This is a genomic window from Sphaerospermopsis sp. LEGE 00249 (genome assembly GCF_014299995.1).
Lineage (GTDB): Bacteria > Cyanobacteriota > Cyanobacteriia > Cyanobacteriales > Nostocaceae > Sphaerospermopsis > Sphaerospermopsis kisseleviana.
On sequence record NZ_JACJUZ010000005.1, the window covers coordinates 1 to 57,671 of the forward strand.

Below are 57,671 nucleotides of genomic sequence, written 5' to 3' on the forward strand. Positions count from 1 at the left end.
GCTTCCCCTGCTTTCTTCACTGTCCCCAGTCCCCAGTCCCCTGTCCCCTGTCACCTATCTACCACCGCGACCGGTTAAAACAGAAGGAGACAAGCTAGACCAAGATTGTTTTACTAGGTCAGCATCAGCCTTAACACTACCCAAGTAGTTACCCGCAGGTAAAGATGGGAAGCGGTTGTAAGGTACAACATCTTCACCGAAGTAACGAGCGTATTCTGGGCTATTCACCATTGTTTCTACAGCCGCCCTTAAACCGCTATCAGCCAATAGTTTGTTATATTGGCGGATTTCGCTTTGGGTTGCGGGTGCGCGTCCCAAAATGTGACGGAATAAAAATTCAATCACTTTGGTGTTGGGATAGGGTGTGTAGAAACGCTTACGGTAAATTTCTGAACTTGCCAACTCTAGGACAAATTCACGCACGGTAATTTCACCATTACGCAGTTTGCTATCTAAATCACTGCGGCGTAAATAGTCAGGAATTTGCCCGCTAAATACGTCCATCACCTGAACATAAATAGCGTTAATTACCTGATTGGTTTCAGTTGAATTTGTACCAGTGGTAGCGCGGAAAATACGGGTTGGTTTGCGGCGACTTGTACCTACACCCACTTCTACCGACTGACCACGACCATCGTTGAAAGAACGACCTAACTCAATGAACAAGGGTTTGGTCTTGTCCATTTGTCTAGCTTGAGCCGCCAAATCTGCGATCGCATTCGCTAACATTGGCGTATTCTCAGTCTTGATCCGAGGCTTCACAGTCTCAAAGCTAGGTACAACCAAATCATCATTTTGCTTGGTTAGCTGGTTGTAAAGCTTCTCAGTATTGGGGAAGTTAGCCGCAGGTAAGGTTGGGAAGCGACGGTAAGGAACAGTATCTTCACCAAAAGCTTGAACATACTCAGCACTATTCACCATTGCACCGATAAAGGCTTTGATACCTTGAGTAGCCAAGATTTGGTTATATTTGCGGATTTCAGCTTGATCCATTGGCGCACGGCCTAAGAAATGCTTAGTACCCATCTCAATCACTTTAGTGTTGGGATAGGGTGTATAAAATTCCTTAACGTACAGGTTAGAACAACCTAAACCTTCAATAAATTCCTTAACGGTGATTTCTCCGTTACCCAGCTTACTTTCTAAATCAGTAAACTCGTTACCAGCAACATAAGGAGGAATATCACGCTCGAAAATTTGACGGTAAGCAGCACCAATCAAAGTTTTTACCGCTACTTTATCACCAGTACCAGCGATCAGTTTAAAGACCTTGGTTTGCTCACGCTGCTTGGTAACACCTTGGTTAATACGGAAATCAATATCTGGTTGGGTTCGCATTTCCTTAACTTCACCCAACTCCACAAAGCGAGGAGTTTCTTCCTTCTCAACTTTGTTGATATCTTCGCGGATAGTTCCCACACGCAGTTGACGCAAGGAAACACCAGCAGGTGTTAAATAACGCTCATAAGGAACAGTATCTTCACCGAAAGCTTCACTGTACTCTACAGTGTCAAGGATGGCATCAACAACAGCATAGAAGCCTTTTTTGGAAGCAATATCAAAATACTTGTTGTTTTCTTGACGACCGTAGGTAGGACGACCTAACAAGCGACGGTGAATGTATTCAATCGCTTTACAAACATACAAGGATGTCCAGTACATCTTGCGGAATAAATCGGACTTCGCCAACATCCGCACAAACTCGCGGACGGTGATTTCGCCGTTTTCCAGTTTGATTTCTGCAACTTTCAGCCGTTGACCTTCGTAAACATCACGACCGAATACTTGTAAGTAACAAGCCTTAATTACTGCTTGGGTAGAACTTTCAGAGAATTTAACACTTGTACCCTTACCAGCATTTCTGCTCATAGTACCGGGTAACTGGTCTAATTTGAACACTTTCGCGCCCAAAGCACCAGGAGCAACACCACGCGCACCGGGGTTACTGAGTTGGTTATTGATACCAGGTCCTTGGTGAATCAAGATCCGACGGGTATCTTTACCGAAAGGTGCAGGACTGCTGCTGGGGTTGCGGGTTTCTTTCGGGAAAATCGCCCCAAATTGAATTTCTAGCGGATCATTACCAGAACCGTAGGGATGTTGATCAGGTAATGGTTGTTCGTAAGCTGCAAATGTGGTAATGAATTGAGGTACTTTGCGGAAAGGCGCACTGTATTTAAACAGGTCTTGCTGTTGTCCCCAGTTGCGACACTCTTGAGCTTCTTGACCCAGACCCCGAATGTAGGGAACGGTTTCTTCCCCAAAGTAATCTGCGTATTCTTTGGAGTCTACCAAAGCATCCACTAAAGCGGGTAAACCACCGTTAGAAATAATTGCAAAGTATTTTTGCACTTCTTCCCGGCTGCTTGGTCCACGTCCCAAAATGTGACGGAAAGCCAGTTCTATTACCCGGCTGTTAATAAAGGGTTGATAAAACTGTTTTTGGTAAAGGGGAGATTTAGCTAAACGGCGGATAAACTCCTTCATGGAGATATCGCCATTTTTAACTTTGGATTCTAAGTCAGAGATGGATAAGCTGTAAGCACGGGTAATATCGCGCTCAAATACTTGGCGGTAAGCAGCTTTGACTACTTCAGTTTTTTCGCTAGAAGACAAACCAGGCTTCATAGCGTACTTGGGACGGCGTTCTGCGGCGTTGAAGTAAATTTGAGGTAGTTGTAAACCTTGTTGATCCCCAGAAGGACGTTGACGGACTTTTGTGGATGGTGTAGGTGCTTTGAACTCAGTCAGCAACACATCCATGTACTGAGTCACGATTTCTGTTGCTTCAGGATCTTTGCGGAAGAATGACAAAGAAGCAGTTTTAATTTCTTGTAAAGCCACGATGGTAGCTTCACCAGAACAGGCATTTTCAATGATTTCCCGCAAACCTCTGGTATTTACAGAGATGATGTTGGGGTCGCCGGCAACAATGGCATAAGTAGCATAGCGCAAGAACCAGGACAAGTCCCGTAAGCTCTTGGACATATTGCCAGGACCATAACGAGCAACGTTAATCGGTCTAAAACCAGGAGGTGTGGGACCACCTGCGGAAGTGTTGAAAATGGAACGGAGGTTTTCAAAGAAGCCACCACGACTTTCAACGTAGGTGACTGTTCCTAGTTTCATGCCTTCTTGCACACTAGCACCAGCGCCCACCATTGCCATTTCCGGTTCTTGGGGCTTTTCTAAGAAAGCCATTGGTGAACCACCAACGAAGATCCGGTTAGCCGCACGAGAAACAATGATCTCAGAATTTTCGGTGAGGATCTGGGCGATTTCTAAACGTTTTGCACCAGAAGCAAAATAGCTTCCTAGTTCGCTTAGTTCACCTTTTCCCAAAAAGCGGTCTTGTTGTTCTGCTTGGGAAATGGTCGCTACAGGTAAGGTTTGATATAGTTGCGGACGCGCAACTGAGCTTCCTCCACTTGCCTTAACACTCATCGGATTTCTAAAACTCCTATAAATAAGCTTATGTGTTAAGTCTGGGTTGCTTTTTGGCTTGACATATTGGTGTATTTATGTATAGTACGCCAGTCAAACTGCCAGTAAATTAACCCAGTTCAGTTTTTAGATTAGAACGTTTTGCGGTAACGCTGCTAATTTATTAAGAAGTATGTCAATTCTGTAATCTAAATCTGCCTATTGGCATAAGTATCTACTCTAGACAGGCTGGGGAATGTTGAAGTTTTGTATCTATCTGTTACATTCGCTTGCATCATATTTTGTAGCTGATTTCTTTTTATTTTATAATTTTTTAATATTTTGGTGATTGGTAAGTAAATAAAAATTCTTTTTTACGTGTTTGGATAATTTTACATGGAAATATTCAGGTTAATGTATGAGTATTGTTTGTATGATATGTCTAAATATGATTATTAAATAATAGAAAGTATCAAATGATGATGATTTTGTCTGAATCAGGATGTCCAGGATTAAAGGATTTTCAGGATGTTTTTAATCATTTATGGTTTTCATGAATGATAGGGAATATATTTTTTATATCAATCAAAATTTATCATCATTAAATATTTACAGACAATCTATAAATAACAATCCTGTACATCCTAAAATCCTGGTTATCCTGATTCAGACAAAAGAATATATCTTTATTATTCACAGAAAATCTATAAATAACAATTACCAGTAAATTGTTTGGATTCATAGATTTTACATCATTTAACAAAATATTTTTCACGATCATGTTATTATAATCAATAGAGAGTTAAAAGAGTAAAAATATCATGATTTTAGATGTAAAAAATGCTCTTTCCACAATTGCACCTAAATTAACTTATGATGTCCTCATTGAAAATCAAGCAGATGGCACAGTTAAAGCGACATTATTAAGTTTACCGGAATGTCAAGGTTTAGGTGCTACTAAAGAAGAAGCATTAAATAATTTGATTCAACTTTTTCAAGCACAAAAACCAGAGATAGTTACTTTAGAAATTAAACCTTCTGCAACCACATATCCGTTCAAGGAAATTTCAGAAAAACATCATAATGAGGGTAATGCTTGGGATTTACTAGAGTCACTAACAGGAACTATTGAAGCTCCAAGTAATTGGTCACTTCAACATGATTATTATTTGTATGGAACGCCGAAAAATCATGATGAGATAAGAGAATGAATCAAGAAAGATTGTTTTTAGATACCGTATTTATTCAAGCTTTGCTGAACAAAAATATTTCATGATTTTCAGGATGGTTTTTTGTCTGAATCAGGATGTCCAGGATTTCATGATTTTCAGGATGATATTTTTTGTCTGAATCAGGATGTCCAGGATTAAAGGATTTTCAGGATGTTTTTGATCATTTATGGTTTTCTTTGAATGATAGGAAATATATTTTTTATCTGCATCAAAATTTATCATCATTAAATATTCACAGACAATCTACAAATAACAATCCTGTACATCCTTAAATCCTAGTTATCCTGATTCAGACAAGAGAATATATCTTTATTATTCACAGACAATCTACAAATAACAATCCTGTACATCCTTAAATCCTGGTTATCCTGATTCAGACAAGAGAATATATCTTTATTATTCACAGACAATCTACAAATAACAATCCTGTACATCCTTAAATCCTAGTTATCCTGATTCAGACAAGAGAATATATCTTTATTATTCACAGACAATCTACAAATAACAATCCTGTACATCCTCAAATCCTGATTATCCTGATTCAGACAAGCTATTTCAGGATGTCCACCGATTAAAGGATTAACAGGATGATAAAATATAAAATTGACGATCGCTAATAAAGTCCTATAAATCTTAACATCATCTAGACGATAATTTTAACTATTTTCAAGTATTGTGTTATAATCAATTCAAAATTAGAAGAGTAAAAATATCATGATTTTAGCTGTTAAAAATGCTCTTTCCACAATTGCACCCAAGTTAACTTATGATGTGTTGATTGAAAATCAAGCAGATGGTACGGTTAAAGCTACATTGTTAAGTTTACCAGAATGTCAAGGTTTTGGTGCAAATAAAGAAGAAGCATTAAATAATCTGATTCAACTTTTTCAAGCACGAAAACCAGAAATAGTGACTTTAGAAATTGAAGCACCGAAAACAGAACATCCTTGGATGAAATTTGCAGGAATGTTTGAAGATGATCCACATTTTGAGGAAGTGCAGCAATATATAACAGAATATCGTCGGGAATTAGATACAAAAATGGAGGAACATAACCAAACTATAGAAGATCAGGAGAATATCTAATGATTTTATGGATATTGGATACAGATCATGTTTCTCTATTTCAACGCAGAAATCCATTTATTGTACAGCGTGTTAATAGTGTCAAATTTGAAGAAATTGCCATAACTATAATTACTGCTGAGGAACAATTGCGTGGTAGATTTAATGTAATTAGAAATGCCTCATCATCGGATAAGTTAGTATTAGCTTATGCAAATTTTCATGCTAATCTAGAGTTTTTAAAAACTGTCAATTTACTTCAATTTACCGAAGCCGCGGGTAATATCTACACTGAATTAATTAAGCAAAAAATCCGCGTTGGTACTCAAGATTTACGCATTGCTGCAATTACATTATCAGTGAATGGGATTTTGGTAACTCGTAATTTTAAAGATTTTGAAAAAGTGCCGAATTTGCGTTTAGAAGATTGGAGTATTGGTTAATAATTTCATAATTAAGATTTCCAGGATTAAAGGATTTTCAGCATGGTTTTTTGTCAGAATACACTTTCTTTAACTTGCAATTTATTTATAATACTTTCTTCTAAAAGATGATAGAGAAAATGCGGAGTTTTTAAATTAGCTGAATGTAATAGATTTTGATAGACTTGACAAGCTGATTCATCATTTAAAATCCGATTGTGAATAATTCTTGTCCATTCTGGTGCAGTTATCATTAATTGAGGCACAACATTAATAAATGCTGTAATTTGTTTTTCCATATCAAAAGATTCCAGAAAATGAATTAAGCTAAACATCACTTCTGGTTGTTGACATTGATCATCTAAAATCAGATGATAGGCACATAAATTATTTTCATCAGGATTTTCAGCTATTGCAGTTAAAGCATTTTCAAAATTTGTAATTTGTGCTTCTGTTTGCATCAATCGGTTATCTTTTAAGATTGCCAGTAAATTGTTTTGATTCATGGTTTTTTACCTCATTTAACAAAAATAGATTGCCAAATTACTTTATTGAGTTTGATTAATGCTTGCAAACTTTCCCTGATTCTTCTATTATACAAACCTTGAGAAAAATAAATAGAACGTACATCCCAAATTTCTTGTGCTAAGGCTACTCTGGGGGATAAGTTTAAATTAGGACGTTTACCATAAGAAATTGTTTGCCGATGACGACCTCCTTTTCCTGGTGATAAATGTTCCATCATAATGGCATATCCTTGATCTGTTGTATAATTAAGTGGAACTTTGGCTTTCATAAAAGCATCCGCAGGTATATGATGAGGTGTGAGGTTATCTCCTCTACGTCCCTTTTTTAGTAAGTCTCCATAAGTACCTACAGTTCCTTCTCCTGGGATGAGTTGAGGTTGATGATTAATAATTTTTTTACTCCTGTTTAGCTATTTCTATTGTTTAGTATTTTGATTATAAAGGAAGAAAAGGAATAATTAGGGTTTGCTGAATCAGGATTTTCAGGATTTAAGAATTTTCAGGATGATATTTGTCTGAATCAGGATGTCCAGGATTAAAGGATTTTCAGGATGGTTTTTTTTGTCTGAATCAGGATGTCCAGGATTAAAGGATTAACAGGATATTTTTGATCATTTATGGTTTTCTTTGAATGATATGGGAATATATTTTTTATCTCAATCAAAATTTATTATCATTAAATATTACCAGAAAATCTATAAATAACAATCCTGTACATCCTTAAATCCTAGTTATCCTGATTCAGACAAGAGAATATATCTTTATTATTCACAGAAAATCTATAAATAACAATCCTGTACATCCTCAAATCCTGGTTATCCTGATTCAGACAAGAGAATATATCTTTATTATTCACAGACAATCTACAAATAACAATCCTGTACATCCTAAAATCCTGGTTATCCTGATTCAGACAAGAGAATATATCTTTATTATTCACAGACAATCTACAAATAACAATCCTGTACATCCTCAAATCCTGGTTATCCTGATTCAGACAAGAGAATATATCTTTATTATTCACAGACAATCTACAAATAACAATCCTGTACATCCTCAAATCCTGGTTATCCTGATTCAGACAAGCTATTTTTTGATAGTTAAAAACTTGAAAGAAATATTATTACCTTCCCAGTATTTTTTTGCTGAATTTAAAATATCCAATGCTATTTGGTACTGTGTCGGTTCAGCTTGGGCAAAGATATCAGCATGATCATATAATATGACATATCTTTGAGCCGGACACCATGTTAAATCGGTGATACATTCATCAAAAGCATCCCAGTTAGCGCCGAAGTATGAAGGAAATTCCATTGCTTCAGCAGCTTTATTTAAAAATGTTTGTTTGCTATTGATTTTTTTACCATCAAGATAAAAAACTTTATGATTCATAGATTTATGGTGAGGAAATAGGTTAGTAAAATTGTCAGAATCAGGATGTCCAGGATTTTAGGATTTACAGGATATTTTTTGATAAATTATAGTTTTATTCAATGATAGAGAATATATTTTTATTGTTCAAAAAACAAATTATTAACTATTCACAGAAAATCTATAAATTGCCATCGTGGATATCCTGATTCTGATTATTTTTGTTTTTCTATTTGACGTTCTTGAAGTTGACGGTGACGCTGTGATCCTTTCATAGCAAAATTAATTGAGGCTCTTACCCCTTTTCTTCCTATTACTGTGGGTGTTAATTTCCACTCTTGAGCCGCTTGTTGCGACGTTCTTGAAGTTGACGGTGACGCTGTGATCCTATCATAGCAAAATTAATTGAGGCTCTTACCCCTTTTCTTCCTATTACTGTGGGTGTTAATTTCCACTCTTGAGCCGCTTGTTGCGCTGCTTCATCTAGTTCACTATCACCACTAGAACTAACTAACCTTACTTGAGTAACATTACCTTGAGAATCGGTGTCAATAGCTACTTCTGCTGTTCCTTCCACACCACGTTTTCTAGCTTTATCTGGGTACTTGATCTGACACCGTATACAATCTACTGGATTTAATTTATCCCAAATATATTTGTGTCCATTATCCCAAATATATTTGTGTCCAACTACTACCACAGTTACACTACTAACAATTAAACCTAAAGCCACAGTTCGCAAAAAACGACGACGGGAAGAATTAGGTAAATTTGTAGACTGTGTAACTTGTGAAACCTGAGATTGAGGTTGCTTAACTAAAGATGAATTATTTGTAGTGCTAGATGTTGCTGTTACTTGGGTGATGACAAGTTGACTCTGAGGTTTAGAAACTGGCGTTTGTGAAACCTGAGATTGAGTTTGTTGGACTGGTGCTTTACTAATAGATGCTACAATCTGCCATATCTTGATAGTCTTGTCACTACTCCCACTAGCCAGAGTTTGACCATCGGGGCTGTATGCTACTGACCAAACCAACTTAGAATGACCAGTGAGGGTTTGCAGTAGGTTTCCCGTTTTTACATTCCACAGTTTGATAGTCTTGTCCTCACTCCCACTAGCCAGGGTTTGACCATCAGGGCTGTATGCTACTGAATAAAACCATTCAGAATGACCAGTAAGGGTTTGTCCGAGGTTTTCCGTTTTCACATCCCACAGTTTGATAGTGCCGTCCAGACTCCCACTAGCCAGAGTTTGAGCATCGGGGCTGTATGCTACTGAAAGAACCGGGTAAGAATGACCAGTGAAGGTTTGCAGTAGGTTTCCCGTTTTTACATTCCACAGTTTGATAGTGTTGTCACTACTCCCACTAGCCAGGGTTTGACCATCGGGGCTGTATGCTACTGAACTAACCGAGTTAGAATGACCAGGGAGGGTTTGTAGAAGGTTTCCTGTTTTTACATCCCACAGTTTGATAGTCTTGTCACCACTCCCACTAGCCAGAGTTTGACCATCAGGGCTGTATGCTACTGACCCAACCCAATCAGAATGACCAGTGAGGGTTTCTAGGAGGTTTCCCGTTTTTACATCCCACAGTTTGATAGTCTCGTCCCTACTCCCACTAGCCAGAGTTTGACCATCGGGGCTGTATGCTACTGACAAAACCCAGTCAGAATGACCAGTGAGGGTTTGTAGGAGGTTTCCCGTTTTTACATCCCATATCTTGATAGTCTTGTCACCACTCCCACTAGCCAGAGTTTGACCATCGGGGCTGTATGCTACTGACCTAATCCGGTTAGAATGACCAGTGAGGGTTTGTAGGAGGTTTCCTATGAATCTATTACTAATAACTTGTGGTTTTGATGTTGATTCCACAACAACAGATGGTTTTGCTTTCACAACACCAGGAAAAATATCAACACCAAGATTTGTAGAGCGATCGCACCAATAGCATTTACCAAAAGTTCTACTATAATAATGACTATCTACCCTGCCGCAAATAGTTAAATTATCATTCCCTGTTCTTAAAGCCTCTAACCACTCCCTAGCCGTAGGACGAGAATTAGGATTTTTATACCCATCATTAAAGCATCTCAGAAAACATTGCTGAATATCTGGATAGACAATCTCTAAAGGAATTGTTCTTGCTGCTGCGGTAATTAAAGTATTTGCCCCATAAACCCATAAACCCCGACGGATAAGTTCATTAGGTTCTGGAGTTTCCCCTGCACCAGTCCATTTTCCTTGAAAGGGGCTATTACCACCAAATAATAATTGATAGATAATTACCCCTAACCGAAATCTATCATGTATTTCCGTTTGCTCAATAATATCAAAATCTTTTCCCATTAATTCCGGTGGTGTATATCCTTCCGAACCAACTAAACAACGAAAAACCTTACCATTTTTAGGATTTATCACCTGAAAAGAATCAGTATCAATAATAGAAGGTAAAGCCCGATTATTAACTAAAATATTTTGTGGTTTAATATCACCCAACACATAACCAGCTTCATGTAAAGCCGCAATAATTGAGGCAATATTTAAAGCGGTGGTATGTAAAAAACGCCAATCAATCTCAAGTTTTAATTTCTTGCGACGTTGGGGATTATAAATATCAATAAGTTCTTTTCCACCCTTAATTTCTGGCATTAAAAAGCCCACAAAATTGCCCTGAGCATTTTTCAACACCGATTTAGGCCAAGCAAAGGAAACATGATGAAGATGGGAATTTGGTTCTGTGGGTGGGTGGTCTATCATTACTGCTAATTTTTGCACCCGTTCCGATGTGGGAGAATGGTATATTTTCGCTAAATAACCATTTTCATTAGTTCGCCAAACTTTTGCTTCACCACTATTAGCAATCTCTTTACCCAATAGCGTAATTGATTTTCCTGTACTGGCACAAGTAAGAACTGTCATATAATTTTAATTAGATGGGTTGAAATATATTTCTAAAATCCTAAAATCCGTAGGTTGGGTTGAGGCTTTGCGAAACCCAACAAAATCTCATGAATCTTGAAAATGTTGGGTTTTATTCTTCAACCCAACCTACAGTTTTTTACCAATTGCATCCTATTCAAAGAGACACAAAAGTAAAGTTTTATCATCATCAGTACGAGAATTTAACCTTTCAGAATTGAGAAAAACATTAATATAATTATCATCATTTCCGCCTGGTTTATCTGTTTCTCGCAAATACTCCTCTAAAGGTTTAAAAAATGGCGCGTGAGGTTTCCAATCACTAAATCTAATCGCTACTTTTTCTAATCCATCAGTAGAAGCACAAATAAACTCTTGTTTGCCTGAAATTACCTGTACCTGCATTTCCTCCAGTGCATTAGCTGAAGTGACAAAAGTTGTTTCATTGAAAAATTCCCCCTTATCAGGTTTAAACAACATTTGATATTCTCCATCTTGAGAACCCATGACAATAAAACCATCCCCAATTTGCATAGCTGCAACCCATTCAGGAGTCGCTATAAAAACTAACAATGTACAAGCTAAATCACTGACAGAATAACCTTTATGATCTGCTTGTTTTTTTAAAGCAGTAATAACTTCTTTGACAAACTTAGTAAAAACTTCCTTAGCTTCCATTTCCGAAAGTGGTTGAGTAAAACCTTGTTTATCAGGAAGTTCATTAATATCAGCAAAGCATTTAATTACAGTTTCTACCGCCAATTCAGAACCAAAGTGAGAATATTTAGCACTTCCAGCACCATCAGCAACCGCGCCCACAATCACATCCTTAAAAATGCGATAATTTCCGCAGTCTTGACAAGGTATTTTCTGCTCTTGATGACTCGTTCCCGTTACATAACGCGCTATAGCTTTCCAACCCACAATAAATAAATCCTCAAAATGTAATTTAATGGGTAAGATCCCCGACTTCTTCTTTCATCATGTCAATAAATCATTAACTTATATTAGAAGTCGGGGATCTGGTTGATACAAATTAAGTAATGTAAGATCCCCGACTTCTTTTTTAATCATGTCAATAAATTATTAACTTATGCTAGAAGTCGGGGATCTGGTTTCTACAAATTAAGTAATAATTTGCCCCCACCCCACCGGCGGTAATGCTACAGCTTCCCCTACTTTGCCACTAGAAACCCGTTTCATAGAAGTGGAAAGCCAAACAAATAAAGCGCGAAAATCTAAGCCATTTAACATCACTGGAGGCCGTCCAGGTGGTGCAATTTCTCTCAGTTTATACATATCTGCACCTTGAACAGCAACAGTAAAAAATAACATTCGGCGCTGTTCTTCTTCTTCTCTCACCCTTTGCGCTGCATTTTGCCAATAATCTGTAGGCGCACCATCGGTAATTAAAAATACCCAAGGACGATAATAATGGACACCGTTATCTTTATACGACTGTTTGCGGGTTTCTAATAAATCTAAAGCGTATTCTATGGCTGCACCCATGGGCGTTACACCATCTGCTTCTAGCTTGGGCGGTGTAAAATGGTCTATAGTGACAAAATCTTGCGTCAGTTTCACCGGTCCAAAGGTGACAATAGCAACTTCTACACTTAAAGAAGCTTGAGCATCTTTCATTACATCTTCTTTAAAAGCTGCCAAACCTCTATTTAACTCCTGGATAGGTTGCCCTGACATTGAACCAGAAGTATCCAACAACAGAATTACCGGACAACGATTTTCAGGGTTTTCCACAAATTCGGGCATTCCTACTGGCATTATTGATACTCCTGGTTAATCAACTGGTTAATCACAACTAGATGCTGAATATTATATCTTAGATCATACTCGTTAACACCTAATCTAACACGGGTATTTTTACGGAATCAATACCTTGCCTAAACTGGAAGCAAGCAGCACCCAAAAACGAGTAAATTCATATAATGTTTTTCATAAAAGAGTCAGTGATGAAACTCAAAATTGCCAGTAACCGTTAAACTAAATATAAATAACCATCAGGATCAACAAATGAAAGCGATAGAAGTCACAGGAAACATTGATGAAAAATGGGCATTATTTTTAGACCAACCCCTGAATGTAGAAATACCCGGAAAAGTCAGAGTAATAATTCTCTTTCCTGAACCTACAGATAACTTAGAAAATGATGATGATGATACTCCCATTGAAGAAATAAAAGCTAGTTTAAAAAGAGCAGTACAAGAAGCAAAAGCAGGACAACGTATTCCCCTATCTCAAATGTGGGAGGGAATAGATGTCGAATGAACTGCCAATAGTAGAAATAGACTTAACACCTGAATACAAAAGAAACTTGCGTTCTCTAGCTAAGAGATACCGGAATATTCGTTCTGATACTCAAGCAATAATGGAAGAAATTCAAATCGGCAATTTTCTAGGTGATAGAATATCTGGACTAGGTGAAAATTAAATTGTTTTTAAAGTCAGAGTTAAAAATAGCAACATTCAAAAAGGCAAAAGTGCTGGTTATCGCATCATTTATTAAGTTGAATCACCAACCAATGTTCTTTTATTAACCATTTACTCTAAATCAGATCAAGAAGATATCACCCCACAGGAAATTAAAAATATTTTAGCTGAGTCAAATCAAAACGAATAATTTACCTGTTCAATTAACCTTCCCCAAAATCCCCCCATCCGCTAAACTCAGAAATGCTGCGTTAATCTCCAATATGTCCGACTCCCAAGTAAGTGCTGCTGTTGCGAAACTCTACGACACCTACCCTTTCCCCCCCGAACCCATCCTGGACGAACCACCACCAGGATATAATTGGCGTTGGAATTGGTTAGCTGCTTACAACTTCTGCACAGGTAGAAAACCAGCAAAACAAGATATTCGCATCTTAGACGCTGGTTGTGGTTCAGGAGTCGGTACAGAATATTTAGTACATCTCAACCCCCAAGCGCAGGTAGTAGGAATTGATTTAAGTGCTGGTACATTAGAAGTAGCAAAAAAACGCTGTCAAAGTTCTGGCGCTGACCGTGTAGAATTTCATCACCTGAGTATTTACGATGTAGAACAAATACCAGGACAATTCGATTTAATTAACTGCGTTGGTGTGCTTCATCATCTGCCCGATCCCATTCGTGGTATTCAAGCATTAGCGAAAAAACTCGCCCCTGGTGGATTAATGCACATTTTTGTATATGGAGAATTGGGAAGATGGGAAATACAACTCATGCAAAAAGCGATCGCCCTTCTCCAAGGTGACAAACGTGGTGACTATCGGGATGGGGTACAAGTCGGCAGAAAAATATTTGCCTCATTACCAGAAAATAACCGTCTTGTCAAGAGAGAAAAAGAAAGATGGGCAATGGAAAACCAAAGGGATGAATGTTTTGCGGATATGTACGTACATCCCCAGGAAACAGACTATAATATTGATACATTGTTTGAATTAATAGACGCTTCAGAATTAGACTTTGTAGGATTCTCCAATCCTGGGTTTTGGGATTTAGAAACCCTATTGGGTAAAGCACCAGAGTTAATAGAAAGAGCAGGAAATTTAGGCGATGCCTCCGGCGGGCTACGCCAACGCCAACGTTACCGCCTGATAGAATTACTGAATCCAGAAGTAACCCATTATGAATTTTTCCTCACTCGTCCCCCATTAACCAAACACGACTGGACAGACGATAACAGCTTATTAGCAGCAATACCAGAACTCAACCCTTGTATAGATGGTTTTCCCAGCAAATGTATATTTAACTACGATTACCAAATCATCAAATTATCAGATGCGGAATTTGAGTTTATGCAGAAATGTAATGGTGATGCCAAAATAGCCGAAGTCATCGGACAAACCGAGCTAGATTTAAACGGAGTCAGAAAACTCATAAAACAGCAATTACTTTTATTAACACCTGAAGATAAGATTTAGGTTATCATTGGACAAATTTACGTAGATCGTTAGAATCAGTGCGTGGAGTAAATCGTCGGGGTATAGTTTCCCGTGCTTCAGTTAGACAGATAGCAGGTAGATGTAACTCAAACTCTCCAGCTTCCGCAAGTGCAAGCAATTGAGCCGCTTGTGGAGTCTGTAAATGTTCAGGTTTAAGAATATCTACAACCCAGTTGGTTTCAACAAAAACCGCTTGAGGCTTCATTTTGCAACTTTACTCCACCTTGGTCCACCAGCCCTAACTTCACCAATTCGCAGCAGATTGATGATCCGTCCACCAAACAAATTTTTCAAATCATCTGGTAAACTGTCTACATTAGTTTGCAGTTTCAATTTCTCTAACCATCGCTGAACTTGTGATTCAAACTCAAGATAACGGTTTCCCTTCCATTGCTCATCTGGTGGTGGTAACAAAGAATGTGGAAGTATTGCTTCACCAACTACGCGAATTGATGAACCATGAGAATCATCAAAAGAATCCTGGAGGACAATAACACGCTCTCCTGCTACAAGTAAACCAATGGAGCAACCAAATTCAATCATTGAGCGTTCGAGATAAATTATACCGAATTGACGTTGCTTTCTGACATCATTGGGTTTTACCTCAACGATCATCAAATATTCTCCATCTGGGCTAGTGACGATGATATCTGGATGTGATATTTCCATAGAACAATCAAAATAGAATTTACAGAATGTAACCTTTTGTATTTTTATTTGCCGTTAAGCCAATTTTCCACCTGCAAATTAGTCATTTTAAATTTCCATATCATCTAAAGGTAATAAACCTTCGTCAACATCGGGAAAATCTTCATCAATATCTTCCAGATTAGCAAAGACTTCTAGGAGGGATTTTTTCTTAACAGGAGAAATGATAGCTAAGGGAATACCATTGTCAGTAATAGTTAGGGTTTCACCTGTTTTTTTAGCTTGGTTAATTAAAGTTTGCAGAATAGGGGGAAGTTCTGAAAGAGTAATTTGTGTCATAGTTATTTTTGGGAGATGATAAGTAAGTAGGCTTAATTAATTGTTAGATAGTGGAACAGGCTTCTAGCCTGTTGAAGGGCAAGACTTGTACTGAGTTTATCGAAGTATACCCATCCCACATTTTATATTTAATTGCAGCCAGCTAGTTAAGACTTTAATTTATATTTTTTGTTATATATTATTCTTATATTTTCAGGTAAATAAAGCACATCTTGATTCAGGGCGTAATCTCCGTCACGAGAACCCCCAGGGTAGAGTTCATAGGAAAATGTAACATTTATGCCAGATTGACCAATATTTTAGCCCAAGTCTAGTTATACTTAAACGTAGTCTAAAACCTCATAAACAATCAATTACTCATCCCTACACCCAGCGAGAGAGTGTAGAAGAAGCAGGGGAGCAGGGAGCAGAGAGCAGGGGGAAATTATTTGTATGTTCCCAGTCCCCAGTCACCAGTCCCCAGTCCCCAGTCCCCAATCACCAAAAAATAAGATAATTGTTTTTTTCTAAAGTATTGTTACCAGAGCGTGATATGATTCAACTGACTGAATGTGCAGTCAACCCTATTTAGCTGTACTGGTTTCAAGTCCCGTGAGCTTGTCAGAAGAACAAATTGTACCCACTCCGACAACAGAACAAGATACTCAAGCTAGTTCTGAAGAAAAACAGCCAGCAAGCTCCTCCATGCAGGAGTTCTATCAACTCTACCAAGAGTTGTTGGTAATCACGCTTGTGTTAACAGGGGTCATTTTCATCTCTGTTTGGGTTTCCTATTCCCTCAACATTGCTCTAAATTATTTATTAGGGGCGTGTGCAGGTGTGCTTTACTTGAGGATGTTGGCCAAAGATGTAGAGCGATTAGGTACAGAGAAACAACAGCTGAGTAAAACCAGGTTAGCTTTATTAGTCATCCTGATTTTGTTAGCATCAAAGTTGAAACAACTGGAAATCATGCCCATATTCTTGGGATTTCTCACCTATAAAGCCACACTCATCATATATGTAGTTAGAGTGGCATTTATATCTGACTCCACAAAGCTCCGGCAACCTTAAAACGCTCTGTTTCTCCAGTAAGATGAGAGAAGCGATCCCACTAACAAGAAAATGCTGAATTTTCTGAACTTTTACTCCCTTCCATTGGCAGAATTGGAAGTGGGTAAACATCTGTACTGGCAAATAGGCAACTTAAAGCTACATGGACAGGTGTTTCTCACCTCCTGGTTTGTAATTGGCGTATTAACACTGGTTTCCATCTTGGCAAGCAGCAACGTTAAACGCATTCCTAGCGGCATTCAAAACTTAATGGAATTTGCCCTAGAATTTATTCGAGATTTGGCAAAAAACCAGATCGGCGAAAAAGAATATCGCCCCTGGGTGCCATTTATCGGCACATTGTTTTTGTTTATTTTCGTGTCTAACTGGTCAGGGGCATTAGTTCCATTTAAACTAATTCATTTGCCAGAAGGTGAACTGGCCGCTCCCACCAGCGACATTAACACAACAGTTGCCTTAGCACTGTTAACTTCATTAGCTTACTTCTATGCTGGATTCAGCAAGAAAGGCTTAGGGTACTTCGGCAACTATGTGCAACCAGTTTCCTTCATGTTGCCCTTCAAAATTATTGAAGATTTCACCAAGCCTCTTTCCCTAAGCTTCCGTTTATTCGGTAACATCTTAGCTGATGAATTGGTCGTAGGCGTGCTAGTGTTGCTAGTACCTCTATTTGTACCATTGCCAGTAATGGCCTTGGGATTATTCACAAGTGCTATTCAAGCCCTAATTTTTGCCACCCTCGCCGCCGCCTATATTGGTGAAGCGATGGAAGATCATCATGGCGAAGAGCATGAGGGACATCATTAAACCCCTCAGATGGCAAAAGTCAGAAATAGGGAATAGGGAATAGGGAATAGGGAAAAGAGTAAACAAACAATTAGTTATAAACTCTTGCCTCTTGCCTCTTGCCTCTTGCCTTCTACAACTGACTACTAAACAACTCTACAAGTTCAACAACTAACCACTGTATAAAGTAAGGAAAGAATATCATGGATTCATTAGTTTCTGCTGCTTCCGTATTAGCTGCTGCTCTCGCTGTTGGTTTGGCTGCAATCGGCCCTGGTATTGGTCAAGGTAACGCAGCAGGACAAGCTGTGGAAGGTATTGCTCGTCAGCCTGAAGCAGAAGGTAAAATTCGCGGTACATTGTTGCTCAGTTTGGCGTTCATGGAAGCGTTAACCATCTACGGTCTAGTAGTTGCTCTCGTACTGTTGTTTGCTAACCCCTTCGCATAATTAGTATACAGTCTGAGTGCTGAGTGACAAAAATTAGGAGTTAGGAGTTAGGAGTTAGGAGTTGAATTAATGACTCACTAACTCATAACTCATAACATCCAACAATCATAACTCAGGACTACAACCATAGATAGGAACAAGCAACAATGACACACTGGATCACCTTATTGGCAGTAGAAGAAGTTGCCAAAGAAGGGGGCTTGTTTGACTTAGATGCGACTTTGCCCTTGATGGCAATCCAGTTTCTAGTTTTAGCCCTGATATTGAATGCAACTCTCTATAAACCATTGGGTAAAGCCATTGATGGACGTAATGAATATGTCCGTAACAATCAATTGGATGCCCAAGAACGCTTGTCAAAAGCGGAAAAGTTAGCCGAGCAGTATGAACAAGAACTAGCCGGCGCAAGAAGACAAGCACAAGCGATTATTGCCCAAGCTCAAGCAGAAGCGCAAAAAACAGCGGCCCAGAAAATAGCTGCCGCGCAGCAAGAAGCCCAAGCACAAAGAGAAAAAGCAGCTGGTGAAATTGAGCAGCAAAAACAACAAGCTTTAGCTTCCTTAGAAGCTCAGGTAGATGCCCTCAGTCGCCAAATACTAGAGAAGCTGTTAGGTGCTGACTTAATAGGCCAACGCTAACTCGCAGAATTGTCACTATTCATAGGGAATAGGGAATAGGGAATAGGGAATAGGAGGAATATCAATCAAAAAGTCTTGCCTTTTGCCTTTTGCCTCTTGCCTCTTGCCTTCTGAAACTGACAATAGATTTTGAATTTGGCAGCGCAGTTGTGGATAGAAAATCATGGGGACTTTTGTACTATTGATGGCGGAAGCAGCCGCCGTCGGAGGTGAACTGGCAGAGGGAGCAGAACATAGTGGTTTTGGTCTAAATACTAATATTTTAGAGACCAACCTAATTAACCTTGCCATTATTATTACTGTACTGTTTGTTTTCGGACGTAAGGTTTTAGGTAGTAACCTCAAAGCTCGTCGAGAAAATATTGAAACAGCAATTAAGAGTGCAGAGCAAAGAGCAGCGTCAGCTGCAAAGCAATTGCAAGAAGCGCAACAAAAGCTAACGCAAGCTCAAGCTGAAGCTACCAGAATTAAAGCTGATGCAGAAGTAAGTGCAAAAGCTGCTGGTGAGGCTATTTTGGTTCAAGCTGCTGCTGACATTGAGAAAATGCAAGCTGCTGGTGCGGCTGACTTGAATGCAGAACTAGAGCGCGTAATTTCTCAATTGCGTCAAAAAGTAGTAGCTCAAGCACTGCAAAAGGCGGAAGCTGAACTCAAGACTGGCATTGCTGAGGATGCTCAAAAAACTATTATTGACCGTAGCATCGCTCAATTGGGAGGTTAGAAACCATGAAAAGTAATGCAGCTACAGCAGAAGTAGCCCAGCCTTATGCACAGGCTTTGTTATCTGTTGCTCAAGCAAATAATTTGACAGAAGAGTTTGGTGCAGATGCACGGACTCTAGTTAGTTTGATTTCTGGTTCTGGGGAATTGCAAAACTTTTTGGATAACCCCTTTATTCAACCAGAAAACAAAAAGAATTTCCTCAAACAATTGTTAGGGGAAGGTGTTAATCCCTATCTGAGAAATTTCATTTTGCTGTTGGTTGATAGAAGACGAATTTCTTTTCTAGAGCCAATTTTACAGCAGTATGTCAACCTGTTACGGGAATTGAATCAAACGGTTTTAGCAGAAGTAAGTTCTGCTGTTCCTTTAACAGATGCACAATTGCAAACAGTGAAAGAAAAGGTTCTTTCTATTACCAAAGCACGGGAAGTAGAAATTGAAACCAAAATCGACACCGATTTAATTGGTGGTGTGGTGATCAAAGTTGGTTCTCAAGTTATTGATGCCAGCTTACGTGGTCAACTACGTCGCCTTTCTTTGCGCTTAACTAATGGTTAGGTAATGGGTAATGGGTAATGGGTAATGGGTAATGGGTAATGGGTAATGGGTAATGGGTAATGAATCATATTCTTCCCAGTCACCAGTCACCAGTCACCAGTCACCAATCACCAATCATCGTTTACCAAAAACTTCTTTTGTCTTGAAAGAACACTGAACAATAGGCATAATGAGCATTTCAATTAGACCTGACGAAATCAGCAGCATTATCCAACAACAAATCGAGCAATATGACAAGGAAGTCAAAGTTGCTAATGTTGGTACTGTACTGCAAGTTGGTGATGGTATTGCCCGGATCTATGGCTTAGAAAAAGCTATGGCTGGGGAACTCCTAGAATTTGAAGATGGTACTGTTGGTATCGCCCAAAACTTAGAAGAAGATAACGTTGGTGCGGTATTGATGGGTGAAGGCCGCAATATCCAAGAAGGCAGCACCGTTACCGCTACTGGTAGAATTGCTCAAGTAGCTGTAGGTGATGCTTTAATCGGTCGTGTTGTTGACGCTTTGGGTCGCGCTATTGATGGTAAGGGCGAAATCAAAACTGGCGAAAGTCGTTTGATTGAATCCCCAGCCCCCGGTATTATTGCACGTCGTTCTGTACATGAACCCATGCAAACTGGTATCACCGCTATTGACTCGATGATTCCCGTAGGTCGGGGTCAGCGTGAGTTGATTATCGGAGACCGCCAAACCGGTAAAACTGCGATCGCTATTGACACCATCATTAACCAAAAAGGTGAAGATGTAGTTTGTGTATACGTAGCCGTTGGTCAAAAAGCTTCCACCGTTGCTAACGTTGTGCAAACTTTACAAGAAAAAGGCGCGATGGACTACACCGTAGTTGTCGCCGCTAACGCCAGTGACCCTGCAACTTTACAATTCTTAGCTCCCTACACAGGCGCTTCTATTGCTGAATACTTCATGTATAAAGGCAAAGCGACCCTGATTGTTTATGATGATTTGTCTAAGCAAGCTCAGGCTTATCGTCAGATGTCCTTGTTGTTACGTCGTCCACCCGGACGGGAAGCGTACCCCGGAGACGTATTCTACATTCACTCTCGCTTGTTGGAACGTGCTGCTAAACTCAGCGATGAATTAGGTAAAGGTAGTATGACTGCATTACCTATCATTGAAACCCAAGCTGGTGACGTATCCGCTTACATTCCTACCAACGTAATTTCTATTACTGACGGTCAGATTTTCTTATCTTCTGACTTGTTCAACTCTGGTATCCGTCCTGCGGTAAACCCCGGTATCTCCGTATCCCGTGTAGGTTCTGCGGCACAAACCAAGGCGATGAAGAAAGTTGCTGGTAAGATTAAACTGGAATTGGCTCAGTTTGACGACTTACAAGCGTTCGCGCAATTTGCTTCTGACTTAGATAAAGCTACTCAAGATCAGTTAGCTCGTGGTGTACGTTTACGGGAATTGTTGAAACAGCCCCAAAACGATCCTCTATCTGTAGCTGAACAAGTAGCGATTCTCTACGCTGGTATTAACGGTTATTTAGATGACATTGCTGTAAACCAAGTTACCAGCTTTGTTAGAGGTTTCCGTGAATACTTGAAGACTGGTAAGAACTCCTACTACTCAGCAGTACAAGGCAGCAAAGTATTGGGAGATGCTGAAGAAGCAGCCCTCAAAGAAGCTTTAGCTGATTACAAGAAGACCTTTTTAGCTACAGCGTAATCGGTGATTGGTGATTGGTGATTGGTGATTGGTGATTGGTAAAAGGCAAGAGGTGAACCACTGCGGTGGACGGGTTTCCCGGCATAAAGCAAGTGAGTGGTGAACCCGAAGGGCAAAAGGCAAAAGGCAAGAGGGAAAGGGTAATACATATTCTTCCCCGCACCCTGCACCCCTGCTTTCTGTCACCTGTCACCTTTCACCTGTCACCTAGCCAATGACTAATGACTAAGGACTAAATCATGCCTAATCTCAAAGCAATACGCGATCGCATTCAGTCGGTCAAAAACACCAAAAAAATTACCGAAGCTATGCGGCTAGTGGCTGCGGCGAGAGTACGTCGCGCTCAAGAGCAGGTAATTGCCACCCGTCCCTTTGCTGACCGTTTGGCACAAGTATTATTTGGTTTACAAACTCGCTTAAAGTTTGAAGATGTAGACCTACCACTACTGAAAAAACGGGAAGTTAAATCTGTTGGTTTGTTGGTAGTTTCAGGTGATAGAGGTCTGTGTGGCGGTTACAATGCTAACGTGATCCGTCGTGCAGAAAACCGCGCTAAGGAACTCAAAGCGGAAGGTTTAGATGTAACTTTTGTGATCGTGGGTCGCAAAGCTACTCAATACTTCCAACGTCGTGGTTACAAAATTGATGCTAACTACACTGGTTTAGAACAAATTCCTACAGCAGCAGAAGCTACTAATATTGCTGATGAGTTGCTTTCTTTGTTCTTGTCAGAAAAGGTAGACAGAATTGAGTTAATTTATACTCGCTTCGTGTCTTTGGTGAGTTCTCGTCCTGTGGTGCAAACTTTGTTACCTTTGGATACTCAAGGTTTGGAAACCGCAGATGATGAAGTTTTCCGTTTAACTACTCGTGGTGGTCAGTTCCAAGTGGAACGGGAAAAGGTAGCTAGTACAGTTCGCGCTTTACCCCGTGACATGATTTTTGAACAAGACCCTGTACAAATTTTAGATTCTTTATTGCCTTTATATCTGAGCAATCAGTTATTAAGAGCTTTACAAGAGTCCGCAGCTAGTGAACTGGCGGCGCGGATGACTGCGATGAGTAATGCTAGTGATAATGCTGGTCAACTCATTAGCACTTTGACTCTTTCTTACAATAAGGCGCGTCAAGCTGCTATTACTCAGGAACTTCTGGAAGTTGTGGGTGGTGCGGAAGCACTTAGTTAATTTGGTAGTTGGTGATGGGTGATGGGTAATTGAATTGGTAAGATTATTATTTATCACCTATTGCCGATTACTTGATGAGGTTTAAGAAGGAATGAACCAAGAAGATTTATCAGACCCAAAATGCACACTTTTTCAGGTATACCCTTCAAAATCCTGGCATCTTTTTCTTGTTTATTAGCCTCAAACCTTCAATATATCTAGCTTTTGTCTTTATTCAGCAACCGCTAACTACCTTGTCACTCGTTAAGGAATAGCGGGCAAGATGCCACAAGAAATTTTTAGACATTGGGAAATTTTGTATTTTTTATAATCCAAAATCTAAAATCCAAAATCTAAAATCGGATCATCTTCTCAAAACTAACTGAAAGGAATTTAAATATCCGGTAATAGTTTTTTCTAATGTGGAACGCTGTTTTCTAGAAACTATTGCCATGACTTGATATAATCTTCCTTCAGCAACATACATCCTATTTGTAGTTACTTTACCAGCCGAATCTATATACTGAATTTCTTTACCTGGATGACTGTTGGAACTGCGAATATTACGTTCACTAATTAAATTGCTTTGTGTTGCTTTTAAGGTATTTTCTTTGGCTTGATTCAATATTTGTTGTGGGCTAGTCATCTTAGCATAGCTGTAAGGAAATTCATTGTAAGTGACTAAATACGCAACTTCCTGTTCCGGTGGTTGGGCTACAAATATGTTTAATTTTATTTCCCCCATGTAGGTTTTCTGTACTTGACTGTTGTTTTTTGGTCTGACTGGCATTAAAACCTGAAAACTCTTATCTGGGGGAGTAAATATTTTCCATTGTGACTGCACTACTTCGGGAACATTTGGTTTTTTGTGAGTAGCTATAGGTTGGGATTTACTTACCTCGGCAGAAATAAACCCACTATAAACAAAAGTGGCAGTAATGAAAGGTATTAAAAATTCAATATTCAATTTGATATTCAATTTGATATTCATAATTTGTAGCCCTCGCAGATGCGGTTTTTACTGTTGCTGCTAGTTATAACCTAGAAGCAGATAAAGCCGCACCTATTAATCCTACTTGTTGGTTAAGAATTATATGCACCGGTATTTCTTCGAGGATGGAACTCATTCTGCCTTTTTGGGTGAAATTTAACATAAAACTCCCATTTTGCATCAAGGGCAGAATTTTCGGGGCAATGCCTCCAGCAATATATAATCCTCCGTAGGGTAAGAGTTTTAAGGCTAAGTTGCCGGCTTCTGCACCGTAAGCTTCAACGAACATTTGTATGGTTTGTTCTGATAGGCGATCGCGTTTTTCTAAAGCTGCACTACCAATAGCAGCACCAGGATCAACGGTTTTTTCTGCTTTTCCGGCTTCTTGTTCCCAGGTTCTGACAGTTTGGGCTATTTCTGGGTTTTCTGTGTCTATTTGTCTATCTCTTAAAAATTGGTAAATGGAAGTGATCCCTAAACCGGAAACTACTCTTTCTACAGATGCACGTTGAATATCATATTTAGCTAATAAATATTTCAACAGTTGAAATTCTAATTCATTGCGGGGGGCAAAATCTGCGTGGCCACCTTCGGAAGGAAAAACTTGATATTGATTTCCTTGTTTGATTAAAAAACCTTGTCCTAAACCTGTTCCTGCACCAATAACCGCCATCGGTGCATCAGGTTGATATTTACCAACTTGTAAGGTGACTAAATCTTGTGTGGTTAAACCAAAAATACCATAACCGACGGCTGCAAAGTCATTAATTAGGGAAATTGCCGGAATATTTAATTGTTTTGCTAATCTTTCCGTGTCTAAAAACCAAGCTAAATTAGTAAGTTTAGCGGTGTTTTGTACTACGGGTCCGGCGATCGCAAAACAAGCTTTTTCTGGTGTAGATGTATTGCCTGTTGATAGATTCGCTGCGGCTAAAAATTTTTGGACAATTGGCACTAAATCAGGAAAATCTCCACTGCGGTAACTTTCCTCATACAAAGTTTTTAAACCTAAAGAGTTTGAAGACTCTACCAGGCGTAAAATTGTTTTCGTGCCACCGATATCTCCCGCTAATAGTAATGTCATAAAATTTATCAGTTAGTTTGTTAGTTTGTTGGTTTGTGTGTGACTTGTACTTTAATTATTTACCTATCAGTAAACAGTATTGATATTTTTCAGGTTTACTTCCAAATAATTGCTCGAAATCAAATATTCTGACTCCTGACTCCGGTTGGTGAGCGAAGCGATGCACTGAGAGCGCTCGAAGTGTCGAACCAGTGACTCCTGACTTATACAAATCTTACTACTTCCTCTACTGTAGTTAAATGGGAAGTATCTCCTTTTAGTTCTAGCAACCATTGTGATTCTTGACGCACCACTTTTACTAAAGAACATAAAGTAGCTTTCACTTCTGCTTTAGCTATATCCCCCACAAATCCCATTGCCGCACCTAACACAGAAGCCCCATGTGCTACTAACAGAATATCATCTGGCCAAAATTCTGCTGCTAAACATCTAGCGGTTTGTGCAGAACGATGTCTCACTTGTTCATGGGTTTCGGGATATTTTGCTGCTATCTGGGGTGTGTAGCCTGTGTCTATTCTAGGAAATAATGCTTTTAATTCTGGGGTTGAGAGTCTTTCTGGTTCTTCTGTCATCCATGCGGGATTTAACCACTCACTTAAGCCTGTTTCTAGTCTAATCTCTAATTCTAATGCTTCGGCGACTGCGTTGGCGGTTTGCACTGTTCGCAAAAAAGGAGATGCGAAAATATGTTTGATTTTTTCGCCTTTGAGTCTTTTTGCTAGTTGTTGTGCTTGGATCATGCCATCATCTGATAATGGTGGATCATAGCGTTTTTCGGCTGTGAGAAACCAGTCAGGGTTTACAAAATCAAGGCGGTTGGCGTGTCTGGCGATCCAAATAATTTGACTCATGGGGCAAATTTTACAGGTATCAATGCTTGTATTTTGGGTATGTTTTAAATATTAGGGCATAATTGTTATGTTTTGTGATCTTGAAGATGATTTTGTTTTTTTGAATGAACCACGTTATGCGAAGCATTTCCCGAAGGGTAGACGCGAAGGACACGAAGAGAAGAGGGAAGTGAAGAAGCAAGTAAAGAAGGAAGAGAAAAAGGACGTGATTTTTTTAATGTCAACCAGTAATTTATCTCTTCTCAAGTAGGGGAGAATCTATTTCTAAAAGCCAATTTTAATCAATAAATTCCATATTCTCATTATAGATAATAACTAGCTCACCTATCTTTTCTAGCGGTTGATTTTCTTCTTGGTAAGATTGATTTTCTGGAAACCACGAAGCCTCAAAAGCTTTTCTTAGAGACCATTGATAAGCTAACAGAGAAAATTCTAATTTAAGAAATCGTTTATTGTTGCTAAATCCTACAGAACTGCTTATTAGTTTTGCGGTTGTTGTCTGCGGTAAAGTAATTGCTTCATAATATTTATCTTGTTCATCCCAATAACCAGTGATTGTATAAAAGCATTCTTCTAGCAGTTGTTTAACTAGATTATTAGCATCTAAGTTTTCTATTATTTCAGTTAAATCTTGCCAAACTGGGTGATTTTTCAATTGGAGTGTAGTCATAATTTTCAGATAGATTAATGTTTTGTTACCAGACCAGGAAAATGCAAGATACCACTAATATATTTGGCGTGAAATCGTCTATCACCACCTTTACCTAATACTTTACACTTTAAATCATATCCTTTCTTTAATTTTATCTCACGTTTCTCACTAAAAAATTATCCTGTCCACAACTTTTTTGAGAACGTCTTAAAATCTCCGCACTACAAATTCCGGGTTCACCATCTTTAGAATAACAAAAAAATACTTCTTGTAAAAATCTACCAGAATCAGAACAAACAGGAGCTATCCCATTAACATTCCATGTTTTGTTAGCAGTAATAAAAGTAGACTTTAAATCTTTAATCGTGGTGCGAAATGGTTTTTCTGGACTTTTATAAGCTGAAGGAATAACTAGAGAATATTTTAAATTTCTACTTAATGTCAGATATTCTATAGGTTTTTGACCTGTACAAGTTCCATGTTTTTGCCATTGATGATCAAAAAGTCGATCATTGGGGAATAAACCTCTAAACTTTTGCTTAACTAATGGTGGTAATTTTTCTGTAGAACAGTTAGCAGGATAACCTTGTTGATATTGTGGCCAAAGTCCATGTAAAACAAAACCGTATTTTTTCCCTGATCCACATTGTTGTACATCACGTTTTCCATTTCTGGCACAATGATCAGGAGACCAAGATAATGTTAAAACATAAAAATCAAATTTACCAGGAGTTCCCGGAGTTTGAGCGATCGCATTATTTGTCGTTGCTACCGTAGTTATTAATAAGGAAGATGCAACAACAAGATTCTTTATTGACGACAAATTCATAATTAATTATTCTGATGCTCAAAGTCTTTTAAATTACCATACCATATTTGTGCAATAAATAAAAGGTCAGCATATAGATCCCCGACTTTTTCAATAAGCAGGAGATCTGAATCACAAGAAAATCGCCGAAAGGCACGGAAGCCACTTGGCTATCTTACAGTGGAGGAAAGTGTTAATAATTTGTCTGCGTTTCATAATCTTTTTTTAATTTCCATTACTCTATCTTCTGACTGATAATGCAATGTATCAGGTTTTTTGGATCAAAAGATCCCCTACTGCTTCAGGACTTACGCACAACACAACGAAGGTAGGCGTAATTCATGAATTACCCCTACCCAAGAATCAGGTTTTTATTTGAATCTTGCGTCAGTCCTATTTAATACTGATTACTGATAGCTGAATGCTTAAAATTGTGCCATAAAACGCCGATCTATACAGTCTTTCCCATGCCACAATAATTGATGCGGTGGTAAGGTGAAATTTCCTCTTGTAGCTACTGCGCGTCCGTCACCAGTACCAATTAAACTTAAATACTCTTTTTGTGGTTTGTAGGGTTTTAGCGATTTATTTAAAATCAATCTTCGCAAATTTTCATACAGTGGTTTACCTTGACGCACCGCAAATACACCTGCTTTTGGTAGGTGATAATTAATCATTGTGGCAATATCACCTGCTGCAAAAATCTGTGGATGACTAATAGATTGCAAATTATCATTTACTAAAATAAACCCTTTTTCATCCGTAGCAATTCCTGAATCTTTGACCCAATTTGCTGCTGAGGCTTGTGTTACCCAAAATACTTGATTACATTTTAACTTTAACCCAGATTCCGATGTAATTTCTAATTGATTATCTCTTGTAGGTGCAACTTCACAGACATTTTCACCTAAATGTAATTTTACACCTTTATTAATTACAACATCCCGCATAATTCCCCGTACAGATGGGTGGTGATTTGGCATTAATTCCCCAGTGCGTTGCCATAAATGTACTGTTAAATTTTCTATTCCTAATTTCTGTAAACCTGCCAACATTGATAACGCTAATTCTACACCTCCAGCACCACCACCAACCACACCAATACTTAACTGTTTTTGAGGATTTTCAGAAACCATATTTTGTAATTTATACCAATGTTCTAAAAATTGTTTAACTGGTTTAGCAGCAATTGTATATTCTGCCGCACCTGATACAGACAATTTAGCGGGAGTGCTGCCAATATCAAGAGATAGAATATCAAAATTTACCACAGTTCCGTTAGCACAAAAAACCTGATTATTTTCTAAATCCAAACCAACTACTTGATCAAGATATAACTGAGCATTAGCAAATTTGCTTAAATTTGGCAAGTCAATATGACAGTGAGAATAATTGTAAAATCCGGCAATATGTCCTGGTAACATCCCAGAGTAGGGTGTATATTGATCTGAAGTAATTAAAGTCAAATTTACTCCAGCCACAGGTTGATTACCAAAAAGTTTCAAAACAATGGCATGACTATGGCCACCACCTATCAAAACTAGGTTTTTTAGGTTTTTTAGGCTTGGTTGAGAATTTTGCTGCATCTGGAAACTGCAATAAACTGCAATAAACTGCAATAAATTTCATCAGGGATTCAATATCAATATAATCATGATTCCCATCGGTTGGTGAGGAATCATCCACTCATAGCCAATTTTTTTAAATATCCCAGTAACTCAAGATTATTTTTATGTATTTTGGTAAGAAAAATCATCCATTGGACGCTGGCAATTCAGAAGGAGGTAAAGAATAATCAAAGCGATAACTCTCATCAAGATTATTTAATGAAACTTCTACAACGACTGGAGAATAATACAATAGAAACCAGTTTATCTGCAATTAATGAATTGGAACGTTTGGCGCAAGATAATCCACAATTTCACTGGATAATTATGGATATGCTGACTAATTTTGTCAGAGAGAAAACAGCTAATCTACCCCCAGAAGAAGTAATTAGCGATTCCTTGGTAGACAAACGGATACTGATTCAATCAGCTATGATTGTAATTGGTAAAAGAGACGTAAAACAAGACCCAGAAAATGAGCAGATTGATTTAAGTTACACAGATTTAAGGGGACTAAACTTACAAGGTATAAACTTAGCACACACTAACCTTTATCAAGTTAATTTATCACAAGCAAATCTGGTTGGTGCTAACCTAGAGGGTGCTATTCTCAGTGCAGCAAATCTAGCTGGTGCAAATCTAACTAATGCTAACTTACATCGAGCTAATTTATATTTAGCGAGTTTAAAAGATGCAATTTTGGATGATGCTATCCTGGAGGGAGCAAATCTACGAGAAGCGAAGTTTACTATTTAATAGACCATATATACGCGAAAACTTCTGTTTTAAGGGGTAAAAAGGAAAGGGTAAGGAAAAAATCTTTACCTTTTTTTGTGTGAAATAAAATTTTACATATCTAAAATTGCAGCTAAATGCTATACTGTTTTCTTCTATCATCTCAGTAATAACTCATTATTGTGAAGCATCTTTCTGGTATGTCTGCTAAAAAGACAGATGCAACATTGCATTGGTTGATCACTATCATCGTTATTGTGCTTCTGTCATTGATACTGATTGTCTTCGCATCTACTAATATTGACAAGTTATCACTTCAACAGCAAATATCTCAAAAAAATCAAGCATTAACTACTATTGCTATAGTTTTTCTGGGTGTAGCTGTCATAGTTAATGTTTATTATGCAGCCAAAAGAACTCAAGCAATAGAAAAAAATGCAATTACATCTGAGAAAAATCTAGCAATTAGTCTTGAAAATACCAAACTTCTTCAAGAAAGACTGATAGCAGAACGTTTTATTGGCAGTATTTCCCAGTTAGGACATGACAAGGTAGAAACGCGCACAGGAGCTATTTATGCTTTAGAAAGAATTGCCCAAGATTTTCCCCAAGAACATTGGACAATTATGCAAGTTCTCACTGCGTTTGTCCGCGAAAATGCACCCATACAACTAGAGAGAAAAGTACAAAAACCAGAAGATTTCATGACTATTGATTTCGGAAACAATCGTGATCGGATACGCCGACAACAGCAAGCAAATTATTCTCTACCATTAGAATCTTGGAAACTGCGTACTGATATTCAAGCAGCTTTGACTGTGATCGGGAGGCGCAATTTTCAACATGATCGAGAAAATCAAAAATTAGATTTACGTAATACCGATATCAGACGAGTTGATTTAGCAGGAGCTAAACTGCAAGGGGTAGACTTACGGGGATCTGATGTGTGTGGTGCAGATTTGCGAAATGCGGATTTAAGTGAGGCGGTTTTGGATGGTGCTAAACTCATCGGTTCTATTCTTTATCAAGCTAACTTATTTAAGGCTAGTTTGCGGGGAGCTAATTTGAGTCGTTCTAATCTCAATCTTGCCAATTTATATGGAGTCAACTTGAGTTCCGCTAATTTGTTTGGTGCAAGTTTGCGTTCAGTTAATTTGCAATCTGCCAACTTGTATAAAGCTAATTTGCAACAAGCTAATCTCAAGGCTGCTAATTTATCAGGTGCTAAGTTATTTTTAGCTAATTTGCAAGGTGCGAAATTAGGGAAAACTAATTTACGTTTAGCAGGGTTAATTGCTGCAAATCTTAATGGTGCAAATCTTAATGGTGCAAATTTACAAGGTGCAAATTTGAATGCTGCAAAATTACAGCAAACAGATATTTATTTTGCTAACCTTAGTGCAGCTAGTTTAACAGAAGCCGATTTAAATCACGCTAATTTGATGGGTGCTAATCTTTCTCAAGCAATACTTGATGAAGCTGATCTTTCTGAAGCTAATCTCATCGGTGCTAATTTATTAGGCGCTCAACTTGATGATGTTAAACTGACTGGGGCGATTTTAAATGGTGCTAAAAACCTGAAATCTGAACAGATCATTAACGCAGTGGGCGATCGCACTACTCGCCTTCCTGATTATATCGAAGCGCCAGCTAATTGGCGAGAATCTGTTTAATTCTCTAATTAATTATCTAAAACTGTCTTTTTTGCTACTTTCGGTGCATTCTACCTGTTGATGATTTTTATATTTATTGTTATTAATTGATCATATTTATCTAGTTTTAAGTTATTAAATTATGACTTATTTTTTGTCAGCAAAGCTTGATTTTAAAACAATGAATTCGTAATCAAATTAGCTTTTCATCTGAGAGGATTCATAGTATTTTTTAACCAAGGGGAATAACTGTAAGTTTTAACGTTGTTTCAAACTTTTATCTGACAAAGTTTGAAAAATAAAGTTGGAAAAATTCAGACTGCGAAAAAAAGATCATTATTTTAAGGATAAAAGTCTGATGACGTTGAATAATACTAACTCTTTTTCCTCCCGTCAGGAAATCAACATTACACCTGTTTACTCAGGTGATGCTTTTGCAACTCCCATTGACAATAGTTTAAGTTGGAGTAATCGTAGTAGCTTACCAAAAGATGCAAATATTCAGTCTCATGTGACTGCAAACAGCTATAACTCTCAAAATGGTTATGGTTTAGTCAATGCAGGAAAAGCAGCGAGTAAAGCAGTTGGTGTAACCCCCTATCCAGATGCTCCAAAATTGGGTGGAAATAATTGGGGTGCAGACATGGTAAATGCTCCCACAGCTTGGCAAAATGGACATACAGGAAAAGGTGTCATTGTTGCGGTTTTAGATACAGGCATTGACTATAATCACGAAGATTTGAAAAACAATATTTGGACAAATCCCAAAGAAATTGCTGGTAATGGAATAGACGATGATGGTAATGGTTATGTTGATGATGTTTTAGGTTGGAATTTTAATAGTAACAACAATAATATTTTAGATAATAATGGACATGGAACTCATGTTTCGGGAGCTATTGCCGCCGAAAATAACGGTATTGGTGTAACTGGAATTGCCTATAATTCTCAAATTATGGCAGTTAAAGTTTTAGATGAAAATGGCTCAGGTTCTTATGCAAATATCGCTAATGGTATCCGTTACGCTGTAGATAATGGTGCTAATGTTATTAACCTCAGTTTAGGAGGAAATTCTGGTAATAATACTCTCAAATCAGCTATTGAATATGCGAGCAGTAAAGGTGTAATTGTGGTGATGGCCGCAGGTAATAATGGCGATGCTACACCATCTTATCCTGCTCGTTATGCTGATAAGTCAGGTATTGCTGTGGGGGCGGTAGATCAAAATAATCAACTCACTGATTTTTCTAATCGTTCTGGTTCTCAAGAAATTAAATATGTGACTGCTCCAGGTAAGGAGGTTTATTCTACAATTCCTGATAATCAATATGCTAGTTATAGCGGTACTTCTATGGCCGCTCCCCACGTTGCTGGTGTAGTAGCTTTGATGCTGAGTGCTAACCCGAATTTAACAGAAAGTCAAGTGCGGGAAATTATCATCAGTACGGCGGAAAATGGTACAAATCCCCAACAACCACAACCTTCAAATCCTTCGCCTTCTCTACCTTCTTTCTTTCCGCCTTTAGATTCTTTTTTTCCTATTGATATGATTGATATTGGTTCTCAATTTCCTACTGATATTGGCAATATTGGTGGTAGTTTTCCCTTACCTTTTCAATCAGAATCAACTCAATTACCGTCGGTTGTTGTATCTATTAGTAATGAAGATTTAGGATTAAAATTTGATGATTTTAATGCTAAAAATCCCAATTTAGAAACCCTTAATTACTACAGTGAGAGCAAAGATAGATGGGAATTACGGGACTATGATATGAATCTAGAAAATATAGATATTTGGAGTTTAGACTATGTTTAGTTTTACCCAGAAGTGTTGAATGTTAAGAAATTTGTGATAAAAATTGCCCAAAATATATTAAAATTTGGGCAACCTATATCAAAGTATTGATTTGATAATGACAGGATTTACGCAAAAGAGAACGAAAGTAGGGGTAATTCATGAATTACCCCTACGCAAGAATAAGGTTTTCAGTCACATCTTGCGTAAGTCATAAATGATTATAAATACATTTCCCAAGATTGTCAAAGACATCCTCAAATCCTTGCCAAAAAATGATTATCCGGTTTTGAACACCCGTCTTTACGTTGAGTGTTAGTTGGGTTATGCCTTGGATATCTGTTCCTAAAGAATGGGGTAATAAAATGTTAGATAAATTCCGCTATCTTCAAGCTTGTATGTGTCAACAAATCAGTTATGTTCATTGGATGGAATATATCATGAGATGTTGACATTTTCACCCTTAATAGAACTACTATAACTGAATATGTAAACTTTTATAACGACATTCAACATTTCTGGTTTATCTACAAATAGATTTAATTCAAGGTGCGGTTAGAATCTTTGGAAAATAAACAGGATAATTGAGGATGTTGAATTTGATTAATATTTATCAACTATAAAAAGGGCGGGCAAGACTTGTACTGAGAGGTTAGTGAGCTTGTACTGAGCGACCTGTACTGAGCGGAGTCGAACTATGTCGAAGTATGCCCACCCCACAAGATTTTGCAAATATTTAATAATAATTACCTCACAGAAAAAGCCTCACTAAATCTGCGGGTAATTGGCTCAACAATAAAGGTTAAAATCGACTTCTTCCGCGTCACAATCTCCGCATTTGCCACCATCCCCGGCGTAAATTCCACCTCTTTACCCCGCACAGTCATGGAATGCTTACTTAACTTAATTCTCGTCGGAAAAACCAAACCTAATTTTTCATCAACCACCGCATTCGGACTAATTTGTAAAACTTCCCCATCAACTACACCAAATTCTTGAAAGGGAAAAGTTGCTAATTTCACCTTTGCTTTCATTCCCTGACGAATAAAACCAATATCCCGGTTTAAAACTTTTACCTCTAACAACATTTCTTCCCCTTCGGGTAAAATTGACAGCAATTCTTCCCCAGACTGTACAGGTCCTTTGGTAGCTTTGACTTTATAAATTGTTCCTGCTACTGGTGCTTTAATTGTTTCTCCATCTTTTTCTTGTTTCGCTTGTTCTAATTGTCCTGCAACATTGGCTAATTCTTCTTTACGTCTATTTATTTGCGTTAAAATTTCACTTTTTCTTTCTGATGCTAATCTTAAACCTTGATTTTTGGCTGCTTGATAAGCTTGTTCAGCTTGGTTAATTTCTTGTTTTTGAGCAGCAATATCTTTTCCTAAAGATGCTACTTTATCCTGTGTTTCTGTAACTCTATTTTTGGCATTAGTTACTTCATTCGTGGCTCTAATAATATCAGTATTGGCTCGATTTAATCTTTCCTGGGCTTCTAAATAATCAACTCTGGGAACAGCACCAGGATTTAATAAGGTTCTCAAATTTTCTTCTCGTTGTTGGGCAATTTTTAAACTTTCTTCTAGTTTAGCACGGATATTTTCTGCATTTACTAAATTAGTTTGAGCATTAATCACACTGGTTTTAGCATTAGCTAAATTTTCTTCTAACCGAGTTAATCTAATTTTCGCTTGTTTGATAATTGAAAGTTGGCGTTCTGCTTCTGCTTCTGCTGCTGCTTGTCTAGCTTTATAATCTAATAACCGGGAATTTAATAACTCATCTTGTAATTTTGTTCCCGCAGTATTTCCTCCGGTTCTTTCAGCTTGTAATCTTTGTAAATCTTCTTCAATTAATTTACTAGATTTAGCTAATCTGTTTACATCGGTTTGTTTAAAATTGGGGTCACGTTCAATTAATATTTGATCTTTAGTTACGCGATCGCCCTCATTAACTTTCACCGCTACAATAGATCCATTACCTAAAGATGTCACCGGTCTCACTTGAGTAGAAGCAATTAATTCTCCCGGTGCTGTCGCTACTTCATCAATTTCTGAAAAATGCGCCCAGGAAATAGTACCAAAGACAATAACACTAATAGTTCCCGCTAATAATCTTGTATAAAGTGGTGGTAATTCCTGTACAGCTTTACCCAATTCATAGGATAATTGTTCCTCTGGTTTAGCAAAATTTTCTTTTGTTTGACGTGCTTGAACAGGATTTGCAGATAGGGAATATTTCATATATTTGGTAATTGGTAATTGGTAATTGGTAATTGGTAATTGGTAATTGGTAATTGGTGATTGGTAAAAATAAAATTGATTACCCAGTCACCATTCACCATTCACAAAAATTAAATTGCTAAATAACGCCGCAAAAAGTTTTCTACAGTTTCCAATTGAAAGTTATAAATTCTTTCTAAATTGGCAATTTCTTCTGATGTACAGTAAAATTCATTAGCTAATAATGTGCGAAAAGTTCCTAAACTTGTTTGTGCTGAAGAGTTCAATAAACCTAATGCTCCCCGTAAACCATCAACCGCAAATAAAGGAACATTAATGATGATTGGTTGTTTGTTAAAGATGCGACTAAAAATTTTGGGAATGTCCTCACGCAATAAAATTTCTGGTCCTCCTACTGGTAAAATTTGATTACGAGCCTCAGCAACAGTTAAAGAATCTACCACTATTTTGGCTAAGTCATCGGTACTAATAATAGATGTGCGATTTTTGGGATCACCGATGAGCAAATATAAACCAGTTTCTCGAAACCGTTCCGCTAAAGGTAGCAGGTTTGATGCTAAACCAGATGGGCGTAAAATAGTGTAATTTAGGCCACTACTTTGCAGATATTTTTCTACTGCGCGTTTAGCTTTGAAAACGGGAGCGTCTTCATATCCTCTTTCAGCACCTAAAACGGATATCAAGACAAAATGCTCAACACCCTGAATTTTTGCCTGATCAATTAGTTCAATATTAGCGCGATAATCTAAAGATAAAGCATCATTTCCTGAACCGTGGGCGCTAATGATATATTTCACACCTTGACAGGTTTTTTTGATATCCTGTTCTCGCCGCAAATCACCAATAAATATATCAGAAACCCGGTGTTCTAACTCGCTGTAATGAGACGTAAGACGAACAAAACACCGTACAGATTTCTGTTGTTGACGTAATAACCGCACCACGCGGCGGCCAATATCTCCGGTTGCTCCAGTTACTAGAATCATAACCTTTGGATTTGAGTATGGGGCTTTATGTAGTTAAGTTTAATCACTATTTTCAAATCAGCAAATTCCTAAAATCCGAAATTCTACAATTTTTGTTTAAAATAATAATGTTGGGATTAGTTGGGATTTAGTAAAACTGATGCAAATACCAGAAACAAACCCAAAGCTGAAAATACCTGTATCCAGTCTCTATGTTAGTGACTTTTATGCTTGGACACAGGAACAAGCTGATTTACTCCGCAACCATCAATGGCATAAAATTGATTGGCAAAATTTAATGGAGGAAGTTGAATCTTTGGGAAAACAGCAACGTCAAGAACTGCGAAATCGTTTGAGTATTTTAATCGGTCATTTATTAAAATGGCAATTTCAACCACAAAGCCGCAGTCGTAGTTGGTTAGCAACCCTTCGCATTCAACGCTTAGATACTATTGAATTACTTGAGGAAAATCCGAGTTTAAAATCCTATCTTGAGGAGGCACTTGGTAAAGCTTATTTGAAAGGTGTGGAATTAGCTGTTAAAGAAACTGATTTACCTCGTAGCAATTTTTCTGCTACTTGTCCTTATAGTTTGACGGAAATTTTAGATGATGGTTTTTATCCTGGTGAAGCTAGTGAGTTAGTCAATGAGTGAGAATTGTTAAACATTTTTAATAGTCTTATTAGTGATATTTTGTGTAGTCTTGATTTTACGGAAATAAGCCTAACCGAATCCATAATTGCCTTGCTATCACTTGTGATTGACTATTTAGTTCTAAAGTTTTTACAGTTGCTCGTCCGATAGGCGTTATACCTATAATCAAACCAGTTTGAGAATTAACTTGAAAATGATCTTCCCATCTGTCTTCTCTGGGATTAAAAAGACGAACTTCTATATTAGATTCAGGATCTATTTCACTAATACGTGTTCCTTTACGCAGATTACAAGAACGACAAGCAAGGGCGAGATTAAATTCAACATTAGCACCACCACGAGAAATAGGAACTATATGTTCAACCTCAAAGGGAAAATTAAATACTAATTCGGGTGCATGACAATATTCACAACGATGAATGGCGCGATCTGCCACCAGATTATAAAATGGGTTCATTGACTTGATCGTTGTGCTAAATATGCTGTTCTGGCTGTAGCAGCATTGAGTTCAAGATTAACAAGATTATCTAACTCCATTTGTATTTCTGGGGAAAGTATCTGTCCTTGATCTCTTGCTGTTCTCCACATATTCATTAGCTCTGATAAACGTTGTTGTTGCTCGCTAGTAAAGAATTGGTCAGGATGAAAGTTATCAATAACTAATATGGCACGAAATTCAACTTTACCTAACTGCGTAGTCAAAGCATCTAAAGCTTGACCTGCGGTTTTGCCAACACATTGTTTATCACCAGCGATGGCACGATAACACACTTCACCACTGGCATTTGATATGGGCAAAATAGCAACTGTAGTCATAATGCTGATTTGGGTATCTGTTGTTTATTAATTATAAGCTCTACTGAAAACAGGCGATCACTTTCTATTTTTTAGCTTGATAAAGTGCGATTGCGCGGAGCGCACTGCCGTAGGCGATCGCTTTACTTGCTATCCTCTAAAATTCCACCACCACCGGCGTATGATCACTAGGTTTTTCTAACTTCCTGGGTGCAATATCAATAATACAACTTTGAGCGCGTTCATAAAGCACAGGTGTTAAATAATGATGGTCTATTCTCCAACCTAAATTTCTTTTAAAAGCCGCCGTCCGATAATCCCACCAACTATAATTTCCCCCCTCTTGATTAAACTTTCTCAAAGCATCCGCAAAACCCAAATCAAGTACATCTTTTAAAGCTTGGCGTTCTGGTATAGATGCCATAATGTGATTTTCTATTTTTACTTTGTCATTAATATCTATATCTTCCAAGGCAATATTAAAATCACCACACATAGAAATAGCCGGATTTGATAATAGTAATTGCTGCAAATATTTCCGTAATACTGTTAACCAACGCAGTTTATATTCATATTTTTCACTTCCCACCGATGAACCATTAGGAACATAAAGATTAACAATTCTCACTCCATCAATTACAGCACTAATTACCCGCTTTTGTTCATCCCAAACTGGATCTAAATCTGTTAACACTGAACAGAAACCCATACTCACATCTTCCAAAGGTTGACGGCTAATCAGTGCCACTCCGTTATAAGCTTTCTGTCCGTAAATATAAAGATGATAACCTAAGTTTTCAAAAGAATTTAAGGGAAAATCCTGATCTACAACCTTCGTTTCCTGCAAACACAAAACATCAACAGGATTTTCACTTAACCAGTTGATCACCTGTTCTAAACGAGTCCGAATTGAATTGACATTCCAAGTAGCGATTTTCATGAGTTACTTATCAGTAGGATAGTAAATAAAGAAATATAGAATATGTAAATTTTTTGTAATCATTTTTGATTGTTAATTTTTTTGATCTATCTTCCATTCACGCAAAAATAAGCTATAAGTAATTGATCCCTGTTGTAAATGCGTATTCGCAAATACAAAATAGGCAAAATTGTAAGTTAGGATACAGAACATTATAAATGATTATGATCCCCCAGATAGATGAAAATATAAAATACTTGCTTGTAAACTAATAAAGACGTTAATTGTTAGCACTTGCTACGACTGTGATATTACATTTGTGAGTGAGTTGATAATACAGTTAACCGAGAATACGCTTTTCTAATAGTCAGTCAGAAAAGTTAACTTAAATGGAAGAAAAGTAAGTATAAATGCTTTTACCTCATAAAATAATTTCAGGATTGGTAGCAGGTGATGTCAAATCAATAAATCAATATAAATCAATATATATGATGTTGACACTCTTTGTAGACCAAACCAAGAATCGCAAGATATAGCATATTAGCTCAATTTTCACCAGAAAATATCCCAAAATATGCAAATTCTGTCACCAAGCGGAGAGGTTGGAACTTTCACAGATACATCCATTTAGGTGTAATCAAAATTTTTTTGCTCGATTACAACAACAAACTTTTTTAGGAGGACATTGGTATGAGTAATAGAGCCAACACTTGCCCATGCTGCGGTGGATCAATCCTACGTCATGTCCGTCATGGTGAACTATATTGGTTTTGCCTTTCGTGCCGACAAGAAGTACCACTGTTAACTATCAGTCGCTTATCAAATCATTTAGAAACCCGTAACACAGGAGTAGTTACTCCGTCTGCTGTTAACTCAGTAGAGTAATCTACTGCGGCTGGTTCTGAATATCTACAGAGTGGAAATAGACAAGTGAATACCATATTTCTTGAGAGCAAGCGTCAAGCTAGAGATGGCGCTTGCGCTTTGGTTTGACTTTGTTGCCAGAACAGCGGATAACTTCCAGTTAATGTCGATATGATATAAAAGTAGATAAAACTTAAAGAATATTCATCAAATGCTGATTCACTCATCTGACTTGCCCAAAGTCAAAGACTCAGTAGGCAAAAAAATTCTCTTAGGTAATGAACCTAAACCAGAACTAATTGCGATTCTAGCAGTCTACTTTGTTCAAGGCATATTAGGGTTATCGCGTCTAGCCGTTAGCTTTTTCCTCAAAGATGAATTGCAACTGAGTCCAGTTGAGGTATCAGCACTGTTGGGAATAGTTGCTCTACCTTGGATGATTAAGCCATTATTTGGCTTTATTTCCGATGGTTTGCCCATATTTGGCTACCGTCGCCGTCCCTATCTAGTGTTATCTGGGATACTGGGGGCTGGTGCTTGGGTAAGTTTGGGAACAATAGTTAATAGTAGCTGGGCGGCAACAATTGCGATCGCCCTATCTTCCCTTTCCGTTGCCTTCAGTGATGTCATTGTAGACTCCCTAGTTGTCGAACGTGCCAGAGTAGAAACCCAAGCCAACGCTGGTTCTCTGCAATCTTTGTGCTGGGGTGCTACTGCTCTTGGAGGCTTAATTACTGCTTACTTTAGCGGCTTACTCTTAGAATATTTCAGCACACGCACAGTATTTTTAGTCACTGCATTATTTCCCCTCATTATCTCCGTGGTAGCTTGGTTAATTGCAGAAACGCCAATTAACAAAGACACTATAAAACCTCAAGCAAATAATCTTCTCTCCACCTCCAATCAAATTAAACAACTGGGTAAAGCGATTACACAAAAAGCAATTTGGATACCCACAGCATTTATCTTTCTGTGGCAATCTACCCCCAGTGGAGAAGCAGCTTTTTTCTACTTTTTCACCAACGAATTACACTTTCAACCTGAATTTTTAGGCAGAGTCCATTTAGTTACCAGTTTAGCCTCATTAATTGGAATTTGGATTTTCCAACGGTTCTTAAAATCCGTACTATTTCGAGTAATTTGTGGCTGGAGCATCGTCATTTCTGCTGCATTAAGAATGACAATGTTAATATTAGTAACCCACACTAATCGAGCATTAGGAATAGATGATCAATGGTTCAGTTTAGGTGATAGCTTAATACTCGCAGTCATGGGACAAATTGCCTTCATGCCCGTGATGGTATTAGCCGCAAGAATATGTCCCTTGGGAATAGAAGCCACATTATTTGCTCTCTTAATGTCAATCTTCAATTTAGGAGGAGCTATTTCCAGAGAGTTTGGGGCTTTAATCATGCACTGGTTAGGAATTACCGAAAATAACTTTGATACCCTCTGGTTACTAGTAATTATCACCAATGTAATTGCCCTTGTACCATTGCTATTTATCAAATTTTTACCAGGTGAAGAAACAGAAACTATCACATCTACTCAAAATCCAGTAATTCAGTGAATTAATTAAAACCATTTAATTTTCATTTCTGTTTTTTGAAAAGTACATTTATGATGTACTGTTGAAAAAATATCATCTTGTCTTGAAAAAAATAAAAAACACCAAAATATGCAGATTTTAGAACCTCAAAACCAGCAAACGTTAGCAAAATCTTACAATCAAGAAGATTGGCAAAAAGGATATGAATCACTCAAACAAGAATATGATTATTGGATTGATGAAATAGAAGGGGTAATACCCGCAGAACTACAAGGAACACTATTGAGAAATGGACCCGGTTTATTAGATATCAACGGACAAAGATTACATCATCCCTTTGATGGTGACGGCATGATCAGCCGCATTACATTTACTAACGGACGCGCCCATTTTCGTAATAAATTTGTAGAAACAGAAGGTTATTTAGCAGAAAAAAAAGCTGGTAAAATCCTTTATCGTGGCGTATTTGGTACACAAAAACCAGGAGGTTGGTTAGCTAACGCCTTTGATTTTAAAATCAAACATATTGCTAATACTAATGTTATCTATTGGGGTAAAAAACTATTAGCTTTATGGGAAGCAGCAGAACCTTATTTATTGCATCCCCACACCTTAGAAACATTAGGCAACGAATATTTTAATGGTGTTTTATCCCAAGGTGAGGCATTTAGCGCCCATCCTCGCATAGATCCCAATGGTAAATTAGTTAATTTTGCCATTAAACCAGGACTATCAACCACAATTACAATTTTTGAACTCAACACCAACGGCGAAATTATCAGCAAACAAAATCATAGCGTGCCTGGTTTTTGCTTTATTCATGATTTTGTCATCACCGAAAATTACTGTATCTTCTTCCAAAACCCTGTTAATTTTAATCCCATACCTTTCGCTTTAGGAATGGCCAGTGCTGGACAATGTATTCAAGTCCAAAAAAATCAACCCACAAAAATCATCATTATTCCCCGCAAAGATAGTCAAGCTGAGAAAGAAGAAGTCAGAACTTTAGAAACCCAAGCAGGTTTTATTTTCCATCATGTCAACGCTTTTGAAGTGGAAACTGAAATTATCATTGATTCAATTTGCTATGAATCATTACCAGAAGTAGAACCAAATACTGATTATCTACAAACCAACTTTGACACCAATGCACCAGGACAAATTTGGCGATTTGATATTAATTTGCCGGAGAAAAAAGTACAAAGTCAGTTAATAGATAAACGTGCTTGTGAATTTCCTACTATTCATCCAAATAATGTAGGAAAACCCTATCGTTATTTATATATTGCTGCCGCACATAACCCTATAGGAAATGCACCCTTACAAGCTATTTGGAAAGTAGACTTAGCAACAGAAAAACGAGAAATTTGGAGTGCAGCACCACGGGGTTTTATGGGTGAACCAATTTTTATTCCTCGTCCCAACTCTCAACAAGAAGATGAAGGTTGGGTAATAGCTTTGGTTTATGATGCAGAACATCATCGCTCAGATGTAGTGATTTTAGATGCTCAGGATTTTTCAAAAGGTGCGATCGCTAAATTACACCTTAAACATCATATTCCTTATGGTTTACATGGGAGTTTTACACCAGAAACATTCATTTAATTAATGTAGGTTGGGTTAAGCGTAAGTGCAACCCAACAAAATCATATTAAATAGAACGGAAAAACACCTTTAAACCATCACTCGGTTGAGGTGTAGGTGTCATTTTTAAATCTAAATTTTGTCCTGGTACAAGTTCCCATTCATAACCACGCAACAGTAAAGCAGCAAATATTTTCATTTCCAACTTAGCAAATTCTTTACCTAAACATTCTCTCATCCCACCACCAAAGGTAACATAACTAAAAGGTTTAGATTTTTCCTCATTTCTCTCTACACTAAACCTTGCTGGGTCGAAAGTTTGAGAATTTTTATAAATAGTTTCATCTTGGTGGGTTTTCCCTATTTGATACAGTACACTCCAACCTTGAGGAATACTATATCTATTAAATTCACAAGTTTTAGTTACAGAACGAAAACCACCACCAACAGGGGGAATAACTCGCAAAACTTCCTTGAGTATTTGGTCTAAATAAGTCATTTGTTTCAGATGTTCAGAGGTTAATTCACCTGTAGAATTTATTTGTTGTTGTTCTGTTCTTGCTGCTGCTAGAATGTCTGGGTTTTGTGCTAACAACAAACAAAAAGAAGACATTGCCGAAGTTAAGGTTTCATGTCCAGCAAATAATAATGTTAAAATTTGATCTTTGAGTTCATTTACACTCAAACTATTACCATCTTCATCTTTGGCATTTAACAACAAACCCAAAGCATCTTTTTCTGAATTTTCTGAGATTGGCTGCTTTTGACGTTGTAAAATTATATTTTCAATTTTCGCTAATAACAGTTCTCGACTTTTTAGAGCTTTACCAAACTTAGTCCAAGGTAAACGAATGGGAAGAGTAAATAAACCTTGACACCATTCTTCAAATAATTCAGCAAAATGAGGATCATTAGTAGTATCTGTTCCTACTAATAATTTACAAGCCACATCAAAAGTATATTGTCTGATTTCAGGATACCAGGTTAACTGACCTAAATTTACCCATTTTTGTAAATAGCTATTAGTAATTTCCACCATTGTAGGTGTATAACTTGCTAAAGCTCTGGGTAGAAATGCTTGAGCTAATAATTTACGTCGGGTTTGATGAATGCTTCCAGTTTGCGTTGCTAAAGATGCAGGACCAAGCAATTCTGAAACAGTCTTAGGCCATTGAATTATAAAATTCTGATTTTCACCACTAAATACAAAGCGGTTTGCATCTGCTCCTATCATCATAATTGTAGGAGAACCAAAGATATTAGTTTTAAAAACGTTGCCGTATTTCTTTTGTCGTTTATTGGCAAAATTTCTATCCGTTAAAAAACTAATTGTTTCACCAATGATAGGTAAACCAAAGTTTCCCGGTGGTAAAGGTAATTGATTATTATCCTTGCTAATACTGACCATATTTATTTTCCTTTGTAATTTTTGATTGTTTATTTTAAAATAATATCACTTAAACCTAGTGCTTAAACTGATATTTATTTTTGGATATTCGGATTTTTTTCTAATAAAAGATTTTCCAATTCTTGAATTCTATCAAGTAATTTTTGATAACTATCTGCGGAAATAATCACATGACTAGGCCGTGACTGTTTAATGAGCAAAACAGGTTCAACCGCAGCTTTATCAAAAACCTCACCGTGTTTATTACGCGCATCTGTGAGAGTGTAGGTTTGCATAGCATGACTAATTTAGACATTTTGACTATAATTTTAGCAAAAATCAAGCAACCCACAAAATTAACTCCACAAAATTAACTTTGGTAGCAATTCTGCCACATATCCAGAAAAATAAAATTGTAACGAAAACTACAAAATTCTTATTTTTTCAAAAAAACAGGGTAAGCTAACCATACATATCCGGTTCACCAAAGTACCGTGATGAGGAGTAAATGTTATGGTGACAACATCGCGCCCATTGTGGGAAAATCATTCTCCAGCCCATATTTGCCCGTTTGACCAAGCTTGTAGTTATTTGGAATGGGCAGGTAAAGAATTAAAATTAGATCCTGGTTTATTAGAAATACTTAGTCATCCCCGGAAAGTCGTCACCGTTTCCATACCCGTCAAAATGGATAATGGGGAAGTGCGAGTTTTAGCCGGACATCGGGTACAACATTCTGATATTTTAGGACCATATAAAGGTGGTATTCGTTACCATCCGGCAGTGACTTTACGGGAAGTTTCGGCATTAGCTATGTTAATGACTTGGAAATGTGCATTGTTAGGTATTCCTTATGGTGGTGCTAAAGGTGGTATTCCCATAGATCCGAAACAATATAGTGTAGCAGAATTAGAAAGAATAAGTCGCCGTTATATCAGTGAGTTAATTAAAGATATTGGACCATCAGTAGATATACCAGCCCCAGACATGGGTACATCTGCGCGGGAAATGGCCTGGATGATGGATACCTATTCTGTGAATGTTGGTCATGCTGTACCCGGTGTTGTTACTGGTAAACCCCTTTCTGTAGGTGGTTCTCTGGGTCGAGAAATGGCTACGGGGCGCGGTGTAATGATTATTGTCCGGGAAGCCTTGGCAGATCAAGGTAAATCCCTGGCAGATGTAAAAATTGCTATTCAAGGTTTCGGTAATGTGGGGGGTGCTGCGGCTGAATTGTTATACCAAGCAGGGGCAAAAATTATTGCGGTTTCCAGTGGTGCTGGGGGTGTATATGCGGAAACTGGGCTTGATATTCCGGCTTTAAAAGCTTACGCTGCTCAAAATCGTCGCAGTGTGGTGGGTTTTCCCCAAGCTATTCCCATTAGTAATGCAGATTTACTCATTTTACCTTGTGATGTATTAATTCCTGCTGCTTTGGAAAATCAAATTACGGAAGAAAATGTGCATCAGATTCAAGCGCAAATGATTGCTGAAGCAGCTAATGGACCTGTGACTTTGGAAGCTAACCGAGTTTTAGAAGCCAGTGGAGTTACGGTTTTACCTGATATTTTAGCTAATGCTGGGGGGGTAGTAGTTAGTTATTTGGAATGGGTGCAAGGTCTTTCTTATCTGTTCTGGGATGAGGAAAGAGTAAACCGGGAAATGGAACATTTAATGGTAAATGCTTACCGTCACGTGATTCAACAAGCACAGACTCGCAGAGTAAATTTACGATTAGCCGCTTATACTCTTGGTGTGGGTAGAGTGGCGCAAGCTTTGACTGATAGGGGTTTGTATCCTTAGTTATAGGGTTATAACTCGTTCCCAGTCTCTGACTGGGAATGCTATTACAGAGTCTCTGACTCTATCATCATAGAAGCCAGAGTCTTCTGATGTTCATTCCCTCATCAGGTAAAAATAACGGCGAAATTGCGCGAATATTAGATATTAGTTTGGATATGGCTCGGTTATGGCGAAACTTGAAATTAGGCGATCGCTCTCAACCGTCAGGTGATATAGTAAATTTTTGCTTGATAATCACGCTTTTACTATTTAAATTGTTTCCAATTTATTTCTTCAACTAATTTAAGTTTAGGAATATCTTGTATGGCAAGTTGATAACTATCAGTTTTAGACAATATATCAACTAATGATAACAAATGAATACTTTCTGGTTTTAGGTATGGATGACCAAATAGACGATCTTTAAATGTTTTCTTATATCCTACACCTGATAACATAACACTAATTTCTGCTCGGTGATACATCATATCAGCATATAAAATTTTTGCATGATCTACCGTCAATTCTGATTGACTAAGCTTACTTTGAAAATAGAATAACCTACCATCTTCGCGGATAACCCCATCAATTCCACCATCTTTACCTAGTGGTCCAGGATGAAAACCTAAAATTCTGGCAAAAGTACGACCAAGTTCTTGTTTTCTTTTTGAACTTGTTCTCACTATTCCTAATGCCAGATTATATGCTATGTACTGTTCCATGTAAATACTAAAATTAATAATTAAAAAATAGCCGATGTTTCTAATTCAATTAATCGGGAATGCAAGAGAATAATTCCCAAATTCAAATAGATAAATATTGCATCCTCAATTCCAGATTTTAATAAGGTATCAAGAGTGCATTCATTAACTTCAAACATCAAAGTTTCTTCATCTATGATCATATCTTCAACTTTTTTTCTCAGATGTTGAATTTTGATCTGATTTTGCATTGACTCATGATAACCATAAGCAAATGCCATATTTAAAATAGTTTTCTCATCTACTTGCAACCGCATTTGTAGATCATCCAGCTGTATTTTACATTTTTTACCAACACGAACTGGAGAAGGTTGCATTTTACCTTGACGCAAAGATTTGAGAGCAGATGTTTTCATTGTCTCTCTTATATAGTCTTCTTGTTGACGTTTCAATTCATCTTTACTACGTGCGATCAAGTTAGGATCTCGATGCTTTTTTGGTGGACGAGTAGAAGATGTATGATTAGCTTCTGCCATTTTTTTACTCCATAACTACTCTTTTGTAGTAATCCCATAGGTGATCACAATCTGGTTCATTCCATAAATAGTCATAATTAATGAAAACTGCATTACCAGCTTTCATAGGCAACCAATCAACAGGATCAAGAATTTAATAATTAGTAAACCGATTATCAATAAACTGCTGAAAATCATATTTTGATACTCCTATTGGTACAATTTTCACCTGGATAGAACCAATAATAGGACGTGCTTGTTCAAGTGCTATTAGCATATCATTTAAACTTACAAATGAACCTATATCATCTTGCTTAACTCCTAGTAATACCAAATCAGGTGTAACCTCAAACAAGAATTTAGAAATAGATGTTAGATCAGGTGAAACATCAATAACAGTATGAGTAAATTTTTTATTTTTTGCTAATTTTCCTAAAGTTTTAGCTAACCGGTCAGGGTTACTCTTATCACTTTCACTGACGACTGTAAGTTTATCTTCTTGGGTTACAAGTGTTTCACCACCTGGTTTTGGTGCTGATCCTTCGCTAAAGAATTTGAAACTGTGAGCTTGAGAGTCACCATCTATTAAGAGTACCTTATTGCCCATATTCAGGAAAACTCCAGTAATATGAATTGCAGTTGTTGTTTTGCCTACTCCACCCTTATGGTGAACACATAGAACTTTCATAATAAGCTATACTCATCTAATATTTTATTAGTTTTTCTAAAATAACATCAAAACGTTCTCACATCGGTTTCTTATGAAAATCCGCTAAGGAGTATATAGCAGTGTAGCCAGATTTAGTAGGCTTAGAAATCAGCAAAGGTGAACTAAAACGCTTAACAGGGTTTGACACAGAGGACGTATTTCGTCCTTCAATTATGGCGGATAAGCAAAAGCGCATTGGCTTTTTTATTAACGAAGCTTTGGTTGCTTTAGCACTGACACCAGTTATTGTTAGTTTTATTTATCAAGAACATAAGTGATATCTGCACTGTAACTGATTCGAGAAGATTTAGTTCGCGCTTTGAAAAGTGAACGGATTTTGCGCCATAATAAAAAACTGCTTGCTAATAACCAAGAGTTACTTGCAAATAACTTAGCCAATTTGCAAACCTTAGAAGTTAGTAATCAAGCTGGGGAATATGCACAACTTTTAAATCAATCATTGCAGATTGCTTTAGATGTACAAGCAGAACTGAAAAAATTACAAAAAGTCTAATTAAGTTGTCTACACAAAATCTGATGAATAACCAACCCAAAATAATCGTTTTAGATGATGATCCCACCGGTTCTCAAACTGTTCACAGTTGTTTACTCCTGATGCGTTGGGATGTAGAAACCTTGCGTTTAGGTTTAAAAGATGATGCTCCCATTTTCTTTATCTTAACCAATACGCGATCGCTCACCCCAGAAGATGCAGCAAATGTCACCAGAGAAGTTTGTCATAACCTCAAAATCGCACTAGCAGCAGAAAACATCGAGGATTTTCTCGTAGTTAGTCGTTCTGACTCCACCTTACGCGGTCATTATCCCATAGAAACCGATGTCATTGCCGAAGAACTCGGACCTTTTGACGCTCATTTTCTCGTACCCGCATTTTTTGAAGGTGGGAGAATTACCTGTGACAGCATCCATTATCTAATTATTGATGGTGTACCCACCCCCGTACACGAAACAGAATTTGCTCGTGATTCTGTATTTAGTTACAATTACAGCTACTTACCTAAGTATGTAGAAGAAAAAACCAAAGGACGCATCAAAGAAGATACTGTCACCAGATTTTTACTTGATGATATCCGTAAAGGAAGCTTAGAAAGATTATTGCAACTGCATGATAATCAGTGTGGGGTAGTTGATGGGGAAACCCAAGCCGATCTTAACACCTTTGCTGTAGACATATTAACAGCCGCCAGTCAAGGTAAACGCTTTTTATTCCGTTCTGCTGCTAGTATATTAACAGCTTTAGCTGCTTTACCCCCCCAACCCATAGCTGCGGAAAATATGGCAGAATATGTGCGTGGTGGTAAACCGGGAGCAGTTATTGTTGGTTCTCATGTGAAAAAGACAACTCAACAGTTAGAATCACTGTTAACAGTTGCGGGAACGGTAGGGATAGAAGTTAATGTCGGAAAATTACTTGATGATGGAGTCAATGAATCTGCTAAACTGCTAACCGAGATTCTAGAACAAATCCGGGAAGTACATAACGCTGGAAAAACACCAGTAGTTTATACTAGCCGTCAGGAATTGACTTTTAAAGATGTCAAAACTAGATTAGACTTTGGGGCAAGAGTTTCGGCTTTACTAATGGATATTGTAAAGGGTTTACCAGCTGATATAGGATTTTTAATCAGCAAGGGGGGTATAACTTCTAATGATGTCTTGAGTACAGGTTTAAATTTAACTTCTGCTCGGTTATTAGGTCAAATTTTAGCCGGTTGTTCAATGGTAATTACACCATCTGATCATCCTCAGTTTTCTAATTTACCTGTGGTTTTATTTCCCGGTAATGTCGGTAATGCTGATGCCTTGGCTACAATTTATCAAAGATTGACTAATCAGTAATCAGGAGGCAGAAGGCAGGAGGCAGAAGGCAGGAGGCAGAAGGCAGAAGGTAAATATTTCTCCCCAATCACCAGTCACCAGTCACCAATCACCAATCACCAATTACCCATTAAGAATGAATTCTGATTCTAAGAAATCACCAAAAGATTTGGAAATGGAGTCAAATTCTGCATTTACCGATGCAGAATCAATCTCTATTAATGATGATAGAGAGGAAAAAAATGTCAACCCTGTTGATAAAGAGGGAGATACTAATGTAGATGTTAAAGATAGTGATTCTATCATTCCCAATGGAGAGCTAAATTCTGTTCTTGTCTATTTACAAGCTCATGCAGATGGGAAGATAGACTCTAATTCTGAAGAAAAATCTGAAGAGAAATCTGAAGATAAGAAAACAGAAACAAGCAATTTTGAATTGATTGATCTGAACAGCGATGAGTTAGTATCAACAGGAAAAAATAACAACAATAATATTCAAGTTCAGTTAAAAACCGAGGAGGGAAGACTATTATTAATTTTGCCAACAGAATCTCAAGTACCTGCTTCTGAGTTCAGTTGCTCCGAGATTTGGCAACAAATGAGACAGAGACTAAATGGTAGCGATCGCCTACGTATACCTAATACTATAGTACATTTGGTAGCGAAAGACCGCTTATTAGACTCAAGACAACTGCAAGAACTGGCACAAACTTTAAATGAACTGCAACTAGAATTAAAATCAGTCGCCACAAGTCGCAGACAAACCGCAATCGCCGCTTGTACATTAGGTTATTCTGTCGAACAAATCCAACTACAACCATCCTTCACCGCTGACGCTCAACCAGGTCCTAAACCTCTAGCAGATGCGCTCTATCTAGAAATGACAGTAAGATCAGGTGGAGAAATTCGCCATCCCGGCACTGTGATTATTTTGGGAGATATCAACCCTGGTGGTATTGTGGTTGCAGATGGTGATATTCTCATTTGGGGGCGTTTGCGGGGGGTAGCTCATGCCGGCGCTGGGGGAAATCGTGATTGTCTAATTATGGCTTTGCAAATGGAACCAACCCAACTGCGAATCGCCGATGCAGTAGCTAGAGCGCCTGAAAAATCACTAACACATTTTTTCCCAGAAGTGGCACATATCACACCCGAAGGCATCCGTATTGCCAAAGCTACTGATTTTTCTCGCAGTCAGTTAAGTAAAATTAATCAAAGTCTCTATGGCAGGAGTCAGGAGTCTTAGGGGCGAAGCATTCGGAAAGCAACCTTGGACAAAAATTGATAATTTATCGCCCGAATGCTGATACTTCCAGCACGCTTCGCGAACGCCCGTACAGGAGTCAGGAGTAAAACCTGATCATGCTGAAAGTTTCATCATATATTGATGTTATCAGCGCCCCGTCTACTGCTATAACTATTTCTAAATATTCTCTCAATATTTAGTATTATTTCCACCAACCCTAATCGAGCGCATTGCTGTTATGAGTCGTATTATTGTAATTACCTCCGGTAAAGGAGGAGTGGGTAAAACCACGGTTTCCGCAAATCTGGGTATGGCTTTAGCCAAAATCGGGCGACAAGTGGCCTTAGTTGATGCGGATTTTGGTCTGAGAAATTTAGATTTGTTGCTAGGACTAGAAAACCGCATTGTCTACACAGCGGTAGAAGTGTTAGCTAGAGAGTGTCGTTTAGATCAAGCTTTAGTCAAAGATAAACGACAACCGAATCTGGTACTACTACCAGCAGCCCAAAATCGTACCAAAGACGCGGTAACACCGGATCAAATGAAACTGCTAGTAAATGCACTAGCGCAAAAATACCAATATGTAGTCATAGATAGTCCCGCAGGGATTGAAATGGGGTTTAAAAATGCGATCGCCCCAGCTAAAGAAGCCCTCATTGTCACCACGCCGGAAATCTCCGCAGTCCGCGATGCTGACCGGGTAGTAGGATTATTAGAAGCACAAGGTGTGAAAAAGATTCATTTAATAATCAACCGGATTAGACCGGCAATGGTACGAGCAAATGATATGATGTCTGTACAGGATGTTCAGGAACTTCTCGCCATCCCCTTAATCGGGGTTGTCCCTGATGACGAGCGTGTGATCGTCTCTACTAACCGAGGTGAACCTTTGGTATTATCAGAAGCTCCTTCTTTGGCAGCCTCAGCCTTTGAAAACATTGCTCGTAGATTAGAAGGGGAAACTGTCGAATTTCTTGATCTTGACTCCCCCAACGACAACTTATTTTCCCGGTTACGCAAGTTGTTACGGACAAAGATTGTTTAATTTTTTTCAGTTACCGCCTTATAACCTAGCCAGCAATGATTCTTGAACTTTTAGAAAAACTTTTTGTTCGCACACCAAACACCAGTCGCACTGAAGTTAAACGTCGTCTGCAAGTAGTTATAGCCCACGACCGAGCAGACTTAGATGCCCAAACCTTGGAAAAAATGCGTCAGGAAATCCTAGCAATTGTCTGTCGCTATGTAGAAATTGAAACAGATGGTTTGGAGTTTTCTTTAGAAAGTAACCAACGCACAACTGCTTTAATCGCAAATTTACCTATTCGTCGTGTTAAGGAAAACACTCCTGAAGTAGAAGAAACAGAGACATCTATTGAGGTTTGATCTCAATACTTTTCGGTTAAGCCCAAAACAACAAAATAACGTAGGTTGGGTTGAACGAAGTGAAACCCAACAAACCCCTGTAAATGTTGGGTTTTGTTCCTCAACCCAACCTTGTATCTTAGAGGAGGGTGGGTTAGGAGTGTATTAAATTTGCACTGTAAGCTCTTGTCAGAATCAGGATTTTTCGTTTTTTTAGGTTCAAGACTTGACAAGTCGCAAAACTTGTTGTACAGTTATATTATGAGTAGAAATATGTAGAGTCAGATATAGTAAACTTTTAAATATTCAACATCGTTATTTTCACTCGCATTCAAAAAAACCCCACTACCAATTTATCAATCACATCCTGAAAATCCTTTAATCCTGGTTATCCTGATTCAGACAATATGCAAGCTTGGACACCCGATAAGCTGTTGTGCATTTAATTTGTATAAGTGGAACAGGCATCTTGCCTGTTAAACAAGAGTTCAGAATATTAGGATTATACAATTTAGCTGTGTAACAGCTTAATTTCTGGAGATGTCTAATGTTTGGTTGTCCGCTTTGTTTTCTGGTGTATCTGGTAGTAGCTATATTGAATATTGTTAATTTTAGTAACTTTAGCTAATTTTTCACTCATTGTATTTTCAAGGCGTTGCTGATTTTTGGGATGAAAAACAATTTTGCATATACTTAAAACCCTTGTAGAGACGTTCCATGGAACGTTTCTACACCCAAAAAACATCCCGCATTTATGCAATGCCAAAAATCTTTTTTTCCAGAAGATCAAGAGAACGCAGATAAACTGATAACTGATAACTGATAACTGATAACTAATTAAATCAATCCTGCTGATTCATAAAGTCTTTTAAACAAAGCTTTCATTTTAGTTCCATAATCTAAATCTGCAGACCATCTTCCTGATAGTTGATCTACAGAAGGAGCGACACCCCTAGTCACAAATCTAAAGCGAGGATCTACTTCTTGTTGTACCAAAGGTTCTAAACTAGCATAGGCTTTTAAATGTTGAATATGCGCTCTCACTCCTATTCTGGCACTAGGAAAAGATGCTGCTTCTGAACCACCACCTATTGCTCCTAAACCAGCAAAGTTATTTTGTTGAGGTCTAATATCTCCACCAAAGCGTAAAAAGCCAGTTTCTAAACACATTTGACAAAAGGCAAGATCATGATTTACGCCTTCAATGATCGCTTCTTCTCGATAAAGTTTAGGAATGTCAGGAAACTGCACTAGAGCGTTTTCATTGTTATTCCGCAAAAAGATTTGTAGCTGTACTTCTGTGGTATTTCCATGAGAAATAATTTGATCAATGTGTGCCGGACAAATTGTTAAAATGGAACGGAGTTTAAGAGTACGAGCTGCACTATCCCAACTAATAGAAATATTAAAATCTCGCAGTTCGATAGCTTGGATATAAACTACACGCCGATAGGTGACACGGTTAACATTAGAAGCCCTTGATAAATCAATCCGCAACCGATCTACTAAGTCAATAGGAATGTAGGAATTACCATTAATTAATACTCCTTGCTCTGGATAATTTTGCCCATTGATGTTAATATTAATTGGTGGATAATTCGGTTCTACAGGAGTTCCCGGATTTGGATCAACTGCTCGACTCCAAGCTATTAATCCGTCAACAATTCCTAATGCAAAATCACGGCGACGAGTTTGCAATAAATTGCGATCATCTGGACTGCTGAGAAACCCTACTTGCATGACTAAAGCCGGTAGAGTAGTGCGGCGACAAAACTGCAAACTACCTAAGCCACTGTCTGTATCTGGTCTGACTCCGCGATTAGGTAATTGAGGTACACGGCGCAACAATCCCATGAGTAACGTTTCTGCATTTTGCTTGCGTTGATTGTTGCTGGCAATGTGGTAAACACTAGCACCCCTAACAGTAGGACTACTAGCAGCATCAGCTTGAATTTCTACAGCCACATCAGTGGAACGAGCGCGAGAGTTAATCCAGGTGATAGTTTGGGCAGCACTTAAATCATCAGGCACAGCTAAAACTTCCACAGTACGCGCCCGCAGTTCTGTTACAATTAAATCCCGTAACAGAATCATTTCCTTAGCTTCAGTTGTACCACCTGCGATCGCACCAGGATCAATACCGCCAGCTTCCCTACCTCCATGCGCGGCCGAAATAAAAATACGTCCCATCTTTAATGATTCCCATTGTTAAGCTCCAGCATGAAGCAATTTTAACGATTATTTTGGGTTTGGGATCAAGAATTATAATAAGGCAGGAGTCAGGAGTCAGGAGTCAGGAGTCAGGAGTTTTGATTTTTCCCCAATCACCAATCACCAATCACCCAAAAATGCAAATCCCCCGTTTACATCCAGATACAATAGAAGAAGTTAAACACCGGGCTGATATTGTTGATGTTGTCTCAGATTATGTAGTTTTACGTAGACGAGGCAAAGATTTTGTCGGGTTATGTCCTTTCCATGACGAGAAAACCCCTAGTTTTACAGTGAGTCCAAGCAAGCAAATGTATTATTGTTTTGGTTGTCAAGCTGCGGGTAATGCCATTAAGTTTGTCATGGATTTGAATAAACGGCATTTTACAGAAGTCGTTTTAGATTTAGCAAAACGTTATCAAGTTCCTGTCAAAACCTTAGCACCTGAACAAAGACAAGAATTACAACGTCAGATATCTTTACGTGAGCAATTATATGAAATTTTAGCATCTACAGCCCAATTTTATCAACACGCTTTAAGGCAAAATTTGGGTCAAAAAGCGATGCAATATTTACAGGAAAAGCGACTATTCAAAATAGAAACAATTCAACAATTTGGTTTAGGTTATGCTCCCCCTGGTTGGGAAACTTTATATCGTTATTTGGTGGATAATAAAAATTATCCTGTGCAGTTGGTAGAAAAAGCCGGTTTAATTAAACCCAGAAAAGAAGGGGGAAGTTATTATGATGTATTCCGAGATAGGTTAATGATTCCTATCCGCGATATTCAAGGAAGAGTAATTGCTTTTGGAGGCAGAACTTTAACAGAAGAACAACCAAAATATTTAAATTCTCCAGAAACAGAATTATTTAGTAAAGGTAAAACTTTATTTGCTTTAGATCAAGCTAAAGATGGTATTTCTAAATCAGATCAAGGGGTAGTAGTAGAGGGATATTTTGATGCGATCGCTCTTCATGCAGCAGGAATTAATAACGTCGTTGCATCCCTGGGTACAGCATTAAGTATAGAACAAGTGCGACTATTATTGCGTTACTCAGATTCCAAACAATTAATACTTAATTTTGATGCAGATAAAGCTGGAATTAATGCCGCAGAAAGAGCAATTGGTGAAATTGCCACATTAGCATATAAAGGCGAAGTACAGTTAAAAATTCTCAACATTCCCGACGGGAAAGATGCGGATGAATATTTGCATAGTCATACAGCAACAGAATATCAGCAACTATTAGCAAATGCCCCACTGTGGTTAAATTGGCAAATTGAGGAAATTATTAAAGATAGAGATTTAAAACAAGCCGCCAATTTTCAAATCGTTACAAAAGAAATGGTTAAACTCTTACAGAAAATCGTTAATAGTGATACACTTAATTATTATATTTCCTACTGTGCAGAAATACTCAGCTTAGGTGACGCTAGATTAATACCCCTAAGAGTTGAGAACCTACTAACTCAAATTGCACCTGCTAATGTGCAAACTCCACCACTGCGACCACGCAAACCGGAGTCAAAAACGCCAAAGCTATCTCTAGTAACCACTGAACGGAGTTTATTAGAACAAGCAGAGGCGTTATTATTGCGGATATTTTTACATTGTCCTGAACAAAGAAAGGTAGTATTTGCAGAATTAGAAGAGAGAAATTTAGAATTTAGTCTTTCTCATCATCGCTTTTTGTGGCAACAAAGTTTAGAATTTCCATTAGAAGAAGTAGACTTAATTTCTAACTTACAAAATCGGTATTTAGAATTAGAAGAAGATTTAAAAATAGTATCTCATGTATTTCATTTAAACGAGAAAAACAAAACAGAAATATTAAGAACTCCCCAAGTTGTACAAGCAACCTTAGCTTGTATGGAACGAGTGTTAAGAGAAAAACGTTATCGTCATTTTATGGAACTGTGGAAGAAAATTGATCCACAAGCAGAACCAGATAAATATAAATCTTATGCAGATGCTATATATGCTGATAAAATGCGGATACAAGAATTAGATAAACAAAGACAATTTCCCATTTCCGAATTATTTTAATCCTGTAAATCTTGAAATAGTGAAATTATCATTGAGACAAATAAACCTATGAAACTACAAACAACTATCCAAGAAATCAAAACTGTTAAAGCCTACTATACCCCAGAAGAATATTTAGAACTAGAAGAAAAATCAGAGTATAAAAATGAATATAGAGATGGGGAAATTATACCAATGACAGGCAGAACAACAAATCATAATAAACTAGCATTAAATTTAGCTACTAGCCTGAATTTAGCATTAAATGATTTAGACTATGAAATTTATATTGGAGATGTAAAACTGTGGATACAACGTTATCGAGAATTTACCTATCCTGATGTCATGGTCATAGAAGGTGAACCTATTTATTATAGTACAAACACCACAATTGTCACCAATCCTTTATTAATTGCCGAAGTCTTATCTCAATCTACAAAAGACTATGATCGGGGTGATAAATTTCTTTATTATCGTTCAATTCCCGAATTTAAAGAATATATTTTGATTGATCAACATAAACATTATGTAATGCAATATGTCAAGAATAATGAAAATCAATGGCTTTTGACAGAGTATGAAACAGAAGATGCTATTTTAAAACTTGCATCAATTAACCTTCAATTATCTTTAAAACAACTGTATAAAAAAATTAACTTTTTGGAACAAATAGAGTAAAATTTTCAATTGAAAATTGACAATTGTTTCATTAAATGCTTCCGCCGTGAGCGTCAGCCGATAGCGTAGCGTGGCGTTAGCCATACGGTTTAAAACCTCTCCTTTCAACGGGAAAAATAAAAAATAAGCTTTTTCAATCCTCTCCCTTCAATGGAGGGGTAATTGTCAATTGTTCATTGTCAATTATCAATTATTGAATATTCACCTATAACCTGAGCTTTGGTAAAATAGATTTAGATAACATTCCATGAACCCCTTTTTGTGGACTATTAACCACTTGAGTAATATGAAAATTTACTGCTAAACTGCATAATACATAAGCATCTTCTGGTGATAAATTGGCAAAACTTTCTAGAAAATAAATCATATTTTTTAACGCCAATTCCAAAGCATCATCTAAAGTTTCTGCAAAACCCATTGTGATAAAATCTGTAGGCGTTTCTGCTATGGGTGTTGTTAGTTGTAAATATTTCCGCAATACTAATTTAATTCTACCATTCATAGAGGTTTC

56 protein-coding genes and 2 pseudogenes (1 of these 58 running past the window's edge) are annotated in these 57,671 nt (G+C 37.8%); 30 read left to right on the forward strand and 28 right to left on the reverse strand.

All coding sequences use genetic code 11. The annotated features are described in order from the left end of the window. Positions 1–54 precede the first annotated feature (54 nt). Positions 55–3,444, reverse strand: a complete 3,390-nt coding sequence (locus H5968_RS02910) for a phycobilisome rod-core linker polypeptide (protein WP_187038739.1) — start codon at positions 3,442–3,444, stop codon at positions 55–57. Between the two features lie 800 nt (positions 3,445–4,244). Between H5968_RS02910 and H5968_RS02915 the strand changes: the two genes are divergently transcribed. The 3 genes from H5968_RS02915 to H5968_RS02925 all read left to right on the forward strand — a co-directional run bounded on the left by H5968_RS02915 (position 4,245) and on the right by H5968_RS02925 (position 6,163). Next, the gene (locus tag H5968_RS02915) at positions 4,245–4,634 is read left to right on the forward strand and encodes a type II toxin-antitoxin system HicB family antitoxin (RefSeq protein ID WP_187038740.1); all 390 of its coding nucleotides are present in this window, start codon (positions 4,245–4,247) and stop codon (positions 4,632–4,634) included. A 735-nt stretch (positions 4,635–5,369) separates the two neighbouring features. After that, positions 5,370–5,741 carry a type II toxin-antitoxin system HicB family antitoxin gene (locus H5968_RS02920; RefSeq protein WP_187038741.1) on the forward strand — a complete coding sequence of 124 codons (372 nt, stop codon included), beginning with the start codon at positions 5,370–5,372 and terminating at the stop codon, positions 5,739–5,741. Beyond that, positions 5,741–6,163 (forward strand): type II toxin-antitoxin system VapC family toxin, encoded by a 423-nt coding sequence (locus H5968_RS02925; protein ID WP_187038742.1) that lies wholly within the window; start codon positions 5,741–5,743, stop codon positions 6,161–6,163. Before H5968_RS02920 ends, H5968_RS02925 begins: the two co-directional genes overlap by 1 nt. A 53-nt stretch (positions 6,164–6,216) precedes the next feature. On the opposite strand, the gene H5968_RS02930 is transcribed toward H5968_RS02925, so the two are convergent. The 6 genes from H5968_RS02930 to H5968_RS02955 form a co-directional block, all read right to left on the reverse strand. After that, positions 6,217–6,648 carry an Imm30 family immunity protein gene (locus H5968_RS02930; RefSeq protein WP_187038743.1) on the reverse strand — a complete coding sequence of 144 codons (432 nt, stop codon included), beginning with the start codon at positions 6,646–6,648 and terminating at the stop codon, positions 6,217–6,219. 11 nt (positions 6,649–6,659) lie between these two features. After that, positions 6,660–6,938, reverse strand: coding sequence for a hypothetical protein (locus H5968_RS02935; RefSeq protein WP_187038744.1), 279 nt, complete (start codon positions 6,936–6,938; stop codon positions 6,660–6,662). An 817-nt stretch (positions 6,939–7,755) separates the two neighbouring features. Next, positions 7,756–8,061, reverse strand: a complete 306-nt coding sequence (locus H5968_RS02940) for a barstar family protein (protein ID WP_187038745.1) — start codon at positions 8,059–8,061, stop codon at positions 7,756–7,758. 304 nt (positions 8,062–8,365) lie between these two features. After that, the gene (locus H5968_RS02945; RefSeq protein WP_255427033.1) at positions 8,366–10,960 is read right to left on the reverse strand and encodes a TonB family protein; all 2,595 of its coding nucleotides are present in this window, start codon (positions 10,958–10,960) and stop codon (positions 8,366–8,368) included. Positions 10,961–11,113: 153 nt separating this feature from the next. Beyond that, on the reverse strand, positions 11,114–11,884 hold the full coding sequence (locus H5968_RS02950) for a PP2C family serine/threonine-protein phosphatase (protein ID WP_187038746.1): 771 nt from the start codon (positions 11,882–11,884) through the stop codon (positions 11,114–11,116). A 201-nt stretch (positions 11,885–12,085) separates the two neighbouring features. After that, the gene (locus H5968_RS02955; RefSeq protein ID WP_187038747.1) at positions 12,086–12,742 is read right to left on the reverse strand and encodes a VWA domain-containing protein; all 657 of its coding nucleotides are present in this window, start codon (positions 12,740–12,742) and stop codon (positions 12,086–12,088) included. Positions 12,743–12,991: 249 nt separating this feature from the next. Between H5968_RS02955 and H5968_RS02960 the strand changes: the two genes are divergently transcribed. From H5968_RS02960 to H5968_RS02970, 3 genes are all read left to right on the forward strand, one after another. Continuing rightward, on the forward strand, positions 12,992–13,246 hold the full coding sequence (locus tag H5968_RS02960; protein ID WP_187038748.1) for a hypothetical protein: 255 nt from the start codon (positions 12,992–12,994) through the stop codon (positions 13,244–13,246). Continuing rightward, positions 13,236–13,409: a hypothetical protein gene (locus tag H5968_RS26020; RefSeq protein ID WP_370569742.1), complete on the forward strand. Its 174-nt coding sequence runs from the start codon at positions 13,236–13,238 to the stop codon at positions 13,407–13,409. Before H5968_RS02960 ends, H5968_RS26020 begins: the two co-directional genes overlap by 11 nt. A 262-nt stretch (positions 13,410–13,671) precedes the next feature. Next, on the forward strand, positions 13,672–14,880 hold the full coding sequence (locus H5968_RS02970) for a bifunctional 2-polyprenyl-6-hydroxyphenol methylase/3-demethylubiquinol 3-O-methyltransferase UbiG (RefSeq protein ID WP_187038749.1): 1,209 nt from the start codon (positions 13,672–13,674) through the stop codon (positions 14,878–14,880). A gap of 4 nt (positions 14,881–14,884) precedes the next feature. On the opposite strand, the gene H5968_RS02975 is transcribed toward H5968_RS02970, so the two are convergent. The 3 genes from H5968_RS02975 to H5968_RS02985 form a co-directional block, all read right to left on the reverse strand. Next, positions 14,885–15,106, reverse strand: coding sequence for a hypothetical protein (locus H5968_RS02975; protein ID WP_187038750.1), 222 nt, complete (start codon positions 15,104–15,106; stop codon positions 14,885–14,887). Continuing rightward, entirely contained in the window at positions 15,103–15,570 is a 468-nt protein-coding gene (locus H5968_RS02980) for a hypothetical protein (protein WP_187038751.1), read from the reverse strand. Before H5968_RS02980 ends, H5968_RS02975 begins: the two co-directional genes overlap by 4 nt. An 87-nt stretch (positions 15,571–15,657) precedes the next feature. Next, entirely contained in the window at positions 15,658–15,888 is a 231-nt protein-coding gene (locus H5968_RS02985; protein WP_187038752.1) for a type II toxin-antitoxin system Phd/YefM family antitoxin, read from the reverse strand. 549 nt (positions 15,889–16,437) lie between these two features. On the opposite strand from H5968_RS02985, the gene H5968_RS02990 reads away from it, so the two are divergent. The 8 genes from H5968_RS02990 (at position 16,438) to H5968_RS03025 (ending at position 22,972) form a co-directional block, all read left to right on the forward strand. Then, positions 16,438–16,941: an ATP synthase subunit I gene (locus H5968_RS02990; RefSeq protein ID WP_187038753.1), complete on the forward strand. Its 504-nt coding sequence runs from the start codon at positions 16,438–16,440 to the stop codon at positions 16,939–16,941. A gap of 51 nt (positions 16,942–16,992) precedes the next feature. Next, complete coding sequence (gene atpB, locus H5968_RS02995) at positions 16,993–17,748, forward strand: F0F1 ATP synthase subunit A (RefSeq protein ID WP_096572349.1); 756 nt, start codon at positions 16,993–16,995, stop codon at positions 17,746–17,748. A 182-nt stretch (positions 17,749–17,930) separates the two neighbouring features. Next, on the forward strand, positions 17,931–18,176 hold the full coding sequence (atpE, locus tag H5968_RS03000; protein ID WP_187038754.1) for an ATP synthase F0 subunit C: 246 nt from the start codon (positions 17,931–17,933) through the stop codon (positions 18,174–18,176). 146 nt (positions 18,177–18,322) lie between these two features. Next, complete coding sequence (locus H5968_RS03005; protein ID WP_096572350.1) at positions 18,323–18,814, forward strand: F0F1 ATP synthase subunit B'; 492 nt, start codon at positions 18,323–18,325, stop codon at positions 18,812–18,814. A gap of 163 nt (positions 18,815–18,977) precedes the next feature. Next, positions 18,978–19,535 carry a F0F1 ATP synthase subunit B gene (locus tag H5968_RS03010; protein WP_187038755.1) on the forward strand — a complete coding sequence of 186 codons (558 nt, stop codon included), beginning with the start codon at positions 18,978–18,980 and terminating at the stop codon, positions 19,533–19,535. A gap of 5 nt (positions 19,536–19,540) precedes the next feature. Further along, a complete protein-coding gene (atpH, locus tag H5968_RS03015) occupies positions 19,541–20,095 on the forward strand; it encodes an ATP synthase F1 subunit delta (protein WP_187038756.1) in 555 nt (184 codons plus the stop codon). Positions 20,096–20,264: 169 nt separating this feature from the next. Next, positions 20,265–21,785 carry a F0F1 ATP synthase subunit alpha gene (atpA, locus tag H5968_RS03020; protein WP_096572353.1) on the forward strand — a complete coding sequence of 507 codons (1,521 nt, stop codon included), beginning with the start codon at positions 20,265–20,267 and terminating at the stop codon, positions 21,783–21,785. A 239-nt stretch (positions 21,786–22,024) separates the two neighbouring features. Continuing rightward, on the forward strand, positions 22,025–22,972 hold the full coding sequence (locus tag H5968_RS03025) for a F0F1 ATP synthase subunit gamma (RefSeq protein ID WP_096572354.1): 948 nt from the start codon (positions 22,025–22,027) through the stop codon (positions 22,970–22,972). Positions 22,973–23,315: 343 nt separating this feature from the next. Here the strand turns inward: H5968_RS03025 and H5968_RS03030 are convergent, their stop codons facing one another. The 6 genes from H5968_RS03030 to H5968_RS03055 form a co-directional block, all read right to left on the reverse strand. Next, positions 23,316–23,942: a hypothetical protein gene (locus H5968_RS03030; protein WP_370569743.1), complete on the reverse strand. Its 627-nt coding sequence runs from the start codon at positions 23,940–23,942 to the stop codon at positions 23,316–23,318. Positions 23,943–23,985: 43 nt separating this feature from the next. Next, the gene (locus H5968_RS03035; RefSeq protein ID WP_187038757.1) at positions 23,986–25,026 is read right to left on the reverse strand and encodes a glucokinase; all 1,041 of its coding nucleotides are present in this window, start codon (positions 25,024–25,026) and stop codon (positions 23,986–23,988) included. A gap of 203 nt (positions 25,027–25,229) precedes the next feature. After that, positions 25,230–25,877, reverse strand: coding sequence for a histidine phosphatase family protein (locus H5968_RS03040; protein ID WP_187038758.1), 648 nt, complete (start codon positions 25,875–25,877; stop codon positions 25,230–25,232). A 277-nt stretch (positions 25,878–26,154) separates the two neighbouring features. Beyond that, entirely contained in the window at positions 26,155–26,547 is a 393-nt protein-coding gene (locus tag H5968_RS03045; RefSeq protein WP_187038759.1) for a hypothetical protein, read from the reverse strand. Positions 26,548–26,680: 133 nt separating this feature from the next. Continuing rightward, positions 26,681–27,358 carry a ribonuclease gene (locus tag H5968_RS03050; RefSeq protein ID WP_187038760.1) on the reverse strand — a complete coding sequence of 226 codons (678 nt, stop codon included), beginning with the start codon at positions 27,356–27,358 and terminating at the stop codon, positions 26,681–26,683. A 404-nt stretch (positions 27,359–27,762) separates the two neighbouring features. After that, on the reverse strand, positions 27,763–28,923 hold the full coding sequence (locus H5968_RS03055) for an FAD-dependent oxidoreductase (RefSeq protein WP_187038761.1): 1,161 nt from the start codon (positions 28,921–28,923) through the stop codon (positions 27,763–27,765). A gap of 240 nt (positions 28,924–29,163) precedes the next feature. Between H5968_RS03055 and H5968_RS03060 the strand changes: the two genes are divergently transcribed. The 4 genes and pseudogenes from H5968_RS03060 to H5968_RS26025 form a co-directional block, all read left to right on the forward strand. Next, complete coding sequence (locus H5968_RS03060; protein ID WP_187038762.1) at positions 29,164–29,700, forward strand: pentapeptide repeat-containing protein; 537 nt, start codon at positions 29,164–29,166, stop codon at positions 29,698–29,700. A 179-nt stretch (positions 29,701–29,879) separates the two neighbouring features. Beyond that, positions 29,880–31,352, forward strand: coding sequence for a pentapeptide repeat-containing protein (locus H5968_RS03065; RefSeq protein WP_187038763.1), 1,473 nt, complete (start codon positions 29,880–29,882; stop codon positions 31,350–31,352). Between the two features lie 337 nt (positions 31,353–31,689). Then, positions 31,690–33,147 (forward strand): S8 family peptidase, encoded by a 1,458-nt coding sequence (locus tag H5968_RS03070; RefSeq protein ID WP_187038764.1) that lies wholly within the window; start codon positions 31,690–31,692, stop codon positions 33,145–33,147. Positions 33,148–33,461: 314 nt separating this feature from the next. Then, positions 33,462–33,578 (forward strand): annotated as a pseudogene (locus tag H5968_RS26025) (IS4 family transposase); the annotation flags it as partial. 294 nt (positions 33,579–33,872) lie between these two features. Here the strand turns inward: H5968_RS26025 and H5968_RS03075 are convergent. After that, positions 33,873–35,369 (reverse strand): HlyD family efflux transporter periplasmic adaptor subunit, encoded by a 1,497-nt coding sequence (locus H5968_RS03075; protein ID WP_187038765.1) that lies wholly within the window; start codon positions 35,367–35,369, stop codon positions 33,873–33,875. Positions 35,370–35,479: 110 nt separating this feature from the next. Beyond that, the gene (locus H5968_RS03080) at positions 35,480–36,355 is read right to left on the reverse strand and encodes an SDR family oxidoreductase (RefSeq protein WP_187038766.1); all 876 of its coding nucleotides are present in this window, start codon (positions 36,353–36,355) and stop codon (positions 35,480–35,482) included. Between the two features lie 139 nt (positions 36,356–36,494). Between H5968_RS03080 and H5968_RS03085 the strand changes: the two genes are divergently transcribed. After that, positions 36,495–36,989 (forward strand): DUF29 domain-containing protein, encoded by a 495-nt coding sequence (locus H5968_RS03085; protein WP_187038767.1) that lies wholly within the window; start codon positions 36,495–36,497, stop codon positions 36,987–36,989. A gap of 55 nt (positions 36,990–37,044) precedes the next feature. Here H5968_RS03085 and H5968_RS03090 read toward each other — a convergent pair whose 3' ends face one another. The 3 genes from H5968_RS03090 to xth all read right to left on the reverse strand — a co-directional run bounded on the left by H5968_RS03090 (position 37,045) and on the right by xth (position 38,724). Further along, entirely contained in the window at positions 37,045–37,446 is a 402-nt protein-coding gene (locus H5968_RS03090) for an HNH endonuclease (RefSeq protein ID WP_187038768.1), read from the reverse strand. Further along, entirely contained in the window at positions 37,443–37,805 is a 363-nt protein-coding gene (locus H5968_RS03095; RefSeq protein ID WP_137666133.1) for a hypothetical protein, read from the reverse strand. Before H5968_RS03095 ends, H5968_RS03090 begins: the two co-directional genes overlap by 4 nt. Positions 37,806–37,941: 136 nt before the next feature. Then, positions 37,942–38,724, reverse strand: coding sequence for an exodeoxyribonuclease III (gene xth, locus H5968_RS03100; protein WP_187038769.1), 783 nt, complete (start codon positions 38,722–38,724; stop codon positions 37,942–37,944). A 669-nt stretch (positions 38,725–39,393) separates the two neighbouring features. Here xth and H5968_RS03105 point away from each other — a divergent pair. The 3 genes from H5968_RS03105 to H5968_RS03115 all read left to right on the forward strand — a co-directional run bounded on the left by H5968_RS03105 (position 39,394) and on the right by H5968_RS03115 (position 42,721). Next, positions 39,394–39,588 (forward strand): hypothetical protein, encoded by a 195-nt coding sequence (locus H5968_RS03105; RefSeq protein ID WP_096572371.1) that lies wholly within the window; start codon positions 39,394–39,396, stop codon positions 39,586–39,588. A 190-nt stretch (positions 39,589–39,778) separates the two neighbouring features. Next, positions 39,779–41,137, forward strand: coding sequence for a folate/biopterin family MFS transporter (locus H5968_RS03110; protein ID WP_187038770.1), 1,359 nt, complete (start codon positions 39,779–39,781; stop codon positions 41,135–41,137). Positions 41,138–41,245: 108 nt separating this feature from the next. Then, a complete protein-coding gene (locus H5968_RS03115; RefSeq protein WP_187038771.1) occupies positions 41,246–42,721 on the forward strand; it encodes a carotenoid oxygenase family protein in 1,476 nt (491 codons plus the stop codon). A 46-nt stretch (positions 42,722–42,767) separates the two neighbouring features. On the opposite strand, the gene H5968_RS03120 is transcribed toward H5968_RS03115, so the two are convergent. After that, positions 42,768–44,108 carry a cytochrome P450 gene (locus tag H5968_RS03120; protein ID WP_187038772.1) on the reverse strand — a complete coding sequence of 447 codons (1,341 nt, stop codon included), beginning with the start codon at positions 44,106–44,108 and terminating at the stop codon, positions 42,768–42,770. 74 nt (positions 44,109–44,182) lie between these two features. Further along, positions 44,183–44,383, reverse strand: a complete 201-nt coding sequence (locus H5968_RS03125) for a type II toxin-antitoxin system Phd/YefM family antitoxin (protein WP_187038773.1) — start codon at positions 44,381–44,383, stop codon at positions 44,183–44,185. Between the two features lie 217 nt (positions 44,384–44,600). On the opposite strand from H5968_RS03125, the gene H5968_RS03130 reads away from it, so the two are divergent. After that, positions 44,601–45,890: a Glu/Leu/Phe/Val dehydrogenase gene (locus tag H5968_RS03130; RefSeq protein ID WP_187038774.1), complete on the forward strand. Its 1,290-nt coding sequence runs from the start codon at positions 44,601–44,603 to the stop codon at positions 45,888–45,890. A gap of 245 nt (positions 45,891–46,135) precedes the next feature. On the opposite strand, the gene H5968_RS03135 is transcribed toward H5968_RS03130, so the two are convergent. The 3 genes from H5968_RS03135 to H5968_RS03145 all read right to left on the reverse strand — a co-directional run bounded on the left by H5968_RS03135 (position 46,136) and on the right by H5968_RS03145 (position 47,773). Further along, positions 46,136–46,591, reverse strand: coding sequence for a restriction endonuclease (locus H5968_RS03135; protein ID WP_187038775.1), 456 nt, complete (start codon positions 46,589–46,591; stop codon positions 46,136–46,138). 20 nt (positions 46,592–46,611) lie between these two features. Further along, a complete protein-coding gene (locus H5968_RS03140) occupies positions 46,612–47,106 on the reverse strand; it encodes a hypothetical protein (protein WP_137666126.1) in 495 nt (164 codons plus the stop codon). A 133-nt stretch (positions 47,107–47,239) separates the two neighbouring features. After that, positions 47,240–47,773, reverse strand: coding sequence for an AAA family ATPase (locus H5968_RS03145; RefSeq protein ID WP_187038776.1), 534 nt, complete (start codon positions 47,771–47,773; stop codon positions 47,240–47,242). A 128-nt stretch (positions 47,774–47,901) separates the two neighbouring features. On the opposite strand from H5968_RS03145, the pseudogene H5968_RS03150 reads away from it, so the two are divergent. From H5968_RS03150 to minE, 5 genes and pseudogenes are all read left to right on the forward strand, one after another. Continuing rightward, positions 47,902–48,308: pseudogene (locus H5968_RS03150) on the forward strand (hypothetical protein). Between the two features lie 23 nt (positions 48,309–48,331). Further along, entirely contained in the window at positions 48,332–49,654 is a 1,323-nt protein-coding gene (locus H5968_RS03155; RefSeq protein ID WP_187038777.1) for a four-carbon acid sugar kinase family protein, read from the forward strand. A gap of 115 nt (positions 49,655–49,769) precedes the next feature. After that, positions 49,770–50,879 carry a septum site-determining protein MinC gene (gene minC, locus H5968_RS03160; RefSeq protein WP_187038778.1) on the forward strand — a complete coding sequence of 370 codons (1,110 nt, stop codon included), beginning with the start codon at positions 49,770–49,772 and terminating at the stop codon, positions 50,877–50,879. A 238-nt stretch (positions 50,880–51,117) separates the two neighbouring features. Beyond that, complete coding sequence (minD, locus tag H5968_RS03165) at positions 51,118–51,924, forward strand: septum site-determining protein MinD (RefSeq protein ID WP_096572383.1); 807 nt, start codon at positions 51,118–51,120, stop codon at positions 51,922–51,924. Positions 51,925–51,959: 35 nt separating this feature from the next. Further along, the gene (gene minE / locus H5968_RS03170; protein WP_187038779.1) at positions 51,960–52,265 is read left to right on the forward strand and encodes a cell division topological specificity factor MinE; all 306 of its coding nucleotides are present in this window, start codon (positions 51,960–51,962) and stop codon (positions 52,263–52,265) included. 816 nt (positions 52,266–53,081) lie between these two features. On the opposite strand, the gene H5968_RS03175 is transcribed toward minE, so the two are convergent. Next, complete coding sequence (locus H5968_RS03175; protein ID WP_187038780.1) at positions 53,082–54,434, reverse strand: N-acetylmuramoyl-L-alanine amidase; 1,353 nt, start codon at positions 54,432–54,434, stop codon at positions 53,082–53,084. A 158-nt stretch (positions 54,435–54,592) separates the two neighbouring features. Between H5968_RS03175 and dnaG the strand changes: the two genes are divergently transcribed. Together dnaG and H5968_RS03185 are read left to right on the forward strand one after the other, a co-directional pair. Beyond that, positions 54,593–56,503 (forward strand): DNA primase, encoded by a 1,911-nt coding sequence (dnaG, locus tag H5968_RS03180; protein ID WP_187038820.1) that lies wholly within the window; start codon positions 54,593–54,595, stop codon positions 56,501–56,503. A gap of 48 nt (positions 56,504–56,551) precedes the next feature. Beyond that, positions 56,552–57,160, forward strand: coding sequence for a Uma2 family endonuclease (locus H5968_RS03185; RefSeq protein WP_187038781.1), 609 nt, complete (start codon positions 56,552–56,554; stop codon positions 57,158–57,160). A 205-nt stretch (positions 57,161–57,365) separates the two neighbouring features. Here H5968_RS03185 and H5968_RS03190 read toward each other — a convergent pair whose 3' ends face one another. Beyond that, positions 57,366–57,671 carry the final stretch of an acetamidase/formamidase family protein gene (locus H5968_RS03190; protein WP_187038782.1) on the reverse strand. It continues 657 nt past the right edge of the window, so only the last 306 of its 963 coding nucleotides appear in the window; its start codon lies beyond the right edge, outside the window; the stop codon is at positions 57,366–57,368.

Coding starts and splice junctions, on each gene's coding strand:
- H5968_RS02910 (WP_187038739.1), bottom strand. CDS start 3,444: ATGAGTGTTAAGGCAAGTGGAGGAAGCTCAGTTGCGCGTCCGCAACTA.
- H5968_RS02915 (WP_187038740.1), top strand. CDS start 4,245: ATGATTTTAGATGTAAAAAATGCTCTTTCCACAATTGCACCTAAATTA.
- H5968_RS02920 (WP_187038741.1), top strand. CDS start 5,370: ATGATTTTAGCTGTTAAAAATGCTCTTTCCACAATTGCACCCAAGTTA.
- H5968_RS02925 (WP_187038742.1), top strand. CDS start 5,741: ATGATTTTATGGATATTGGATACAGATCATGTTTCTCTATTTCAACGC.
- H5968_RS02930 (WP_187038743.1), bottom strand. CDS start 6,648: ATGAATCAAAACAATTTACTGGCAATCTTAAAAGATAACCGATTGATG.
- H5968_RS02935 (WP_187038744.1), bottom strand. CDS start 6,938: ATGAAAGCCAAAGTTCCACTTAATTATACAACAGATCAAGGATATGCC.
- H5968_RS02940 (WP_187038745.1), bottom strand. CDS start 8,061: ATGAATCATAAAGTTTTTTATCTTGATGGTAAAAAAATCAATAGCAAA.
- H5968_RS02945 (WP_255427033.1), bottom strand. CDS start 10,960: ATGACAGTTCTTACTTGTGCCAGTACAGGAAAATCAATTACGCTATTG.
- H5968_RS02955 (WP_187038747.1), bottom strand. CDS start 12,742: ATGCCAGTAGGAATGCCCGAATTTGTGGAAAACCCTGAAAATCGTTGT.
- H5968_RS02960 (WP_187038748.1), top strand. CDS start 12,992: ATGAAAGCGATAGAAGTCACAGGAAACATTGATGAAAAATGGGCATTA.
- H5968_RS26020 (WP_370569742.1), top strand. CDS start 13,236: ATGTCGAATGAACTGCCAATAGTAGAAATAGACTTAACACCTGAATAC.
- H5968_RS02970 (WP_187038749.1), top strand. CDS start 13,672: ATGTCCGACTCCCAAGTAAGTGCTGCTGTTGCGAAACTCTACGACACC.
- H5968_RS02975 (WP_187038750.1), bottom strand. CDS start 15,106: ATGAAGCCTCAAGCGGTTTTTGTTGAAACCAACTGGGTTGTAGATATT.
- H5968_RS02980 (WP_187038751.1), bottom strand. CDS start 15,570: ATGGAAATATCACATCCAGATATCATCGTCACTAGCCCAGATGGAGAA.
- H5968_RS02985 (WP_187038752.1), bottom strand. CDS start 15,888: ATGACACAAATTACTCTTTCAGAACTTCCCCCTATTCTGCAAACTTTA.
- H5968_RS02990 (WP_187038753.1), top strand. CDS start 16,438: ATGTGCAGTCAACCCTATTTAGCTGTACTGGTTTCAAGTCCCGTGAGC.
- atpB (WP_096572349.1), top strand. CDS start 16,993: ATGCTGAATTTTCTGAACTTTTACTCCCTTCCATTGGCAGAATTGGAA.
- atpE (WP_187038754.1), top strand. CDS start 17,931: ATGGATTCATTAGTTTCTGCTGCTTCCGTATTAGCTGCTGCTCTCGCT.
- H5968_RS03005 (WP_096572350.1), top strand. CDS start 18,323: ATGACACACTGGATCACCTTATTGGCAGTAGAAGAAGTTGCCAAAGAA.
- H5968_RS03010 (WP_187038755.1), top strand. CDS start 18,978: ATGGGGACTTTTGTACTATTGATGGCGGAAGCAGCCGCCGTCGGAGGT.
- atpH (WP_187038756.1), top strand. CDS start 19,541: ATGAAAAGTAATGCAGCTACAGCAGAAGTAGCCCAGCCTTATGCACAG.
- atpA (WP_096572353.1), top strand. CDS start 20,265: ATGAGCATTTCAATTAGACCTGACGAAATCAGCAGCATTATCCAACAA.
- H5968_RS03025 (WP_096572354.1), top strand. CDS start 22,025: ATGCCTAATCTCAAAGCAATACGCGATCGCATTCAGTCGGTCAAAAAC.
- H5968_RS03030 (WP_370569743.1), bottom strand. CDS start 23,942: ATGAATATCAAATTGAATATCAAATTGAATATTGAATTTTTAATACCT.
- H5968_RS03035 (WP_187038757.1), bottom strand. CDS start 25,026: ATGACATTACTATTAGCGGGAGATATCGGTGGCACGAAAACAATTTTA.
- H5968_RS03040 (WP_187038758.1), bottom strand. CDS start 25,877: ATGAGTCAAATTATTTGGATCGCCAGACACGCCAACCGCCTTGATTTT.
- H5968_RS03045 (WP_187038759.1), bottom strand. CDS start 26,547: ATGACTACACTCCAATTGAAAAATCACCCAGTTTGGCAAGATTTAACT.
- H5968_RS03050 (WP_187038760.1), bottom strand. CDS start 27,358: ATGAATTTGTCGTCAATAAAGAATCTTGTTGTTGCATCTTCCTTATTA.
- H5968_RS03055 (WP_187038761.1), bottom strand. CDS start 28,923: ATGCAGCAAAATTCTCAACCAAGCCTAAAAAACCTAAAAAACCTAGTT.
- H5968_RS03060 (WP_187038762.1), top strand. CDS start 29,164: ATGAAACTTCTACAACGACTGGAGAATAATACAATAGAAACCAGTTTA.
- H5968_RS03065 (WP_187038763.1), top strand. CDS start 29,880: ATGTCTGCTAAAAAGACAGATGCAACATTGCATTGGTTGATCACTATC.
- H5968_RS03070 (WP_187038764.1), top strand. CDS start 31,690: ATGACGTTGAATAATACTAACTCTTTTTCCTCCCGTCAGGAAATCAAC.
- H5968_RS03075 (WP_187038765.1), bottom strand. CDS start 35,369: ATGAAATATTCCCTATCTGCAAATCCTGTTCAAGCACGTCAAACAAAA.
- H5968_RS03080 (WP_187038766.1), bottom strand. CDS start 36,355: ATGATTCTAGTAACTGGAGCAACCGGAGATATTGGCCGCCGCGTGGTG.
- H5968_RS03085 (WP_187038767.1), top strand. CDS start 36,495: ATGCAAATACCAGAAACAAACCCAAAGCTGAAAATACCTGTATCCAGT.
- H5968_RS03090 (WP_187038768.1), bottom strand. CDS start 37,446: ATGAACCCATTTTATAATCTGGTGGCAGATCGCGCCATTCATCGTTGT.
- H5968_RS03095 (WP_137666133.1), bottom strand. CDS start 37,805: ATGACTACAGTTGCTATTTTGCCCATATCAAATGCCAGTGGTGAAGTG.
- xth (WP_187038769.1), bottom strand. CDS start 38,724: ATGAAAATCGCTACTTGGAATGTCAATTCAATTCGGACTCGTTTAGAA.
- H5968_RS03105 (WP_096572371.1), top strand. CDS start 39,394: ATGAGTAATAGAGCCAACACTTGCCCATGCTGCGGTGGATCAATCCTA.
- H5968_RS03110 (WP_187038770.1), top strand. CDS start 39,779: ATGCTGATTCACTCATCTGACTTGCCCAAAGTCAAAGACTCAGTAGGC.
- H5968_RS03115 (WP_187038771.1), top strand. CDS start 41,246: ATGCAGATTTTAGAACCTCAAAACCAGCAAACGTTAGCAAAATCTTAC.
- H5968_RS03120 (WP_187038772.1), bottom strand. CDS start 44,108: ATGGTCAGTATTAGCAAGGATAATAATCAATTACCTTTACCACCGGGA.
- H5968_RS03125 (WP_187038773.1), bottom strand. CDS start 44,383: ATGCAAACCTACACTCTCACAGATGCGCGTAATAAACACGGTGAGGTT.
- H5968_RS03130 (WP_187038774.1), top strand. CDS start 44,601: ATGGTGACAACATCGCGCCCATTGTGGGAAAATCATTCTCCAGCCCAT.
- H5968_RS03135 (WP_187038775.1), bottom strand. CDS start 46,591: ATGGAACAGTACATAGCATATAATCTGGCATTAGGAATAGTGAGAACA.
- H5968_RS03140 (WP_137666126.1), bottom strand. CDS start 47,106: ATGGCAGAAGCTAATCATACATCTTCTACTCGTCCACCAAAAAAGCAT.
- H5968_RS03145 (WP_187038776.1), bottom strand. CDS start 47,773: ATGAAAGTTCTATGTGTTCACCATAAGGGTGGAGTAGGCAAAACAACA.
- H5968_RS03155 (WP_187038777.1), top strand. CDS start 48,332: ATGAATAACCAACCCAAAATAATCGTTTTAGATGATGATCCCACCGGT.
- minC (WP_187038778.1), top strand. CDS start 49,770: ATGAATTCTGATTCTAAGAAATCACCAAAAGATTTGGAAATGGAGTCA.
- minD (WP_096572383.1), top strand. CDS start 51,118: ATGAGTCGTATTATTGTAATTACCTCCGGTAAAGGAGGAGTGGGTAAA.
- minE (WP_187038779.1), top strand. CDS start 51,960: ATGATTCTTGAACTTTTAGAAAAACTTTTTGTTCGCACACCAAACACC.
- H5968_RS03175 (WP_187038780.1), bottom strand. CDS start 54,434: ATGGGACGTATTTTTATTTCGGCCGCGCATGGAGGTAGGGAAGCTGGC.
- dnaG (WP_187038820.1), top strand. CDS start 54,593: ATGCAAATCCCCCGTTTACATCCAGATACAATAGAAGAAGTTAAACAC.
- H5968_RS03185 (WP_187038781.1), top strand. CDS start 56,552: ATGAAACTACAAACAACTATCCAAGAAATCAAAACTGTTAAAGCCTAC.